Consider the following 57,671-nt stretch of genomic DNA (forward strand, 5'->3'; position numbering starts at 1 on the left):
GAGATTGTGGACGGCATCACAGACCCAGTGATTGATCCGATTATTGAGATTGTGGACGGCATCACAGACCCAGTGATTGATCCCATAACCGACATCGTAGAGGGTGTGCTCCCTGACCTAGGGTTGCTTTCCGGACTAGGCTCAAGCCCTTCCAGTGATTCTGATTTTGGTCTGCTTGATTCCTTGAGCAGTGGGATTTCTTCAAGCGCGGGTTCAGAAGGTGGAGCGCTGGATGGTTTGCTGGGTTCGATCGACCCAAACAAGTAAACGTACCCCTTTTTTGATAGGGGGAGTTTTTGAATCCAATTGATGCGGGCATTCGTATAAAATACGTATTCTCGAAAATTAGATTGAATTCATGTCAAATTTAGCCATTCATCTGTCGGTAAAAGCAGAGCCCAGTCCAGCGGCTGTGGAGCTGCTTGGCCCTGAGAGTGTGGCAACCATCGAGTTTTTTGACAGCTTCCAACCCTCTATGAGTTCAAGAGTTTCAATGAATGCTCTGGACGGACTAAGCCCGCGCGAATTGGGCGTCGCCCAATCCACCGGTGTGGGAGAATTTCGGTGTACTTCACAGGCGTGCGTCAGCGATACAAGCCTATTTGAGAGCAGTGCAGCCATTGCAAACGTGGATCCCGGCCTGCTTGCAAATAGCCAGGTGGCGGATATCATGGAGCCTATGAATAATCAAGCAAGCTTTGAATCTTTAAATTCTGAACTAACCAGCGCACTGCCCCGGATTCAGCACGCCTTGTCCGGTGAACTTGATTTCGCTGAACTGAGTCAGTTGATTGCCGATATTCAATCGCAGGTATTGGACCTGAGTTCCCTTAGCAGGGATTTGTTTGGTGACGTTTCCAATGATGCCCATGAAATAGCCAGTCAACTCTCAACATTGGACACTGAGTCGATTATTGCGTCGATGCAAATCGATTCCGCATCGTTCGCCCAGCCCGCATTGGCTATGGACCCGACTTCGTTGGCCCATTACGCGACGCTGGATGGTTTGTTCACTTCCCCAGAGGCATTCCCCCTCACCATGGACTTCTCAAGTTCCAGCAGCGTTCAAGAAGCGTCTGAATTGTTTGCCTCGACCGGAAGCGCCTCTTCGATCAGTTCAACGGCCTCCAGTTCAGAAACCGATTCTGGCCTAGTTGGCAAAGATACTCCTGGTTCCACCGATTAAATTCGGTCAAACGTGATCACGTGGTCGAGCTCTAACTTAATACCGATCGGTTCGCCGATTGCATGGTTGTGGTGGCTCGGGACCAAGGCAAGCACTTGAACGCCACTTTCTAGCTCCAATGTGTACAGAAAGTCTGCGCCACGGAACGCCTTGCGCACCACTTTGGCCTGCATTGGGCTGGCATCGTCGTGAATAATGTCGTCGGGCCGAATCAACACATCAAATTCATCGTATGAGGGAAGCTGGTCTTCAGTTAAGCGAAGGTGGGCCAGTTCAATTTGCAGCCCAAGTTCTGTTTTTCTCCCCGGTAGAAAAACGCCCTGACCGATAAAATCAGCCACCATGCGCGAATTTGGCTGGTGGTAAAGGCTGTACGACGATCCCCATTGTTGCAGTTCGCCCGCGTGCATCACGCCGATGCGGTCCGCCATGCTGAAAGCCTCGTGTTGATCGTGGGTTACCAAAATGGCACTCATGTTCTCGGCCTTCAGAATTTCCCGAACTTCGAAGGTTAATCGCTCTTTCAGCTCCACGTCCAGATTCGAAAAGGGCTCGTCCAAAAGTATCAGGGTCGGCTTGGGTGCCAGTGCACGGGCCAATGCCACGCGTTGTTGTTGCCCCCCAGACAATTCATGCGGGTAGCGATCGGCAAGCGCCTCTAGCCCGATCAGAGCCAACAGTTCCCCGCTTCTTTGTTTTTTCTCTGGTTCGTCACGCTTGTGCAGGCCAAATTCAATATTCTTGCGCACCGACAAATGTGGAAATAGCGCGTAGTCCTGAAACACCACACCCACATTGCGGTTTTCCGGGCTGCGTACTCGTCCAGCCTCGCTGGCTTTTTCGCCTTTTAACTTGATCATGCCGTTGCTAGGCATTAAAAAACCGGCAATTGCACGAAGCAGGGTAGTTTTGCCACATCCGGACGGACCCAACAAGCAAGCGATTTCTCCTTGCGCCAATTCAAAGCTGACGTCCCGCACTGCAGGTGCGTCGCCGCCCGGATAGAGAATGCTCAGGTTTTCAATGCTTAAGGCTGGAATTTGCTTCATATTTCCTGTGTTGCCGGGGTCGGATTACTACTCAGTTCACCTTCGATCAGGTCGAACTGCCTGAACTTAAAGTAAAATCGTTCTCACTTCTATTTTGCCATGTCCGGGCGGTTTGTTTGTTTACTCTGGGGTTAAGAAGTCGTATTTCTGTTGCACTGTTGGCGTTGTTGCTGCTGCTCCCGTTCGTCTATTTGATTGGACTTGCCGGAACCAGCCTCGTGCAGGCTCCCGAGGTTCTCCGGCATTTGGCCAGCACCATTCTCCCCGACTTGATTTGGCAAACCATTTATTTGTGCGTCGGTGTGGTGGTGCTGACCAGCACCATGGGCGTGTTGCCCGCATGGTGGGTTTCTGCGCATGAGTTTCCGGGCAGAAAATGGCTTGAATGGCTTTTGTTGTTGCCCATGGCGATGCCTTCTTACGTAATCGCCTATGCGTACACCGACGCCTTGCAGTATTCCGGTTGGTTGGCCAGCAGCTTGCGGGAATTGTTTGGCAGCGGCTTCAGAATTCCTGAAATCCGATCAACCACAGGCGCAATTCTGGTGCTCAGTTTTGTGTTGTACCCCTATGTGTACATCATGGCGCGCACCGCATTTCTGGGTCGTAGTCCTTCTATGCTGGACGCGGCGAGGTCGCTTGGACACAGCGCCACCAGTGCTTTTCTGAAAGTGGGTTTGCCAGTTGCCCGTCCGGCATGGGTGGTGGGTCTAACCTTGGTCTTGATGGAAACGCTGGCCGAATACGGTGCGCTTTCTTATTTTGGTGTGCAAACATTCACCACTGCTATTTTCAACACATGGTTGAATTTGGGCGACCGTGACAGTGCGGCTTTGCTGGCAGTGATGTTGCTCGCAGTGATGTTCTTTTTAATTGCGTCTGAATCAAAAGCGCGTGGGCGTGCCCAGTTTTACACTCAATCGGGCAAGGGCAGTGCGATTGAACGCAAGCGCTTAAAGGGTAGCCAGGCTGGTTTTGTGATGTTCTTGTCCACAATGCCCTTGGTGTTGGGTTTCATTCTTCCAGTGATCATTCTTTTGGCATTGGTGGTGGATGTAGACACGACCATTGACTGGGCGCGTAGCTTGCAGTGGGCTTATCATTCGGCGCTTTTGGGCGGCATGGCCGCTGCAGTGGCAGTGTTTTTGGCCATATTTCTGGCTTATGTGAAACGACAGGCCCAAGTGTGGTGGGTCACCGCCATTTATCGCTTGATTTCATTGGGATATGGTGTGCCCGGTGCAATTTTGGCAATTGCTATTTTGCTGCCCTTGGCGGCGGTTGACCGTTTTACTTATGAAATGGATTGGCAAATCCCGGCGCTCACTGGCAGTGTGTTGGCGCTGGTGTATGCCTACAATGTGCGCTTCACATCTGCGGCCCTGCAGTCGGTTGATTCCGGTTTGCAGCAAATTACCAAACACATTGATGAGTCGGCCCGCGTATTGGGTCGCAGCCCACGCCAAGTGCTGTGGCATGTTCACTTGCCTGTGTTGAAGGGGTCTGTGGCCACCGGTATGCTGTTGGTAATCGTTGACGTGATCAAGGAGTTGCCAGCCACCTTGGTGTTGCGCCCATTTGATTTCGACACGCTTGCTGTTGTGTCATATCAATTTGCTTCAGACGAGCGCTTGACCGAGGCAGCTGTGCCGGCCCTGATGATCGTGATGATTGCTTTGGTGCCAATTTTGCTGTTGATTCGCCAGGGTGCCAAGCAGGCAAGAAGCGGCGTTTAGCGTCGCTTCTAAACTCAGCCTTTAGATTTTTGTGCTTAGCCCTGGCTTTCCTGCTTATCCCGCCAAAAGCTCTCGCAATACAAATGGCAGAATGCCTTTGTGTTTGTAATACTCAACTTCAATTGGCGTGTCGATGCGGCTGAGCACCTTGATTTCCTGCACTGCGGCATTCGCGCGTGTAATCCGTAAGGTCAGCTCGGCCTGAGGCGCGGTGTCTTCAGCCAAGCCGATTACATCATAGGTTTCACTGCCATCCAGTTTCAGGCTTTGAATTGAATCGCTTCCCAAAAACTGCAAGGGCAACACACCCATGCCCACCAAATTGCTGCGGTGAATTCGTTCATAGCTGCGGGCCACAACTACCTTCACACCTAGCAGTTGGGTACCTTTGGCAGCCCAGTCGCGCGATGAGCCAGTGCCATATTCTTCACCGGCCAGCACGATGGTTGGCGTGCCTTGGGCAATGTATTCCATCGCTGCGTCGTAAACGGTCGTTTGCTGGCCATCTTTAATGGTGTACCCACCTTCAATCCGGTTGCCGTTGGCATCGGGTGGAATCATCAGGTTTTTTACACGCACATTGGCGAACGTGCCACGAATCATGACATCGTGATTGCCCCGGCGTGAACCGTAGCTGTTGAAGTTCACCAGCTCGACGCCATGCTGCTTCAGGTATTGCCCCGCTGGGGTGGTGGGTTTGAATGAACCTGCGGGTGAAATATGGTCTGTGGTCACCGAATCGCCAAGAATCAACAAGGGCTTTGCGCCTTTGATGGTGTCCACTTTCGTGGGGTGCATGGCGAAGTCGTCGAAGAAGGGCGGCTTGGCGATGTAGGTGGATTCGGGCCAGGTATATACCTGCCCCTCGGGCGCGGGCACGCCATTCCACAGGTCGTGGCCTTCAGTGAAGTTGCTGTACAGGCGAACGAAGGTGGCAGCGTCGAGTGCGGTAGGAAGCAGGGCGTTCACTTCCTCATTGCTGGGCCAAATATCGCGCAGGTACACTGGCTGGCCATCGCTGCCACTGCCAATCGGTTCTGTGGTCATGTCCATATTGGCTTTGCCACTTAGCGCAAAGGCAACCACCAGGGGTGGCGAGGCCAGGAAGTTTGCTTTCAAATTGGGGTGAATGCGTGCCTCGAAGTTGCGGTTACCCGAAAGCACGGCGCATCCAATCACGTCATTTTTCAAAATGGTGTCGTTGATTTCTGGCAGCAGATCGCCTGCATTGCCAATGCAAGTGGTACAGCCATAGGCGGCCACATTGAACCCAAGCTTGTTCAGGTAGGGTTGCAAGCCTGTTTTTTCGAGGTAGTCGCTGACCACGCGTGAACCTGGGCCAAGGGAAGTTTTAATGTGCGGCTGCACCTTCAAACCTTTTTCAACTGCTTTCTTGGCCAGCAGGCCAGCTGCCAGCATTACGCCAGGGTTTGATGTGTTTGTGCAGCTAGTGATGGCCGCCAGCAACACATCGCCATGGCCAATGCTGAGTTTGTCCAGGCCCGTGGGGTAGCGGGTGTTCAGGGTGGCTTGGTCTTTACCAAAACCGTTCGCAGTCATGGGTTCAGAAAACAATGAGTCAAACTGAGCCTTCATGCTTTTTAGCAGCACACGATCTTGCGGGCGCTTTGGGCCAGCCAGTGAAGGTTCTACTGAATCAAGGTCGAGGGTAACAACACTGGAATAGTCGATGGCGCCAGGCGCTGGCATGCCCAACAGGCCTTGAGCTTCGAAATACGCCTCGAAGCGGTCGGCCTCGGCTTCGGTGCGGCCGGTTTTTCTCATGAATTCAACAGTTTTTGCATCGGGTGGGAAAAAGCCCATGGTGGCACCATACTCGGGTGCCATGTTGGCCAGCGTTGCCCGGTCTGTCACTGACAAACTGGCCGCACCTGGACCATAAAACTCCACAAATTTGCCCACCACTTTCTTTTTGCGCAGCAGCTCGGTAATGGCCAGCACCAAGTCGGTGGCAGTAATGCCTTCACGCAAAGCGTTTGTTAGCTCTACACCCACCACATCGGGCGTCAGGAAATACACAGGCTGGCCCAGCATGCCCGCTTCAGCTTCAATACCGCCCACGCCCCAGCCGACCACACCCACGCCATTGATCATGGTGGTGTGGCTGTCGGTGCCCACTAGGGTGTCGGGGTAATACACGGTGTTTTCGTTTTCATGGCCAGGTTTAACCGCGCTGCGAATGCCACGGAACAGGTATTCCAGATTCACCTGGTGAACAATGCCGATGCCCGGTGGCACCACTTTGAAAGTGTCAAAAGCCTGCATGCCCCATTTCATGAACTGGTAACGCTCGCCATTGCGCTGGAACTCAATTTCCATGTTCTTCTGCAATGCATCTTCGGTGCCGAAATGGTCGATCATGACCGAGTGGTCGACCACCAAGTCGACTGGCACCAAGGGCTCGATTTTCTTGGGATTGTGACCCATGTCGCTTGCCACATTGCGCATGGCGGCCAGGTCGGCCAGCAGCGGCACGCCGGTAAAGTCTTGCAGTACCACGCGCGCAACAATGAACGGAATTTCATCGGTGCGTTTGGCTTGCGCTTGCCAGTTGGCCAATTGCTTGATGTGCTCCTCAGCCACTTTTTTACCGTCGCAATTGCGAAGCACCGATTCAAGCACAATGCGAATCGACACAGGCAAACGCTGCAAATTTGGAAAGCCTTGTTCAGCCAGCTTGGGCAGGCTGTAAAACCGGCCTTGCTGACCTGTTTTGGTAGTGAAGGTGCTGAGTGTTGAGTTTTTCAGGGTTGACATACCTGTTTCTCCCTTTCTGTGAGATGCCGAAGAATTTCGGCACCGTATTGCAAAATCTTTGATATCAATGCAAGTGCATACTGCTTGGAAGTTCGGAGTCTTCAGGCAATTCCGCATGCAGTAGCTCGCCTTCCGGGTTGGGGTACAGGGGCGAACCGCAATCTTCACAGTACTCGAGCGGAAAACGTTCTTCGAGTACCTTGATTTGTCGAATACCCACCTCTTTCAGTAGGGCTTCAATTTTCGATCGAATCACCGGGTTGTCGGGTTCGCTTTGAATGTCTTTCTCATACACAGGGTCGGGCTCATTGCCGTATTCTTCGCCAATTAATGGCCACACCACACCGTGCACAATTTCACTGTTTCCTTCCACTGAAAAGCCGATGCGATATTCTTCAATTTCCCCACGATCCACAAACGCGCCCACGCTGGCGTGAATTTTGTGTGTGGGTACGTCCAGTGCACTTTCCAGAAAAGCCGCTGAAGCCCGCACCGAGTAGGCACGCGCTTCTTTTTCAGCTTCCCGGCAAGCGTTGTACAAACCGTTGGGCAGCATCAACTCAAGCAAGCAGCCGGGCATGATTTTTTGCAGGGCTTGGCCGCCAGTTAAGCGCCAGTTTGTCAGTACTTCTTCTTTGCTCAGCAAGGTGCCATTGCTGTGGGCCTCGACTTGCCATTTAAACGCAGGTTGGCCGGCAGGTACAGAAACTGCACCGATCAGGTAACGCACATCGCTTAAAAAACTCTGGGTGGCGGGCAGGTTTTCAGTGTCGATTCTCACTTTCACGCGATCAATTGCAGCTTGGCCCAACTGGCGAGCAAGCTCGGCGGCAGCAGTGTAACTTTCCGGCAGTTGATCGGGGCTGAACAACATGTTGGTGAGTACCAGGTGAGCATGATCAGACAGCACATTTTTTTGGAGCAGGGCGGTGAACTCAGCCACCGTGTTTTCTTCAATTTTTCCGGAAGGAATGTTGTACGTTGACCAGGCTAGTACCGGGGCGGCCAGCAACAGGATGTCCTCTTCCTGGCCCAGTTCCGGGCTTTCTACTGTGTTTTCAATCGAAAACGCCAATTCATCGTAAGCGCGGTAGTTTGTACTGTATAGGTGGTCGAGTGTCTGCATCAGGGTGGTGTCGCTGCGGCCCTCCAGCATAGGGGCCAACGCAGCAAACAGCTTTTTCTTCCAGAAACGACGCTCGAGCCGGCTACCCGCGTCGGCCAGCAGAATCGCCAAGTTCGCCAGTGGTTTGGCGTACTTGGACAGTTTGGATCTTGAAGCGGTGTTTAATGGTTTTCTGCGCATGGGTAGTCCTTAAAAGGTTCCACCCATTGTAGTACGAGAAATTTGCCTAAATTGTTTTGTCGCGCAGGTTGGACTGATCGGTCAGGTCGGGCCGAACCCACTCGGGCGGCGCCCAAATGTGTTTAACGCGGTACCAAAATGGGCCGGGTTTCAAGGCATCGCTGAACATGTCGCGCCACTCGTGCGTGTTCAATGTCCAAATGTTATTGGTTTTGGGCTGGCGTACTATGCCGTAATCCACTGGCGCAACTTCAGGTTCGAAAGTACCGAAGATTCGGTCCCAAATAATCAGCACACCTCCGTAGTTTTTGTCGATGTACTCATTGTTGCGGCCATGGTGCACCCTGTGGTGGCTGGGCGTGTTGAAAAAGTACTCAAACCATTTTGGAAATTTGTTCACGGCCTGCGTGTGCACAAAGTACTGGTAGCCAAGGTTCACGCCGTAGGCCAGCAGCACTGCCCACACGGGAAAGCCGATCAGCAGCATGGGTGCCCAGAAAATTTGATGCAGGTTCACCGCATAAAACAGGCTTTGACGCATCGCCGTGGTGGTAGTCATGTTCTCGCCGCTGTGGTGTACCACATGGGCACACCAAAACCAGCGCACACGGTGGCTGCCACGGTGAAACCAGTAATAACAAAATTCAATCCCGAAAAGCAATGCTGCGAAACTGAGCGGCGTGACTTCGATGGTTGCAATTCGGAAAGTGTAAATCCATTCCATGAAAGCAGATACGAACAGTGCGAACCACACCAGTTCCATGGCCTGGTAGGTGCCGCCCAGTAGCATGTTGGTGATCACTTCATTCTTTTTGAAAAAAAACGATTTGCCCACTTTTTTCAAATACAGGTATTCCACCAAGGTGGCACCCAGAAACAGGGGGGTAAGCAAAGTGAGAAATACCTGTTTCCAATCCGGGTTTGGACCGAACAGCAGGTTGAATGTGGGCATGGCCTGATTGATCAGTGCTTCCATGTTGTCTCCGCGTATTGGTTTTTTTGATGTTTTATAGTTTGCCGCGGGTTTGGCAAGAAATATTGTGAGATCAAGCTTGATTTTTGTGAAAATGCGCCAAGTGGCACTGACTGCCCAATCTTCGATGAGTCCGATTATTGCCCGATCGTCTCCCGCCATTTCACATAATCAGCCGCAACCTGCTCTGGCTTCTCCATCATCGGAACATGCCCAACCTTGTCCATCAAAATTACATCAAATCCAGGCATGGCCGCTTTCAGTTCGACTGCACCGTCCACATGCAGCACGCGGTCTTCTTTGCCCCAAACTATCAAGCCCGGGCCTTTGTAGTTTGAAGCTTGAAGCGCCGTCGCCAAATCAGAGGGCACTGTTTTGAAATCTTTGTAAATTCGTTGGTGCAGGGGTTGATCAGCTGCAGCACGCGCAGCCATTGCATCCACTACAAATCCCGGGGCGAAAGCAGGGCGCTCATACATGACCACATCCACAATCTTCTCAAATTCTTCCCGGTTGCTGGCTGTCAGCACAATTTCACCGGTCTGCTCAAACTTCTGAATCACCTCTGATTTTCTGGATTCCTGCAAGCCTGCGGGTGCCAGAAACCAGATTGACGACACGGTTTGCGGATACTTTGCTGCGTAGGCGCCGCTGATCCAGCCTCCCATCGAGTTACCACCAATGTGCGTTTGTTCCAAGCCCAGTTTCTGGATAATTTCATGAATCCGGTCTATCTGCGTGTTAATCACATAGTCGGCCGTCTCAACCCTTGTTGAAGCGCCAAATCCCGGCACGTCGATTGCGTACACCGTGTAATGATTGGTCAGGTAATAGGCAACCCGATTGAAATTGTCTTTTGATCCGCCAAACCCGTGAATTAACACCAAGGGCTCGCCATTGCCACCTTGCAGGTAAGGCACCTTAAAGCCGTCGATTTGCAACATTTTGCGATCAAGGCCGGAAATGGCGCGTTCAGCGGCGATTGCGAATCCAGCTGCGCCTTGAATTTCACCCTCCGGTTGTCTGTGTCCACAGGCGCTTAGTGCGAACAAAGCAGCGGCAGAAAACAGGGCGGTGGCGCGACGTAAGGTTGGCTGGATTATTTTCATGGCGTTGTGATTTTGTTTGAATTGAATTGAACAATACGCGCTAGCATAGAACAGTAAAAACTCTTCTGACAATACTTGTTGTCAAATATTGATTCTAATTGATGAATAGCCAATCCCAGGTCGGTCATGTATCTGCCAGTTACGTCAACCTTTTGTTTGAATGGCTGGATTTTAAGCACCCGGAAATATCAGCGCGCCTGCCTTTTACTCGCCCGGTTGCAGGCGAGTTGAACAGAGTATCCGTGCCCCAATGGCAGTCCATGCTGGAATGGGCACAGCAAGAACTGCAAGACCCTGCGATGCCCTTGAAAATTGCCGACCATGTTCGCCCTGCAAATATGGGCTTGCTGGGCTATGTAGCCAGTTGCTGTAACAACCTTGGCGAGGCTTTTGCGCGTTTGCAACAATTTGAGAACCTGGTTTACAGCGTAAACGCCCTTGATGTTGCCTTTTTGGACGATCAAATCATTTTGCGCTGGGGGGCCGAACGGGGCAGGCCTGGTCACTGGGTTGATTCTGTGGCCATTGGCGTGCTGGTTGCATTCACGAATCGCCTGATCGATACACCCGTTCATCCAATCAAGGTGCAATTCATCAACCCTCAGCCTGAGAATGTGGAAGATTTCGAAGCATTTTTTAAATGCCCTGTGGTGTTTGCTGCAGACCACACCGAAGTAGTCTGGCCCCTTGGTTTGCTGGATACCCCATTGAAATCGCCCGACCATGTGATGCGCGGCATGCTTGATCAACAGGCCCGTCTGCTTTTGAAACGGGTCAAAGCAGGAGAAGAACCGATTCCCGGTTTTCAAAAAGCCTTGCAAGAGTCTGTCAGTGCGGGTTCGCCCAGCCTGGAAGAGGTGGCCAGGCGGCTGTTAATGAGCACGCGCACCCTTCAGCGACGTTTAAAAGAGCAGGGTTGTAGTTTTCGTGATGAACTTGAACAGGTTCGGGTTGAAATGGCCAAAAACTGCCTGCAAGCAGGTGAACTCAGCCTGGCAGACATTGCGAACTTCCTCGCTTACAACGATCAAAGCGCATTCACCCATGCGTTTAAAAGGGTCACTGGCCTTAGCCCGGCGAAATATCGGCGTGCAAAGTGATGATGGGTTCTAAAAGCGGTGGGAATGGGCTTCGAGTCCTTCAAAAGCAGGTGAAAGTCCTATATCATATATAAGACTTGAGAGGCACTGAATTCCTTGCGATTTTTGCGTCGCCACACTTGTGTGTGTGCGTGAACTGCCTCAAAATTACACAGTTTCTATTGACCCTCACCCAATCTAGGGAGATCTCATGCTTGAGTCCTATCGCCAACACGTTGCCGAGCGCGCAGCGTTGGGCATTCCGCCACTTCCTTTGTCTGCTCAGCAAACCGCTGATTTGGTTCAATTGCTGAAAAACCCTCCCGCAGGCGAAGAAGAGTTCCTGCTCGACCTGATCACCAACCGCGTACCGGCCGGTGTAGACGATGCCGCCAAGGTGAAGTCTGCATTCCTGGCTGCCATTGTGAATGGTTCTGACACTTGCAAGTTGATCGACCGCAAGAAGGCCACTTTCTTGTTGGGCACCATGCTGGGTGGTTTCAACATCAAGCCATTGATCGATGCGCTGAACGACGCCGAAGTGGGCGACATTGCTGCTGAGGCCTTGTCTAAAACGCTGTTGATGTTTGATTACTTCCACGACGTGAAGGATTTGGCTGACAAGGGCAGCGCAACTGCAAAGAAAGTCATGCAAAGCTGGGCCGATGCCGAATGGTTCACCAGCCGCCCCGAAGTGCCACAAAGCATCAAGCTGACCGTGTTCAAGGTAACCGGCGAAACCAACACCGACGATTTGTCACCAGCGCCCGACGCCTGGAGCCGCCCCGACATTCCGCTGCACGCACTGGCCATGTTGAAAAACCCGCGCCCCGGCATTGAAGCGGATGAGCCAGGCAAGGTTGGCCCCATCAAGCAACTGCAAGCCCTGATCGCCAAAGGCAATCCAATCGCCTACGTAGGCGACGTGGTGGGTACAGGTTCTTCACGCAAATCAGCCACCAACAGCGTGTTGTGGTTCACGGGCGACGACATTCCGTTTATTCCAAACAAGCGTTTTGGCGGCTACTGCCTGGGCAACAAAATTGCCCCAATCTTCTTCAACACCATGGAAGACGCTGGCGCATTGCCCATCGAACTCGATGTAAGCCAAATGGACATGGGCGATGAAATTGAATTGCGCCCCTTCGAAGGCAAGGCCTTGAAAAACGGTGCAGTGATTGCTGAATTCAGCATGAAGACCGATGTGTTGTTCGACGAAGTGCGCGCCGGCGGCCGCATTCCATTGATCATCGGCCGTGGCTTGACCGATCGCGCTCGCGCTGCTCTGGGCCATGGCCCAAGCCCAGTGTTCCGTCGCCCGTCTTCACAAGCTGCTTCTACACAAGGTTACAGCCTAGCTCAGAAGATGGTGGGCAAGGCCTGTGGCGTGGAAGGCATTCGCCCAGGGACCTACTGCGAACCCAAAATGACCACCGTGGGTTCACAAGACACCACTGGCCCAATGACTCGCGACGAGTTGAAAGACTTGGCTTGCCTGGGTTTCTCTGCTGATTTGGTGATGCAGTCTTTCTGCCACACCGCCGCTTACCCCAAGCCAGTGGACGTGAAAATGCACCACGAATTGCCTGATTTCATCGAGAATCGTGGCGGTGTTGCATTGCGCCCAGGTGACGGCGTAATTCACAGCTGGTTGAACCGTTTGCTGATGCCCGACACTGTGGGCACCGGCGGCGACTCACACACCCGCTTCCCCATCGGCATTTCATTTCCTGCTGGTTCTGGCCTGGTGGCGTTTGCCGCTGCCACCGGTGTAATGCCTTTGGACATGCCTGAATCCGTGTTGGTACGCTTCAAGGGCGAAATGCAGCCCGGCGTAACTCTGCGTGATTTGGTCAATGCAATTCCCTTGTACGCGATCAAGTCGGGTTTGTTGACAGTTGAAAAGAAGGGCAAGAAAAACATTTTCTCTGGCCGAATTCTGGAAATTGAAGGTTTGCCACAACTGAAGGTTGAGCAGGCTTTTGAATTGTCTGATGCTTCTGCAGAACGCTCAGCTGCTGGTTGTACAGTGCATTTGGACAAAGAGCCAATCATTGAATACATGAAGTCCAACATCACCTTGATGAAGTGGATGATTGCTCAGGGCTACCAAGATTCACGCACGTTGACACGTCGCATTCGTGCAATGGAACACTGGATCGCCAACCCTGAATTGTTAAAAGGCGATGCCGATGCAGAATACGCAGCGGTAATCGAGATCGACTTGGCCGATATCAAAGAGCCAATTCTGGCCTGCCCGAACGATCCCGATGACGTTAAATTCCTTAGTGAAGTTGCCGGTGACAAGATTGATGAGGTATTCATCGGTTCTTGCATGACCAACATTGGTCACTTCCGCGCGGCTGGTAAGGTTCTGGAAGGCAAAACCGACATTCCAACCCGTCTGTGGATTGCCCCGCCCACCAAGATGGACCAGCATATTCTGACTGAAGAAGGCTATTACGGCATTTTGGGCCGTACGGGCGCGCGCATGGAATTGCCTGGCTGTTCGCTGTGTATGGGCAATCAGGCTCAAATCCGCAAGGGTTCTACGGCGGTGTCGACTTCAACGCGTAACTTCCCGAATCGTTTGGGTATCGACACTCGCGTATACCTCAGCTCAGCCGAACTGGCGGCAGTGTGTGCGCTAATGGGTAAGATCCCGACCGTGGAGGAGTACATGGAGCAGGTGAAAATGCTGGGCAGTGTCTCTAGCGATGTGTACCGCTACATGAATTTTGATCAAATTCCAGAGTTCGTAGAAATCGCTAACAAGGCGCAGTTGGCTGCCTGATGCGTGTAATGTGAGTGCTGTAAAAAAGCCACCTTTCGGTGGCTTTTTTACATTTGTTCGACTCGTTCACCCTTTGATCGAGGCGTTTTCTTTTTTGGCCGGCTGGATTGAATCAACAACTCCTTGAGCGTAGAGTGGATCACGCAGATTTCAGCCAGTTTACCCAAGCGACAAATATCACGTTGGTTTGAGAATCTCACCAGCATATCTTGATGGTCTTCTTCCAGAAAAAGAATGTTGGCATTTGGGAATAAATTTTCAAGCTTTTCCAGCGCCTCGGGCTCGAATTCAACCATGATGTTCATGTCGCACACCACTACCTTGGCCTTTGTCACATCTCCAAGTTCCTCGGCGGCAATTTCTCGAAATGCATGAATGGACAATTCCCCCAGCCCGCTAAGAAAGCGCTGGTACGCCATCATTTTGATGGGGTAATCACTAAAAACTACGCAAGGTAGAGGGTTTGCTTTCATTCAAACATTCTTGTCTGTCATGGGTCTATTTCAGTCATTGTTCCTCTTTCTACCCAAAGTGTGTATTACCTGAGTGGGGTAAGATAAACACCTACAAAAAGAATTTATTCAAATTTCGGAGACAGATGAAAATGGCTGGTTTCAAAGAATTCGACAGGTTTGATGCGCTTGGCTTGGCTGAGTTGGTCAGGAATGGCGAGGTTAGCGCCGCAGATTTACTCGAGGAAAGCATTTCCCGCACAGAAAAAGTGAATCCACGTTTGAATGCTGTGATTCGTCCCATGTACGACATTGCGCGTGCGCGTGCCAAGGAAGCTGTTGAAGGTCCTTTCGCAGGCGTACCTTTTCTGCTCAAAGATCTGATTGCAAGTTACGCCGGTGTTGAAATGAGCAGTGGTAGCCGTTTTTTCAAGGGCCATGTACCTACCCAGGACTCCGAATACGTGGCTCGCTTTAAAAGGGCTGGGCTGAATATATTCGGGAAAACTGCCACGCCTGAATTTGGAATCACCCCCTCCACTGAGCCTGAACTAACCGGGCCATGCCGCAACCCCTGGGATCCGTTGCGCAGCCCTGGTGGGTCCAGCGGCGGTTCTTCATGTGCCGTGGCCGCTGGAATAGTACCCATGGCCAGCGCCAGTGACGGCGGTGGCTCCATTCGCGTACCTGCGTCCTGCACTGGCTTGTTTGGTTTGAAGCCCAGCCGGGGGCGCGTGCCCTCCGGGCCAGATCACCCTGATGGCTGGTTTGGTTTTATCGCAGAAGGGGTGGTGTCCCGCACGGTACGAGACTCTGCTCACATGCTCGACTGCCTGCAAGGTAACTACCCGGGCCAGTTGCAAAGAATTGCACCACCTGCCAAAGCCTATGCAACCGCCATCACTGCCAAGCCCAAAAAGCTGAAAATCGCATATTCGCTTGATCCTGCTTTGGGTGAAAGCTTGCACAGTGATTGCCGGGATGGCGTCCTGGAAACAGTTAAGTTGCTGGAAAGCCTTGGGCATGTGTGTGAAGAAGTGCGCCTTCCCCTGAATAAAGAAGAATTTATTTACGCTTACACCGTGCTGGTGTGTTCTGAAATGGCGGCCACGTTGAAAGAAGGTGAGCGAGTTTTGGGTCGCAAGGGCAAGGCTTCCGATTTTGAAGCACGAACTTGGGCGCTAATGAAGCTGGGGCGCAGCTTTAACGGTGGCGACGTAGCGAATGCGGTGTGGACCATGGCACAGTTTTCACGTCAGTGGATGACGTTTTTCGAGCCGTACGATGCGTTGCTTACCAGCACCCTTGGTGAGTTGCCCATATCGGTGGGTGGCCTGCGGCCTACTTCCCAGGAATTGGTCGAATTGAAGGCCTTAAGCTACTTGCCCATTGGTTTTATCGCGAAACAAAAGGATTTTGTGTTGAAAGCGGGGCGAAGGGTATACCAATACTGCTCGCAAACCATGCCGGCCAACGTAACTGGTCAGCCGTCAATGAGTGTGCCTTTGCATTGGAACGCACAAAATATACCTGTGGGCATGATGTTCACCGGCCGTTTTGGTGAAGAGCACGTGTTGTTGAACCTGGCCGCCCAACTGGAGCAGGCCAAGCCATGGGCGGACAAACGCCCGCCCATTTATGCTGGAAATTAACCAAAGCGCCCCAACGCGTTGCCCACCGCCTGCATGGACAAAGCCATCAACTCATCGCTCACTTCGATGCCTGGTTGTTGCAGCTTAGCTTTCAGCAGCGCGGCTTGGACGCCATGTGCCAGTTGCCTTTGGGGCATGACGGTCGTTGACTCCGGGTTTGTTTTAACGCCCTTGATTAGTTGAATCATCTCCCTGGTATTGTTGTATTCGTCTTTCAGCATGTTGAAAATTACCTTGTCATTGCCAGGCAAGATATTGGCGTAATGCTCGGCCGTGGTCATGTCCGCTTTTTGCAGGGCATTGTCCGATCGGTCAACAAGGTTCTTGAAGAACGGCCATTCCTTGTACATGTTCTGTAACTGGGTGGCGCGTTTGGAGGGTGTATCGCCCGTTACGTCGGTGGCGGTATCCAGGTAGGAGCGCAGCGCAGTGCCCAGACCGAAGTAAGCCGGTGCCAAAGAACCTGACTGATACCATGCCGCCGTGTAGGGAATGGCTCGCAATTTGGCTAGGTATTCCTTGCCTTCAAGGCCCGCTTTTCGAGAAGAGGGGCGGCTGCCCGCATTGCTTAAGCCCACGTATTCCAATGGTGTAGTTGTCTTCAGAAAATCGGCCAGTTTGGGTTCATCGTACAGGGTGCAATAATGATTGTCGGCCGCAGTTGATAAGGCTTCCATTGTGTCCGCATACTTTTCAATCAGCTTGTCTTTTCCTGTGGAACTTTGTTGCAGTGTTGCTGACAGCATGTTGCTCAAGTTATGGTTTGATAACATGCGATTACCGAATTTGTGGGCCACTTCCTCGCCTTGTTCGGTTTGTCTAAACCCGGTTTCAAGCGACGCACCATCCAGGTATTGAATTTCGTCTTGATAGGTTTGTCCCGCGCCACGCGCTTCTGTGCCACCACGCCCGTGAAATGCGTACATTTTGATGCCGCGTTCTTCTGCAATATTTTGCAAGCTCGATGTGTTTTTGTATACCTCCCATGCCGCAGAAGTAATACCATTTGAGCGCATGCTGTCGCTGTAACCCAGCATTACCTGCTGCACACCATCACCACTTTTCAAACGATCTGCATACCAAGGCGTATCTAGCAGTGCCCTGACCAATCCGTTCGCATTTTTTAAATCCGGCACAGTTTCAATTAAAGGCACAACTTTCATTTGCAGTGTGTCATCTTGTGCAAGGCCTGCGTATTTCAGCATCACACACACTTCCAGCATGTCGCTCAGTGTCTCTGTGTTCGCAGTAATAATGTTTTGCAGCGCTTTGTGACCAAACTTGTCTTGAATTTCCTTGTAACAGCTCAGGAAGTCAATTTCCTTCTGGATGGTCGCATCGCTGCTGCTGGCCTCGGTGACCATTTGATAGCCAGGTTCGTCGTTCAACACTTTTGTCAGCACATCAACGCGCTGTTCCTCACTCATTCGTAGATAGCTTCCGTGGGTTTGTCCCGTGGAATCCAGCAATGCACCCACTGTTTTTTGGTTCATCTCGCTGTTTTGGCGAATATCGGTGCTTGCGCCATGAAATCCCATTGCATCCACCGACAACTTAAGCTGTTCAAGTTTGTTACCAAGTTGGGTGCGCTGTTCAGAGGGCAGCGCGCTCAAGTCCAGTTGCGACAGTTCAGTGACATGGTTTTTAAACTCGCCTGGCGATGCATACCGTAGGTCACTGGCTTGCCCATTGATCAGATAGTCCTTTGTAGCCTGCAATTTGTCGCGCAATGAATTCAACGGTTCGGCATGGCCTGCTCGAACCATCAGGTTGGGCAGGCTGCCAGGTTTGCGATCCTTCTGGCTACCCAGTTTTTCAGCATACGCTTCGAATGCAGATTTGCTGAGTGACTGCACAATTTCATTGAGTACAGCTGGTGTAATGTTTGGATTGCCGTCCCTATCACCGCCGATCCAGTTGCCAACGTTAATTAGTGCTTTGTCGATCTGCGGGCGGTCATCCTCGATCAGTGAGAGGCGCACTTCTTTGTGTGCTTTGCGCATGGACACCAAGGCGTTGTCCAGCGAGGATTTGATCAGGTTGGCTTCATCCAGTACGGTGGGTTTACTTTCCCTGCGCCCCGCCTTACTCCACAACTGTCGCGCAAATTCACCGGCAGGTAGCTCGCCACTGTGTACTTTGGGTAATTCATTCAGTAATTCCTGTGTCGATTCAGGGCGGTTCAGTTGGGTAGGGTGGGCAGTGAAGACAGGGGACACCAAAAAATGCGGTGATGCAAGCGCCATGGGTGAACTGCCATGAAAACTGTTGCTGGAAACGCTGCGGCGAATAGTATTTCTGTAGTCACTTGTTGACAGGTTTTCCACCAATCGACCCTGATTCTTCAGTTGGAATTCGCAACTCAGATACTTGAGCAAGTTCGCGCACGGTTTTGGTGACAGAAGGTGCCTTTGGACAAAGCGTTCTGTCAATGTAAAAATTTGGTTCGATGAGTCGGCAGGATTTTGTTTTGTTATCTCGTCAAACTGATCGAACAAATCTTGGAGGGCAGTTTTGTCTTGGCCTGAAAGCTCGTCAATTGCTGTCTGTTTTAGGTGAGCCAGTACCTCATCGGAACTTGACAGCGTCTGCCCAAGGCTAATGTTGCTGGTGAAGCTATCTGGGGAGTTCGTTATTTCACGATTGAATATTTTTGCTGTGGCGGATGAAGTGACGGGCATGTTCTTTCCAGTGAATCGGTTGAAAACAGCACACAAGGATAGGTTCAAGCGATTTATGTCACTACACAGAGTGAACATTTTGGGGGGTGGGAAGATCTTTGTTTTGAATGTTTGTTATATTCTGTTCGTCACTGCGGTTTTGAGGCCTGCGAGCGTTTTGGTCAAACAGAAAACCACGTAGTGAGTGGGTCTACCTTCAATTTAGTTCCATAAAAAAGCCCGAATATTTCTATCCGGGCTTGTAGAGCAAATAAAACCAATGTCAGTCTTGGGGAACTCGCACCCAACCTTCCATAAGTACACGTGCACTTCTGCTCATAATGGCTTTTTTCACAGCCCACTGACCATTTTCGATTGCAGCTTGAGCACCCACGCGCAACGTGCCGCTGGGGTGGCCAAACCGAACAGCTTCACGCTCACTCCCTCCGGCGGCCAGGTTTACCAAGGTGCCCGGAATGGCCGCAGCAGTGCCAATGGCAACCGCTGCCGTGCCCATCATGGCATGGTGCAGTTTGCCCATGCTCATGGCGCGCACCAGCAAGTCGATGGACTGGGCTTCAACAACCTTGCCGCTTGAACTGGTGTAGGTTTTTGGTGGTGCCACAAACGCCACCTTGGGGGTGTGTTGGCGTGTAGCGGCCTCGTCCACGTGTTTGATCAAACCCATTTTCACCGCCCCGTGGGCACGGATCGTTTCGAACATGGCCAGGGCCTTGGGGTCGCTGTTGATGTCGTCTTGCAGCTCGCAACCGGTGTAGCCAATGCTGTCGGCATTTACAAAAATAGTAGGAATACCCGCGTTGATCATCGTGGCTTTGAATGTGCCTACACCAGGTACTTCAAGGTCGTCCACCAAATTGCCGGTGGGGAACATGCTGCCCGAAGCGCCGTCTTCACCTTCATCAGCCGGGTCCAGAAATTCAAGTTGCACTTCAGCAGCCGCGAAGGTAACGCCATCGAGTTCAAAGTCGCCAGTTTCCTGAACAAGCCCTTCCGAGATGGGCACATGCGCAATGATGGTTTTGCCAATATTGGCTTGCCAAATGCGCACCTCGCAGGTGCCGTTTTGTGGCACACGCGAAGGGTCGACCAGTCCGCTGGCTACCGCGAATGAACCCACTGCGGAAGACAGGTTGCCACAGTTTCCGCTCCAGTCCACAAAAGCCTTGTCGATTGAAACCTGCCCAAACAGATAGTCCACATCATGGTCCGCTTTGCTGCTTTTGCTTAAAATCACAGTTTTGCTGGTGCTTGATGTGGCACCACCCATGCCGTCGATTTGCTTGCCGTAGGGGTCGGGGCTGCCAATGACACGCAGCAGCAGTTTGTCGCGTGCTTCGCCCGGTTTCTGGCATGCTTCGGGCAAATCCTGCAACCTGAAAAACACGCCCTTGCTGGTGCCGCCACGCATGTAGGTTGCAGCTACTTTCAGTTGCTGGGTGTTTTTATTGCTCATGCAGCAGTTCCTTCAAGGAAGTCTTGCGCGAAACGCTGCAACACGCCGCCGGCTTCATAAATTGAAACCTCTTCAGCAGTGTCCAGGCGGCAGGTTACGGGGAATTCAACACGCTCGCCATTCTTGCGGGTCATCACCACGGTCAGGGTTGCGCGCGGGCTGCGCTCACCCAACACTTCAAACACTTCCGTGCCGTCAATGTTGTAGGTGTGGCGTGTGTCGCCCGCCTTGAATTCAAGGGGCAGGGTGCCCATGCCAATCAGGTTGGTGCGGTGAATGCGCTCAAAGCCTTCGGCAACAATCGCTTCCACGCCCGCAAGGCGAACGCCTTTCGCGGCCCAGTCGCGTGAAGAGCCTTGGCCGTAATCCGCACCGGCAATAATAATCAGCGGTTGGCCACGGTCCATGTAGGTTTCAATCGCTTCCCACATGCGCGTTACTTTGCCTTCTGGTTCAATACGTGCCAACGAGCCTTTTTTCACCTTGCCGTCCGCGTCGCGAACCATCTCGTTTTGCAGAGTAGGGTTGGCGAAGGTGGCGCGTTGTGCGGTCAAATGGTCGCCGCGGTGCGTCGCGTAGCTGTTGAAGTCTTCCTCAGGCAAGCCCATTTTGTGCAGGTATTCACCGGCCGCGCTATTCATCATGATTGCGTTCGATGGGCTTAGGTGATCGGTGGTGATGTTGTCACCCAGCACCGCAAGCGGGCGCATGTTTTTCAAGGTACGTGGTCGAGCAGCCAAAGCACCCTGGCCCTCAGTGTCCCAATACGGTGGGCGGCGAATGTAAGTGCTTTGCGGGCGCCAGTCGTACAAGGGGCTTTTCGCTTCTTCAATCGCACCAAGGTCAAACATGGGAATGTAAATTTCGCGAAACTGGGAAGGCTTCACGAACTCATTCACGATTGCATCGATTTCTTCGTCGCTGGGCCACAGGTCGATCAGGCGAATTTCCTTTCCGTTCACCACACCCAGCACATCGCGTTCAATGTCAAATCGAATGGTGCCCGCAATCGCATAAGCCACCACCAGCGGTGGACTGGCCAAAAAGGCCTGCTTGGCATAGGGGTGAATGCGGCCATCGAAGTTACGGTTGCCGGAAAGCACGGCTGTGGCGTACAAATCGCGGTCGATGATTTCCTGTTGAATTTTCGGATCAAGAGCGCCGCTCATGCCATTGCAGGTGGTGCAAGCGAATGCCACAATGCCAAAGCCCAGCTTTTCCAGTTCAGGCAGCAGGCCTGAATCCTTCAAATACAACTCGGCTACCTTGGAACCTGGGGCGAAAGATGACTTCACCCAGGGTTTGCGCACTAAGCCCATCTCGTTGGCTTTGCGGGCCAACAAAGCTGCAGCCACCACGTTGCGGGGGTTGCTTGTGTTGGTGCAGCTGGTAATAGCGGCGATAATCACCGCGCCATCTGGCATTAAGCCTTCAGCTTCCTGGGCGCGTGCTGCCTCCAGATTGCCTGAAATGCCTTTGGCTGCCAAATCGCTGGTGGCCACACGGGCGTGCGGGTTGGATGGCCCAGCCATGCTTCGTACTACCTTGCTCAAATCGAATGTCAGTACGCGTTCGTATTCAGCCCCCACCATTTTGCTGGCCCACAAGCCAGTGTGCTTGGCGTATTGTTCGACCAGTTTCACCTGTTCATCTTCACGGCCAGTCAGCTTCAGGTAATCAATGGTTTGCTCGTCGATGTAGAACATCGCAGCAGTGGCACCGTATTCCGGGGTCATGTTGGAAATGGTTGCACGGTCGCCAATGGTCAAGCTGTTCGCGCCTTCACCGAAAAATTCAATGTAGGCACCCACCACGCGTTCCTTGCGCAAAAATGCAGTCAATTCCAGCACGATGTCGGTTGCGGTAATGCCAGGTTGGCGCTTGCCGGTCAGTTCCACGCCCACAATGTCGGGCAGGCGCATCATTGATGCACGCCCCAGCATCACTGTTTCGGCTTCAAGGCCACCCACACCAATTGAAATCACGCCCAGTGCGTCCACGTGCGGTGTGTGGCTGTCCGTACCCACACAGGTGTCTGGGAATGCCACGCCATCGCGAACCTGTACCACCGGCGACATTTTTTCCAGGTTGATCTGGTGCATGATGCCGTTGCCGGCTGGAATTACGTCCACATTCTTGAATGCAGTTTTGGTCCAGTTAATAAAATGGAAACGGTCTTCGTTGCGGCGTTCTTCAATGTCGCGGTTTTTCTGGAATGCATCGGGATCAAAACCGCCGCATTCCACAGCCAGTGAGTGGTCTACGATCAACTGAGTGGGCACTACAGGGTTTACCAGCGATGGGTCGCCGCCCTGGTCCGCAATCGCATTGCGAAGGCCTGCCAAATCGACCAAAGCAGTTTGGCCCAGAATGTCGTGGCACACCACGCGCGCGGGGTACCAAGGAAAGTCCAGGTCTCGCTTGCGGTAAATCAGTTGCTTCAGGCTGTCGGTCAATGCGCCCGGTTCGCAACGGCGCACCAGTTGCTCGGCCAACACCTTGCTGGTGTATGGCAACTTGTCCCAAGCACCGGGTTCGATTGCATCGACAGCCGCTTGGGTGTCGAAGAAATCAAGTGCAGTGCCGGGCAGGTTCTTTCTGAATTGAGTGTTCATAAATTATTTGCGATCCTTGATGGCTACAAATTTCTGGTCTTCAGGGCCGGTGTAGTTGGCGCTTGGGCGAATAATCTTGCCGTCAATGCGTTGTTCAATGACGTGGGCGCTCCAGCCGGAAGTGCGGGCAATCACGAACAGGGGGGTGAACATGGCAGTGGGCACGCCCATCATGTGGTAACTAACAGCGCTGAACCAGTCCAGGTTCGGGAACATTTTCTTGATTTCCCACATCACGCTTTCCAAGCGTTCGGCGATGTTGTACATCTTCATGTTGTTTTGTTCTTTGGACAAATCTTCCGCCACTTTCTTGATCACCACGTTGCGGGGATCGCTCACGGTGTACACCGGGTGGCCAAAACCAATCACCACCTCTTTGCGTTCTACGCGGGCGCGAATGTCAGCCTCTGCTTCATCGGGTGTGTCGTAACGTTTTTGAATCTCGAATGCCACTTCGTTGGCGCCGCCATGTTTGGGGCCGCGCAGGGCACCAATACCACCGCAAATTGCGGAATACATGTCGGAACCAGTGCCAGCCACCACGCGGCTGGTGAACGTGGATGCGTTGAATTCATGTTCCGCGTACAGAATCAGCGAGGTGTGCATGGCGCTAACCCAGCTGTCACGGGGTTTTTCGCCGTGCAGCAAATGCAGGAAGTGGCCACCGATGGAATCATCGTCGGTTTCCACTTCAATTCGCTTGCCGTTGTGGCTGTAGTGGTACCAGTAAAGCAGCATGCTGCCCAGGCTGGCCATCAGTTTGTCGGCAATGTCGCGGGCACCGGGGTGGTTGTGGTCGTCTTTCTCGGGTTGTAGGCAACCCAGTACTGAAACACCGGTGCGCATTACGTCCATGGGGTGGGCTGATGGGGGCAGGGCTTCCAGCGCTTGCTTCACGCCAGCGGGAATGCCGCGCAATGCTTTCAGCTTCAGCTTGTAGCCAGCCAATTCAGCCACGGTGGGCAGCTTGCCGTGCACCAGCAGGTAAGCAATTTCCTCGAACTCGGTGGTGGTGGCCAAATCAAGAATGTCGTAACCGCGGTAAGCCAAATCGTTGCCTGTGCGGCCTACGGTACACAGGGCAGTGTTGCCTGCGGAGGTGCCAGAAAGGGCGACGGATTTCTTGGGCTTAAAGCCGGGGTTTGTTGTTTGTTGCTCAGACATTGCTGTCTCCTGTTTAAAATGGTGTTTTATAACAATTATTTATTGTGTTTTTTTAAAGTTATTTCTGCTGAAACAAGGCGTCCAGTTTCTGCTCGAAGTCGTGGTAGCCAATGCTGTCATAGAGCTCCATGCGAGTTTGCATGGTGTCCAGCACATTCTTCTGGGTGCCGTCCCGGCGAACTGCTTCGTACACATTTTGTGCTGCTTTGTTCATGGCGCGGAATGCGCTCAAAGGGTAAAGCACCAGGCCAACACCTGCGCCTTTCAGTTCTTCGGTGGTAAACAGGGGCGTGGCACCGAATTCGGTAATGTTCGCCAGCACGGGTACCTTCACAGCATCCACGAATTGCTGGTACATGCTCAGTTCGGTCATTGCTTCAGGGAAAATCATGTCGGCACCGGCCTCAACACAGGCACAGGCGCGGTCGATCGCAGACTGCAATCCTTCAACGGCCAGCGCATCGGTGCGGGCCATGATTACGAAGTCATCTGAACCACGTGCATCCACTGCGGCCTTAATGCGGTCGACCATTTCAGCTTGGGTCACAATGGCTTTGCCGGGGCGGTGGCCACAACGCTTTGCGCCCACCTGGTCTTCAATGTGCATGGCGGCAGCACCGGCTTTCATCATGGCTTTGGTGGTGCGGGCAATGTTGAAGGCGGATGATCCAAAACCAGTGTCTACGTCGACCAGCAGGGGCGTGTCGCACACATCGGTAATACGGCGTACATCAGTCAATACATCGTCTAGCCCTGAAATGCCCAAGTCGGGCAGGCCCAGTGAACCGGCGGCCACACCGCCACCGCTTAGGTAAATGGCTTTGAAGCCAGCGCGTTTGGCCAGCAGCGCATGGTTGGCGTTGATTGCGCCAATCACTTGCAAAGGTTGTTCTTCTCTTACGGCCTGGCGAAAACGGGCGCCTGCGGAATTTTGGGTCATGGAATTCTCCTTGTTGTATGTGTTGTGTAGTGCAGGGTTCGTGCCAGTTGAAATAAATAGATATATATTTATTTTTTTACAATTATTTAAACGACATATATGAGGTGATTTCTAGAATAATTGAATGGTATTTTGAAACATATTTGTATAATATGAAACCAAGTGATGTTTCAAATGTAACGCAAGGTCTTTTTAATGAAACCCAGAGTAGTGGTGTTCAGTATTAGTGCGCTGGCAGGCACGCTGCGCGAAATTTCCCGCGATTACACAGGTTCAGCCAATATTGAGCTTGTACCCAAGGCTTATGAAGACGCTTTGGCCTATGCGCGCAACCGCTACTACACCGACACGGCCGACGTGTTTGTCGCGGCTGGTTCCAATGGTGCATTTCTGCTGAATCAGCTTGAAGCACCACTCGTCATTATTCGCACCGATGGTTTCGATGTCATGCAGGCTTTGGCTTCTGCACGAAAATCATCGGCAGCGGTGGGCTTAGTCAGCTATGAACATGCTTTCGATGAGCTTGAACAGTTTGCCCGCGCTTTTGATGTTCCCTTGAACACCCGCACCTACCGCACCCCGGAAGACGCGCGCCGTGCCGTACGGGAATTGGCGCAATTGGGCGTGAAGGTGGTGGTGGGCTCAGGCTTGGTTACTGAAATTGCACAGGAAATGGGCCTTGAAGCAATTCTGATTTATTCCCGCCAGGGCGTAGTGAAAGCGTTTGAAGAAGCAATACGGTTGGCCAGTGCCAAGGCAACTGGTGGGGTGCGGCGCAGCAGCCAAGCCTACACTTACCACACCGAGCAAGATTTAATCGGTAATAGCGCAGCTGTGCAAAAGCTTCGCAGCACCATACGGCTTTGTGGTGGCATTGATTTTTCCGTACTCATTCAAGGTGAAACAGGGGTTGGCAAAGAATTGGTTGCGCAATCCATTCACACGGCCGGCTCGCGCGCTGGCAAGCCGTTTGTGGCCATTAATTGCGCTTCGCTGACTGAAACCTTGCTTGAAAGCGAGCTGTTTGGTTACGAGGAAGGCGCGTTTTCCGGCGCAGTAAAGGGCGGGCGCGCAGGCATGTTTGAAAGTGCGCAAGGTGGCACTGTATTTCTCGACGAAATTGGCGACATGCCCTTGGCCTTTCAAACACGATTGCTGCGCATTCTGGAAGACGGCACCGTGCGTCGAATTGGCTCAGCGGCTTCGCGCAAAGTTGATTTTCGCTTGCTGGCTGCCAGCAATGTGAACTTGCAACAAGCCGTTGAGGCAGGGCGGTTTCGCGAAGACCTGTATTTCCGCTTGAATGAAATGTTGATTCAAATCCAACCCCTGCGGGAACGTGTTGAAGACATTGTTGAATTGGCGGGTCATTTTCTACGCACCACGCCGGTTCGGGTTAGCAAGGCGCGTTTTGACGCATTTCTTCAACTGGCTTTGCCAGTTTTGCAAACTTTGCCATGGCCCGGAAATATCAGGCAGTTGAAAAATGTTTGTCGCAGGGCGGCGGTACTAATGCTCCAGGACAACGATGTTTTATCGTGGCGAACTTGGTTTCCAGATTTGTTCCAGAAAGCGTTTAAACCGCCCGTGGCAGAACAAGCACCTGCTTCCAGTCATGAATTCACCACAATGAACGAATTGGCTTTGGCCTACAGCCGTGCAGCCAAGGCCGATCGAGCTGCGATTGTTCAAAGTGCATTGAAATTGGCTGATGGACAGGTGCAGATGGTTGCAGCAGGTCTGGGGGTAAGCCGTTCAACCGTATGGCGTTTGGGAAAAGTAAATTGATATGTCGTATTGCTTGAGTTTTTGAGGGTTCAAGGGTTGATCAGTCGTTGCTTCCGCTAAGCTCTCATTTATGTCCTACATTGCTCCAAAAATTACAGAATCAGAAGTTGAATTTACCGCCATTCGCGCCCAAGGTGCGGGTGGCCAGAACGTCAACAAGGTATCCAGCGCCATTCACTTGCGTTTCGACATTCGTTCGTCTTCGCTGCCCGAATTCATCAAGGAAAAGTTATTGGTCTTGCAAGATCAGCGAGTGACCAAAGAAGGTGTTGTTGTGATTAAAGCGCAAACCACCCGCAGCCAGGAACAGAACCGGGTCGATGCACTGGCCCGGTTGAATGAATTAATTGCTGAAGTTTCAAAACCGGTGAAAACACGTCGCGAAACCCGGCCCACCCTGGGTTCCAAGCAACGTCGCCTGGAAGGCAAATCAATTCGCGGGCAGGTCAAAGCGCTTCGGGGCAAGATTCAAGACTGATTCAGTCCACGCCATCGTCCGCCCTGCGTTAATCATTGGTATTTAGCCAACGCTACGGCACTATCTACACACATCTTTTAAATTTAAGGAGAATTAATGGATCTTATCCGCATACTGATCGCGATTTTGTTGCCACCCTTGGGCGTGTTTTTGCAAGAGGGCATCGGCAAACATTTCTGGATCAATATTATCTTGACCTTGCTGGGCTATATCCCCGGTATTGTTCACGCGGTTTACATCATCGCCAAGCGTTAAAAAGTCGCTTGTGGATCACCCTGTCAAAGGGTGGTCCGCTCTCTAGGGAAATTCGTTTGAACGTCGAGCATCGAATACCGTGTATAACATGTTCAGGGTTCGCCCGTTACTGCACACTCCACTACAATTCTTCAGGACTATAAAAAATGCAAGCCACCAAACTAATCGGAATTCTGTTGATCGTTGCAGGTACCTTGGGCTTGGCATACGGCGGTTTCAGCTACACCGAAGAAACCACCGCTGCAAAAATCGGCACACTGGAAATTACAGTTGACCAGGAAAAAAATGTGAATGTACCCATGTGGGCTGGTGTGGCCGCCATTGTGGCTGGTGCCTTGCTGTTGTTGGCAGGTGGTCGCCGCGGCTAATCAAGCAAAAGACCACGCCACAATGCGCGTGGTCTTGTTGCCTTGTTCCATTTCCACTTCGAGAATATCTCGGGCACCCACATTGCGCAGCAGCCATTTTGCTTGTCCCACATTTTCCGATTTTGAAACCAGCGTGGTAAACCAGCGGCATTGTTTGCCGAATAAAGCGCTTTCATTGATCATGGTTTGCAAAAAACCGCTTTCTCCGCCTTCGCACCACAACTCATTTTTTTGCCCACCAAAATTCAGCGCTGGCTGAGCCCTGGCGGCGGGTTTTTCACCCCGGTTGTATGCCAAGCTGTTAACCTTTCTTTGATTGCTTTTCATGGCTTCTTTTTGCGAAGCGTGAAAGGGTGGATTGCACACAGTCAGGTCGAATTTCTCACCTGGCTTGATCACACCTTCAAAAATCTTTCGCTTGTCCCTCTGCAGGCGCAAGTCAATCAACTGCTTCAGCACTTCGTTTTGATCAAGAATTGCGGCAAAATTCTTCAATGCAAGCGGGTCAATTTCGCTCCCCGAACAATGCCAACCGTAAGCTTTTGCAGCCAGCAGTGAATAAATACCATTGGCCCCAGTACCAATGTCCAGCATTCTGACTTGGCGGGAATCGGACGCCCCAATGCGGCTGTTGGAAAGCAGGTCGGCCACATAGTGAATGTAGTCCACTCGGCCTGGAATGGGCGGGCACAGGTAGCCTTCCGGCACGTTCCAACCTGCGATGCCATAGTGGTGCCTTAGCAGCGCACAATTTAAAGCCTTCACCGCGGCAGGGTCGGCAAAGTCAATGGACTCAGTGCCGTACTTGTTGGATTTTACGTGTTTTTTAAGCGCGGGAAAATCAAGGGCAAGCGCATCAAAATCGTAACCATCTTTGTGCAAATTTCTAGGGTGCAGGGTCTTGCTCAATTCTTTTCTCGTTGTGCTTTGCTGCGTGTCGCCAGGTCATAACAACCTTTATTTTCTGCACTTTGATCTGGGTCAGGTGTGCCGGAATCCACGAAAGGAATTAAAGCGGCAAGCGGATTAATCAGTGAAAGAAGCACCGCACCCGCAATTTTGCCCGCCAAGGGGCCTTTTTCCAGCGATACATCGGGATTTGCCATCGTGCCTCTCACCAACAAAGGTGTGCGCAGGCTCATTGGACTGAAATCTTTGGGTGTCACCACGACGCGTAAATCAAGTGCTTCCGTTTTCATGGAAATGCCACCGTTCACCCACAGCGCAGAATCTTTCGTATCGATTACGAATACCCGGGGACGAAGTACGCCATCTTCAGCCAGCAGGTCGGCATAGGCACAGGTCATCTGAAGCACATCGTCTCCGCGAAACCACACCCCCAAAGCCTCTGCCGCATCCAGGCCCGCTGCTTCAATCACCAAGTGCGACATCGTCCCATTTCGTACCTGTGTTCTTACAGTGCCAGCCAGGCTTCCCAGTATCTGGGCGGTGGATTGCCCTTGTCCCTTCAATTTTGCAAAACCATTCATCCGCCCCGTGAAGTAGGGTGGCTCTTGCGCTGCGCGCGGTATCGCCAACCACTGCTCAAGTTGTACGCCTTCCCATTTCAGGTCCATTTCCCACATTGCAACGTCTTCCCGACCGTCAAGCTGAACCATGCCTGCCATTTCGCCTTGAGCTGTTTTCGCATCAATCTCTGAAATGCGGAGCACCCCATCTGTCAGCAGCAAGTGCGCACGTAAAGGTCGCAAGGGTTTTAAAATTTCACTTCCCAAATCCAGGTTGTCGATGTCAATTCGAATATCTGCATTCATGGCGCGAAGTGATGGCAAATCAAAAGGTTTGTCCGGCAAAACCCGACCACTGGGGTTTTTCACTTGATTGCTTTTTGACACTGGCGCGCCTACTGTGGGTCCCAAGTCGGCAAGCACCAGCGAGGAACCCTTTAGTACGCCTGTTAATAAAGGTTGGTCTTTGTCACCTTCGAAAACAAAATCGCCTTTCAAGCGACTTTCGCCGATCGTTGCATTGGTGAAGTTCGCTTTCCACGTACTTGCGTCACGAATCAGTTCACCTTCTGTTCGAAATGGCGGTGTGTTTGGCAGCGTAATGCCCAAGGCCCCACCTGCTGAGGCCAATGACGGACCACTCACTACAAATCGACCCGACAGTTTTTGCAACTTCAGTGCGTCGGTCGCCATCCCTTTGAATGCAAGCTTTGCGGTGCCCAATGTTATTTTCAGGTCGACCGGTATGGGATCCGCATCTTTCGCTACCCAAGGCAATACGCCGGTCGATGCCAGGTCGATGTTAAGCTTTTTGGTTTGGTAATCGCCTTGCGCGCTGACCTTCAATGCGTCGCCGTCGGTCTGCCCTTCCTGCAGTGAAAGTTCAGCATTCAGATCCAAGTCAAGTTGTGCATCGTTGTAACGTACATTGCCAGTTTTGATTGCCAACAGGCCGAAAGTGGGTACAGGCTTGGATTCTGCATCAGGGTCATTTCCGGCGAACTGCCAGGAAGCTTGACCATCGGCAAGGCGCTCAAGATGAGCATCAAGCACATCGGCTTTCAAAGTGTCGATGTTCAAGGCGCTGCCCGTCTCGCCACGCCAGGCCAACAAGTCGCTGTAGTTCAACTCCAGGGTCACGTTCTTGCCTTTGACCATGTACGGTGCTTCGCTCCAACTTGGGGCACCCAATTCAAAGTTTCCTAATGTCAGTCGAACGCCGCCAATCAACCGCAATTTAAAAGCTGAGTCTTCGTCATCGTCCTGGGTTAATACCACTTTGCGTTCAAGTGTCTCTCCAAGCCAGCGTTCAGCCGGTTTGGCAAGAAAGGGCCAACCCATTAATTCAAAAATGACGACCGAAAATGTAATAGTCGCAATCACAATAGCTGCTGCCATCAAGATTGGATGCCTTTGGCGAAGCTGATTCGTAATTGGTTTTTGATTCAAAATTGGCCCGCGACCTTTAAGAAATGAAGTTTTCTGAATGCATGCAAGTGTCATGCGGTCAACTTGAACGAATCATATTCGTTATTGGCGGTATAAAACCCCAAGCGCCCAACGTCGGGCCACGTTAACTTTAAAAAGGATCTGTCAGAAATGAAAAAAGCATGGTCTTTGCTTGCTGCAGCTTTGCTGCTAAGTAGTTGTGCAGTTTACACTCCTTCAGGTTCGGTGGTGGTTGATCCACACGGTGGGGGGCATGGCGGTGGTGGCTTCTGCCCGCCGGGCCAGGCGAAAAAAGGAAATTGCTGAACAAGGTGAAGGTGCATGAGTGAATCAAACGCCGCAGTTTTCATGGTGGGACAAATCAAGATAATTGACCCTGCTCGATGGCAACAGTATCGCGACCAAGTTGCGGACACCCTAACGCCTTGGGGGGCCAAGGTAATTTTTCGTGGTAAGCAAACAGAAGTCTTTGCGTTGTCCAACCCATATACGGACATCGTCATTATCCAATTTCCGAATTCAAAAGCGGCGAGTGGCTGGTTCCACTCTCCCGCTTACCAAGCCATCATTCCATTGCGCGAATCGGCTGCGGAAGTTGTACTCACCTCATATAAGGCCTAGTGTATGAACTACCTTGCCCGCATTTTCATAACCTCGAAGTAGTAGCGGTAACTGGCACGGTCATGTAGTTCGCCTTTAATCTGAATTGGCCCCCAGTCTGCTTTTTCAGCCTCTGTCAGCACTTGCACCGCTTCCTCTACTTCAGAATCGGTGGGCAGCATGGCCGAAACAATGTGCACAATCTGATCCGGGTGAATGCTCCACATGCGCGTAAAACCAAAATCGCGCTTGGCCCGCTGCGCATCTTCAGCCGCCATTTCGGGCTGGCGAATATTTCGGGTCACATTGTGCGAGGGTACTTTGCCATATCGATGGCAAGCCGCAGAAATTTCAAGCTTCGCGCGGCGCACCAGCGGGTTTTCAAACTGGCCAGGCGAATTCAGTGCAGTTTTTGGAATGGCGCTTCGGTGGCTGGAAATGAAATCCATGATTCCAAATGAAAGCGATTCGACTTCCTCAAGGCCTGCAATATTGTGCACTGCAGCCAGGGCGCCATGTGTTTCAATCAACACATGCAAGGGTGGTGCTTCAACCCCGGCCTTGGCGCATTGCTCGCGAATTCGGGCAATAGCAAGCTTTACATCATCGAAATTCTCGGGTTTGGGTAGCATCAAATAAGCGGGGGCAGGTACACCTTCTCGCAGTACGATGGGCAATTCCTGCTCGAATGCTGGGTCTTGCACCGGGTGGAAGCGCACACCGGGTCGGCGGGTTTCGCTGCCGTAGCGGGCTGAAAAGTCCACCAGGCTTTGTGCGGCCCAAGTGGCAATTTCCGTCACCTGACCCACTACTGCACCGTCTTCAAGGTCTAGCGTAATGTCAAAGCACGCGCCAATTTCGGCGCGAATTTGTAGCGATTTCTCAAAATATTTTGGGCGCCCAGTGTAGTGGTCGCAAACGGGCAGGCTTACCTGCGCATGGTCTTCGCTGTACAAGATGGTCGAAATCGTCGACAAATCCAGGTTGTGCTTTTTCACGCTTGAATTCCTTGGTTACCAATAAAAAAAGCCAGCATTGCTGCTGGCTTTTTATCACGAAACACTTGTGAATTACTTGGCCAGCAAGTGCTTCACGCCTTCGCGTTCTTCCATTAGTTCGTTCAGGGTAATGTTGATGCGCTCCTGGCTGAATGCATCAATTTCCAGACCCTTCACAATTTCAAATTTTCCGTTTGCACAGGTCACAGGGAAGCCGAACTGAGTGCCTTCTGGAATGCCATAAGAACCATCAGAAGGAATGCCCATGGTCACCCACTTGCCATTGGTGCCCAAGACCCAGTCACGAACGTGGTCGATGGCTGCGTTTGCAGCAGAAGCTGCAGAGGACAGGCCACGCGCTTCAATAATGGCCGCACCACGCTTGCCCACGGTTGGCAGGAAGGTGTTTGCATTCCATTCCTGGTCGTTGATCATGTCTTTCACGGATGCGCCGTCAATGGTTGCAAAGCGATAGTCGGCGTACATTGTGGGCGAGTGGTTGCCCCACACAGCCAACTTTTCGATGGAAGCAACTGGCTTGCCGGTTTTGGCCGCAACCTGGCTCAGCGCGCGGTTGTGGTCCAGACGCAGCATGGAAGTGAAACAGTTCGGGTCGAGGTCTGGAGCGGATTGCTGGGCGATGTAAGCGTTGGTGTTGGCAGGGTTACCCACAACCAATACTTTCACGTTGCGCTTGGCGTTGTCGTTCAGTGCCTTGCCTTGAACCGTGAAAATGGCGCCATTCGCTTCCAGCAGGTCTTTGCGCTCCATGCCCTTGCTGCGGGGGCGTGCGCCAACCAGCAAGGCAACGTCAACATCTTTGAAGGCTGTCGCAGGATCGTCAGTGATTACCACGCCTTGCAGCAATGGGAAAGCACAGTCTTCCAGTTCCATGACCACGCCTTTCACCGCAGGCAGGGCAGGGGTAATGTCCAGCAACTGCAAAATCACGGGCTGGTCTTTGCCCAGCATGTCGCCATTGGCGATACGGAACAACAAGCTGTAGCCGATTTGGCCGGCAGCGCCTGTAACTGCAACTCGCATTGCGGGTTTGGTCATGTTAAACACTCCAAAGGATTAAAAATCGAAGGCCATAGTTTAGCGCTAAACGCTGACACCTTGTTGACTAATCTGGTGGTTTAGAAGGGTTTAACTTCTAAAAGTCCTCTATAAGATATAAGATACACATTAATCTGAAAAAACAAGACCGAGATACACTTTGCAGCCTGTAAACCCCACGTTCAGCCCGCTTTACCAGCAAATCAAGGGTTTGCTGTTGAAAAGCCTACAAGATGGCGAATGGAAGCCGGGCGAGCCAATTCCGTCTGAAACGGAATTGGCAGTGCGCTACGGCGTAAGCCAAGGCACGGTGCGCAAAGCCATTGATGAACTGGCGGCTGAAAATCTCGTCGATCGAAAACAGGGTCGGGGCACTTTTGTTGCCACGCACAATGAGGCCAAATCAGAATATCGGTTTTTGCGCCTGGCTGCCGATGAAGAACCCGGCGTGAAGCCAAAGTCCACGTATTTGTCGGTTGAGCGTGTTCGCGCCAGTTCACAGATAGCCAAATTACTTGACATCAAACCCAGTGATTCCGTATTTGTCGTCAAGCGCGTGATGCGTTTTGACACCGTGCCCCGAATTTTTGACGAAATCTGGCTGCCTGCATCTCAGTACAAAGGTCTTACCCTGGAACGTCTTCAGCAATGGAATTCCACGCTGTATGGCTTTCTTGAGAGCAATTTCAATGTTCGAATGCTGCGCGCCAAAGAACACATCAAAGCCGTCAGTGCGCAGGCCGAGCATGCCACTATCCTGCAGGTCGAGACTGGCACGCCTTTGTTACTGGTCGAGCGCCTGTCAATGACGTATGCTGACAAACCCGTGGAGTTGCGCCGCGGTTGGTATTTGACCGACAGGTTTTCATACAGGAATGAATTGTATTGAATTGATACAAGTCTTTAGCGGGCAAAAGAATGCATTTGTTTCACTTCGCACTCAAAATCAAAAACATCATGCTTTAAGCATTGGCCAATTTGAGTCAAAATATTCAACGATCCGATATTGGTTTTTTTAAATGATTCAAGCCGCAAGGCTTAGGGCTTCAGCCCGTTTTCCAATCACTTTTATAAGAACACGAGCATGTCAAACACTGTTGCGAAGAAACGTCCGGTCTACCGGAATATTCATATTACACAAATCCTGAAATACCGGCTGCCATTGGCTGGCAAGCTTTCAATCCTGCACCGCGTTAGTGGAGCAGTGTTGTTTTTGGCACTTCCAATTATTCTGTTGCCCCTTTTTGACAAAAGCATCACTTCCGAACTTACTTTCCTTGAAATGCAGTCATTGGTCAGCAGCCCCTTGGTAAAAATTGTTTTGCTGGGCTTGATCTGGTCTTACATGCACCACTTTGCCGCGGGCATCCGTTATTTGGTACTCGACATGCATGTGGGCACTGAAAAGTACGCTGCCAGCAAAAGCGCAGGCATTGTGTTCGCTGTTAGCTTGAGCCTTACCGCTTTGTTCGGCCTGAAATTGTTTGGAGTGTTTTAATTATGGGCAATAATATTGGTTCCAAGCGCCTTGTGGTCGGCGCACATTACGGTTTGAAAGAGTGGGTTGCGCAGCGAATCACCGCAGTGATAATGTCTTTGTACACAATCGGCCTTTTCTTGGCTGTTCTGTTCACGCCTGACATTGATTATGTAAAGTGGGTTGGTTTCTTCAACTTCACGGTGTTGTCGTTTCCACTGGGCAAGATTTTGGCCTTGCTGGCATTTTTATCCCTGTGCTATCACGCCTACATTGGTATTCGCGACATCTGGATGGACTACGTAAAGCCCACCGGCATTCGCCTTGGTTTGCAAGTATTTACAGCGTTGTGGTTGCTTGGTGCCGCCGGCTACGCTGCTGACATTCTCTGGAGGGTCTAAAAGTGACTGCAGTTAAAACTTCCCTTCCACGTCGCAAATTCGACGCGGTAATCGTAGGTGCGGGTGGCGCGGGTATGCGTTGTTCGCTTCAGTTGGCAGAGGCTGGTCTGAATGTAGCCGTGCTGTCCAAAGTATTCCCCACACGTTCCCACACCGTGGCTGCGCAGGGTGGTATTGGCGCCTCCCTGGGCAATATGTCGGATGACAGCTGGTACTGGCACATGTTCGACACCGTTAAAGGTTCCGATTACCTGGGTGACCAAGACGCGATTGAATTCATGTGTCGTGAAGCCCCCAAGGTTGTTTACGAACTTGAACACTTCGGCATGCCCTTCGACCGCAACCCAGACGGCACAATTTACCAGCGTCCATTCGGTGGTCACACAGCCAACTTCGGTGAAAAGCCGGTTCAGCGTGCTTGCGCTGCAGCCGACCGCACAGGCCATGCCCTGTTGCACACCCTGTACCAGCGCAATGTGCGCGCGCGCACTCAGTTTTTTGTGGAATGGATGGCGCTTGACATCATCCGCGACGCCGATGGCGACGTGGTCGGTGTAACTGCCCTTGAAATGGAAACCGGCGAAATGATGGTTTTGGAAGCCAAAACCACCGTGTTCGCAACAGGCGGCGCAGGCCGTATTTGGGACGCTTCTACCAATGCCTTCATTAACACTGGCGACGGCATGGGCATGGCAGCACGCGCTGGCATTCCTCTGGAAGACATGGAATTCTGGCAGTTCCACCCAACGGGTGTGGCCGGAGCTGGTGTTCTGGTGACCGAAGGCGTTCGCGGTGAAGGTGGTATTTTGCTGAACAGTGAAGGCGAGCGTTTCATGGAGCGTTACGCCCCAACCCTGAAAGACTTGGCCCCACGGGACTTCGTGTCCCGTTCAATGGACCAGGAAATCAAGGAAGGCCGTGGTTGTGGCCCCAACAAAGACTATGTGTTGTTGAAGCTCGACCACTTGGGCGCCGACACCATCATGAAGCGTCTGCCCTCGATTCGCGAAATCGCGATCAAGTTTGCAAACGTCGATCCAATCAAGGAACCGATTCCTGTAGTTCCAACCATTCACTACCAAATGGGCGGTATTCCAACCAATGTGTATGGTCAGGTTGTAGCACCCAAAGTACCGGGCGGCGCCAGCGAAATCGTCAATGGCATGTATGCCATCGGCGAATGTGCTTGCGTATCTGTACACGGCGCAAACCGCTTGGGCACGAACTCACTACTTGATTTGATCGTGTTTGGCCGCGCGGCTGGCAATCACATCGTCAACAGCAACCTGAAAGCCCGCACCCACAAAGAATTGCCAGCCGATGGCACCGATCCAACAATGGCGCGTGTCGACAAGCTGATGACATCCACCAGTGGCGAAAACGTGCGTGTTGTAGCCGATGCTATTCGCAAAGGCATGCAGTACCACTGTGGCGTGTTCCGCACTACGGAACTGATGGAAGCTGGCGTGACCAAGATCAACGACTTGGCTTTGCAGGCAGAAAACATCCATCTGAAAGACAAATCCAAAGTGTTTAATACGGCACTGGTTGAAGCTCTGGAATTGGCCAATCTGCAGGAAACTGCCAAGGCCACCATGGTGTCGGCAGCTGCCCGTGAAGAAAGCCGTGGCGCACACGCCCACCGCGACTTCCCGGAGCGTGATGACGACAAGTGGATGCGCCACAGCCTATGGTATTCCGAAGGCAACCGCCTGGATTACAAGCCAGTGAACTTGAAGCCACTCACAGTTGAAACCTTCCAGCCTAAAAAGCGGACGTTCTAATCAAGGTTAAGAGGTACAAAAAATGAGCGAAAAGAGAATCGTACGTTTTGAAATTTATCGCTACGACCCCGACACGGGCGAAGCGCCAAAAATGCAAAAGCTGGAAGTTGAGCTAGAACCGACCGACAAAATGTTGCTTGACGCGTTGATGCGAATCAAAAGCGATGTGGACGAGTCAATCGCTTACCGCCGCTCTTGCCGCGAAGGTGTTTGTGGCTCCGATGCCATGAACATCAACGGCAAAAACGGCTTGGCTTGTATTACCAACTTGCGCGACTTAAAACAGCCCATCGTATTGAAGCCGCTGCCTGGTCTGCCCGTGGTGCGTGACTTGATTGTGGACATGACCCAGTTCTTCAAGCAATACCATTCCATCAAGCCCTATTTGGTGAACGAAACGCCACCCCCTGAGAAAGAGCGTTTGCAGTCGCCCGAAGAGCGTGAAGAACTGGATGGCTTGTATGAATGTATTCTGTGCGCATGCTGTTCAACCAGTTGCCCATCATTCTGGTGGAACCCCGACAAGTTCGTGGGTCCAGCCGGTTTGCTGCAAGCCTACCGTTTTATCGCAGACAGCCGCGATCAAACCACTGGTGAGCGCCTGGACAATCTTGAAGACCCATATCGCTTGTTCCGCTGTCACACCATCATGAACTGTGTGGACGTATGCCCCAAAGGGCTAAATCCCACCAAGGCAATTGGCAAGATCAAGGAATTGATGGTTCGTCGCGCCGTCTAGAACAGTTGTTCGGAATTATTTAACCAAATCGGGGTTGTGCACTGCAAAACCCCGTTTTTTTTGTTGTAGCTTATGTCTAACCAGAATCATCAGGCTGATCCAAGTCAACGCGCGCGCCTACGCTGGCGCGCTCGACGCGGTTTGTTGGAAAATGACCTGATTATCGAACGATTTTTCGACAGGCATGAGATGGAGTTGACCAACAAGGACGTGCAGGCACTTACCGTGCTGTTCGAAGAAGTTGACAACGTTTTGCTCGACCTGTTTCTTGGCCGAAAAGAGCCAGAAGGCAGTCTGGACACACCTGATGTGCGCAAGGTAATCCAGATGATGCGAGATCTTTAATTTCAATCTAATAGAAGGAAATCCGATGAGCACAGAACACAAGGCCACGCTGTCTTTTTCCGACGGCACCCCCTCGGTAGAATTTCCCATTCACAAAGGCACCATTGGTCCCGACGTGATCGACATTCGCAAGCTGTACGGTTCAACCGGCAAGTTCACTTACGACCCCGGTTTTTTGTCTACAGCCGCTTGTAACTCCTCGATTACTTATATTGACGGAGACAAAGGCGAATTGCTTTATCGCGGTTACCCCATTGAGCAATTGGCACAAAACTGTGATTTCATGGACGTGTGTTATTTGCTGTTGAATGGCGAGTTGCCCAACGTTGCGGAAAAGCAAACTTTTGACGACTTGGTGACCAAGCACACCATGGTGAACGATCAAATGAACTTTTTCTTGCGTGGCTTCCGCCGCGATGCACACCCAATGGCTGTGATGACTGGTTTGGTGGGTGGTATGTCTGCTTTCTACCCAGATTCCATGAATTTGATGGACAAAAACCAGCGCGACATTTCAGCAATTCGTTTGATTGCTAAGATGCCGACACTTGTCGCAATGGCTTACAAGTATGGCATTGGCGCACCCAATATTTACCCGAAGAACTCACTAAGCTACACATCCAATTTCATGCGAATGATGTTTGGCAATCCATGTGAAGAGTATCAAGTGAACGATGTACTGGTTCGCGCCATGGATCGAATTTTTATCCTGCACGCCGACCACGAACAAAACGCTTCAACCTCAACTGTTCGTCTGTGCGCTTCGTCAGGTACCAACCCGTTTGCGGCGATTGCAGCGGGCGTGGCTTGTTTGTGGGGCCCTTCGCATGGCGGTGCGAACGAAGCTTGCCTGACCATGCTGTCTGAAATTCAGGCCAACGGTGGTATTGAGAAAATTGGCGATTTCATCGCCAAAGTGAAAGACAAAGATTCAGGCGTGCGCCTGATGGGCTTTGGTCACCGCGTTTACAAAAATTACGACCCACGCGCGAAGCTGATGCGTGAAACCTGTCATGAAGTGTTGAATGAGCTCGGCTTGCATGACGACCCCTTGTTCAAAATCGCCATGGCATTGGAAAAAATTGCGCTGGAAGATGAGTACTTTGTAAAACGCAAACTTTACCCGAACGTGGATTTTTATTCAGGCATCGTTCAAAAGGCGATTGGTATTCCTGTGCCATTGTTCACCGCCATCTTTGCGCTGGCTCGCACCGTGGGCTGGATCGCCCAATTGAACGAAATGATCGCTGACCCTGAATACAAAATCGGTCGTCCACGTCAGTTGTTCAATGGTGCAGCACACCGCGATGTGAAGCCAATCGATCAGCGCTAATCCACGCGTCGTAGTACTTTCTGTAAAAGCCCCTGACCTGTGTTGGGGGCTTTTTTTATACCTGCTTCCAGCTGATTCAGAAGTTGCTCGATATTCAGCATGACAACTATTCCGGATCCGGTTTGTATCAGCCCCTGAACAATGCTGCATTTTGTGTTTAAGCCGGCTGACTCTTGAATCGCAGACATGGGCAGGCTGGGTATCTCGCCCAGATCATCCACGGCGAGGGCGATTCTCGCGCGGTGCTTCCCGGTTTTCAACAGAATCATTTGTTTCCGAGTTTTCAAGCCGAGTACAGGACAGGGCTTCGATTCAAGAACTTGTTCGAGATTTACCAAGGTGACAGACTCATTTTTGTGCAGCGTGGTGCCCACAATCCAGTTGGGCGTATTTGGCATTCGAGCAATTTGGTCGCACAAAAAGGCTTCTACTGCGTCCTCGCTGTCAAGCCCATACCAGGACTGACCAAGGCGAAACGACGCAACATCCACCATTTGCTCTTTCAGCCCGGTTTGTCGAAATTCATCAAAGTTCATTTCAATCGGCTTATTTCGGTTTTTCGCCAAAGCGCCAATATTCAGGCCATACACGCAAATCAGATTGTTCTGATAGGCGCTAGAATCGCTTTTGTACTCGCGGTACGCCCCTGAATTGCAACTGCCGTAGGCAATCAGGCGGTTTTCATGCGTGAAGTAACCCAGTTCATTGCCTTGTTTTTCAAAGGGTAGTCTGCGCTTGACAGGCAAGTTCAATCGGCCATTTTCGCAAAACTGATCGGTGGTCGAAGACACGATTCGATTCTGTTCATCCACAAAGAATGCAAAGGCCTTGTGTTTGCTGTCGCCCATTGATTCGTTAAGAATCGCTTCAAACTGTGGTTCACTGTCGAACACCAGTGCAATGGCGCCAGTGACTTCAGTGGGGTGACTGGGGTCTTCGAAGATGGCTGCTGCGTAAATGTAAGTAGGTCGGTCTTGATACAGTGGGGTTGATTCAAATTCCGACACGCAATACTGGGTTTGATCCTTCAGCTGTATCACTTGCCTGGCCCAGGCAGCTTCGATGTATGTGCCGGGCTCGGTTAGTTGTGCACTGTCGCACATCACATGGCCTGTGCGGTCCAAAAGTAAAATATTCGTGTACACCGTGTAAAGGCTGTGAATATGTTTCAAGCAATCCATGGCCCGCGCTCGTGCAGCGGTGTCGTTGATCTGCACCAAAGCATCGCGCAGTGTCGGATTCAGTGCCCACCATCGGCAATCGTTCGCACGTTCGTAAAGATTTCGGTCCATCAAATCGATCGCCAGCATGGCTCGCGCTTGTTGTTCGATTTGGAAGCCATTGATTTCAGTTTGAACCAGGTCGTGAAGGGAGTTGGTGAACAATGTTTTGGTTCGTTCACCTGTTCGGCTAATTTCCCACAACAGGGTTTTGCTGAATGAGCCGCCCAGGTCTGTTTTGACCTCGCGTTGGTTCATGTTGCCATTCCATACGCTTCGATTTAGTTGTCGCTGTATTTGCTCAGCCTGATCCTGAATTTTTAAAATTCGGTGATCAATCAGTCCGTCTTTTTTGTCAATTTCAGGCAATCTATTCGTATTGCTGTGATTGGTATTGAACGCATGACTCAGTGGCACCAGACAAAATCCTTTCCAGCCGGGCCCCGCGTAGCCTTGATATCCTCGTGTTGAGCGCACGCAGCACAGGTAAGCCATCGGGCCAATTTGCGCCAATCCCCAATCGGAGTTTTCCGGCAAACAAATGGTCTGGTTGGGTGCAATGTACTGGGGGTTGCTGGATACAAGAACCTTGCCCTGCGTGTCGCTGACACCGCACACCCGCCATTCGGGTTGACTGGCAGCGTTACGCCGACCCACCACTTTGGAAAACAGGGCTTCACTTTCTTGCTCAAGATTAAATACAAGGGCGATGTAGCCTTTGATTTGACCCGCCAAGCCGATCTTCCAGGCATAGATTAATTCGTCTTTCAGGTCCGTTGGATCTTCCTGTACGGGGCGGTATGCCTCCACATAGTTGGCTGAACCCAACACCTGCGCTTTGAGCCATTCCAGTGACGTACCTGCGGTCAGCTTCCCTTGCATGTCAGCAATTACCTTGGCCTGTGCGTCCATCAAAATCACATTTTTGTAAACCGAGTAATTGGTCACATAGTCGCGCATTCTTCGAGTTACTTCATGCGCGGCAGTGTCGGTGAGCGGTGTGTTTTGATGATCGTCGCAACATTGACTGAATACCGGGTCAGTGGCCAAAAAGCCGATGTCCGCTGTGCGCTCATACAAATTTCGAATCAGAATATCGATTGAATTTTGTGCTCGAGTCGAAAGTAACTCAATGGCCTGGTGTGTGGATTGCTCCACAAGAAAATTTGTCAGATCACAAGCCAGTTGCTGGAAGTGCTGGCGGGTGTCGGAAATCTCGGTGCCCACCTGTGTCAGTTCACCCAGAAGGCTCAGACTGTTCCAGGTTGACTGAAGGTCTCGCAGTTCATCAATCAGCTCGTGCACGCTGTCAATATTCTTCGCCATGTCGATGTGGGCAACATCAATCTCGATGCCCCGGTATTTGCGGCTTGCCATGTGCCTATCCCTTCGGTGGAATAAGTATGTATGGTCCTGTTATTTGTCATGAGAGTGATCCCCTCGTAGAGTGGGGATCGCTCGCACGGGTGGAGATTTAACTGACGATCGTGAGAGCGTCACTTCAAAACCACACATTTGCAGCTTGCCGGTCGGATCGGTTTAGGGTGAGGTCTCTAATCTGCTATGCTTTGGGCTTACTCTTAAAACAGTCTTTTTGGCTGTTTTTTGCTATCTGGTTAGGGGCAGGAGCCCTACATACCAGACGGGGAGTGCGGTTTAACCCACGTGTGTAGGGATTCGGTCCGATGGCGATTGCCGAGGTCGAGTCCGAACCCCACATCTTTGAAACGAGAAACTCGGAAAAAGGTGAAGCGCAAATGATGCGATCATTTCAACAAAACTCGTATTTGTTCGGGGGCAATGCGCCCTATGTCGAAGAAATGTACGAGGCCTACCTGGACAACCCAGGCTCTGTGCCAGACAAATGGCGCGCCTATTTTGACCAACTGCAGATGGTTCCTTCCGCTCACGGTGACGTGAACGAGAAAGACGTCGCCCATGCGCCGGTCGTGCAGTCTTTTGCGCAACGTGCCAAAAAAGGTTTCTTGCAGCCACAGATTCAGTCCGCCGACTTGGAAGTGGCCAAAAAGCAGGTGCATGTGCAGTCAATCGTGGCCGCATATCGCTTCCTGGGCTCCCGCTTTGCCGATCTCGATCCGCTCAAACGACAGGAACGCCCGAACATCCCGGAACTTGATCCCGCCTTTTATGGCTTGACCGAGGCGGACATGGACATCACGTTCTCCGCCACCAACACGTATTTCGGCCAAGATCAAATGACCCTTCGCGATATCGTGAAGGCACTGCGCGACACCTACTGCCGCTCCATTGGTATTGAATACATGCACATCAGTGACCCCGCCCAAAAGCGTTGGTTGCAGGAACGAATGGAAACCAGCCTGGGCACGGCCCAGCTTTCGACCGAAGAAAAATTGCACATTCTTGAGCGATTGACTGCCGCTGAAGGTTTGGAGCGTTATCTGCATACACGTTATGTGGGTCAAAAGCGTTTTTCGCTTGAAGGTGGTGAGTCTTTTATTGCATCGCTTGACCATGTCATTCAGCGTGGCGGTGCCAACGGTGTTCAAGAAACCATTATTGGTATGGCCCACCGAGGCCGCTTGAACGTACTGGTAAATATTCTGGGCAAAAGCCCAAGCCAGTTGTTTGAAGAATTTGAAGGCAAGCATGCCGATGATTTGCCTGCCGGTGACGTGAAATATCACCAAGGCTTCTCGTCCGATGTCACCACACCCGGTGGCCCCATGCACTTGTCACTGGCATTCAATCCATCGCACCTTGAAATCGTTAATCCTGTAGTCGAGGGTTCAGTAAAGGCACGCCAGGAACGCCGTGGCGACAAGGAAGGCAAGCAAGTGCTACCAGTACTGGTGCACGGCGATGCTGCATTCGCCGGCCAAGGTGTTGTGATGGAAACCTTGAACCTGGTACACACCCGCGGCTACGGCACCGGCGGTACGGTTCATATCGTCATTAACAACCAGATTGGCTTTACAACTTCCGACCCCCGCGACAGCCGTTCCACGCTGTATTGCTCAGACGTGGTCAAAATGATCGAAGCGCCCGTGTTCCACGTGAATGGCGACGATCCTGAAGCGGTAATTTTTGTTACCCAGTTGGCTTTGGACTTCCGCATGGAATTCCAGCAAGACGTGGTCATTGATATTGTGTGTTTCCGCAAGCTTGGCCACAACGAACAAGACACGCCAGCAGTAACCCAACCACTGATGTACAAGAAAATTGGCCAGCACCCTGGCACCCGTGCCTTGTATGCAGAGCGCTTGGTGATGCAGGGCTTGCTGAAAGAAGACGGCGCCGAGAAATTGGTGGCTGACTTCCGCGCCGCGATGGACGAAGGCAAGCACAATCGCGCCGACCCTGTGCTGACCAATTACAAAAGCAAGTTTTCAGTGGATTGGTCACCTTACTTGAACAAGAAGTGGACTGACGCGGCCGACACCTCTGTGCCTGTTTCTGAAATCAAGCGCTTGTCCGAGCGTATTACCACCGTGCCAGAAACCTTCAAGGTTCACCCCTTGGTACAGAAAGTAATCGCCGACCGTGCTGCGATGGGGCAGGGTGAAACCCAGTTGGATTGGGGCATGGGCGAGCACCTCGCCTACGCTTCACTGGTTTCGTCGGGCTACGCGGTTCGAATGACTGGTCAGGATTGTGGTCGTGGCACATTTACTCACCGCCATGCTGTGTTGCATCATCAGGGTCGTGAGAAGTGGAACGAGGGCACCTACGTTCCTCTGGAAAATATTTCTGAAAGCCAAGCACCTTTCACCGTAATCGATTCCGTATTGTCAGAAGAGGCCGTACTTGGTTTTGAATACGGTTACTCAACTGCCGAACCGAATACCCTGGTAATTTGGGAAGCACAATTTGGTGACTTCGCAAACGGCGCCCAGGTAGTGATCGACCAGTTCATCTCATCGGGTGAAGTGAAGTGGGGCCGTGCTTCTGGCTTGGTCATGATGTTGCCACACGGCTACGAGGGCCAGGGTCCTGAACACTCGTCTGCCCGCATTGAACGTTTCTTGCAGCTTTGCGCTGAGAACAATATGCAGGTATGCCAGCCCACAACGCCGGCGCAAATTTTCCACCTGTTGCGCCGTCAAATGATCCGCTTGTTCCGCAAGCCATTGATCATCATGACGCCGAAGTCTTTGTTGCGCCACAAAGAGGCCACATCTTCTTTGCAAGACCTGTCCAAGGGCCATTTTCAGACAGTGATTGGTGATCAAGGCGAACTTGAAGCCAGCAAGGTCAAACGTGTGGTGCTTTGTTCAGGCCGTGTGTATTACGACCTGGTAGCTGCTCGCCGTGAACGCAACATCAAAGATGTTGCAATTGCCCGGGTTGAGCAACTGTATCCATTCCCGCACAAGTCATTGAGCGCTGAACTGCGCAAGTACCCCAATTTGACCGATGTGGTGTGGTGTCAGGACGAACCGCAAAACCAGGGCCCCTGGTTCCAGATTCAACACAATGTGTTGGAAAACCTGGCCGAGGGACAACGCTTGGGTTATGCCGGCCGTCCGGCTTCAGCTTCTCCTGCCGTGGGCTATTACGCCAAGCACAACGAACAGCAAAAAGCGCTGATCGATGCGGCTTTTGGCAAGCTCAAAGGTTTCGTAATCACCAAGTAATTACAGGAAGTGGGCTGACCATGTTGGTCGCCCGCACTTGAACAAAGAATTCAAAAAGGAAAATATTCCATGGCAATCGTAGAAGTGGTCGTACCACAACTGTCCGAATCTGTCGCCGAAGCAACATTGTTGAATTGGTACAAAAAACCCGGTGAAGCCGTTAAGCGTGACGAAAATCTGATCGACATCGAAACCGACAAGGTGGTACTTGAAGTGCCCGCGCCCTCTGCCGGAGTAATTATTGAAATTTTGTGTGAAGACGGTGCCACCGTGGTGGCCGGTCAACTGTTGGCGAAAATCGACACGGAAGCCAGTGCCGGCGCCACACCCACTGAAGTCAAGCCTGCGCAAACTGCTGCTGCCCCAGCTTCTCAAGCCCCTGCGCCTGCTGCTGCTGGCAGCCATGCGGATGGTTCAGTGGCTATGCCAGCCGCTGCCAAAATGATGGCTGAGAATAAACTGAGCGCAGATCAAATTGCAGGTTCAGGTAAAGATGGCCGCATTACCAAAGGTGATGTGATCGGTACTCTGAATGCACCGGCCTCAACACCCGCACCTTCAGCCAAACCTGCTTCTGCACCTGCCCCTGCCGCAAAACCAGTCAGCTTGTTGCCTGAAGTCAAAGCGCCACTTGATCCTTCGACCTTGATGGAAGGCCGCCCCGAGCAGCGCGTCCCCATGAGCCGCTTGCGTGCCCGTGTTGCCGAGCGTTTGGTGCAGTCGCAGCAAACCAATGCAATTTTGACCACCTTCAATGAAGTGAACATGAAGCCAGTCATGGATTTGCGCAACAAGTACAAAGACAAGTTCGAAAAAGAACACGGTGCCAAGTTGGGTTTTATGGGCTTTTTCGTAAAAGCCGCAGTAGCCGCCCTGAAAAAGTACCCCGTATTGAACGCATCTGTAGATGGTAACGATATCGTGTACCACGGTTATTTCGACATTGGTATTGCAGTGGGTTCCCCACGTGGTTTGGTGGTACCGATTATTCGCAATGCCGATCAGTTGAGCATTGCCGACATTGAAATGAAAATTTCTGAATTTGGCCAGAAAGCCAAGGACGGAAAGCTAACGCTTGATGACTTGACCGGTGGTACATTCTCCATCTCCAACGGTGGTGTATTTGGCTCCATGTTGTCGACTCCGATTATTAACCCACCCCAGTCTGCAATCTTGGGCATTCACGCCACAAAAGAGCGTGCTGTGGTTGAGAACGGCGAAATCGTGATTCGCCCCATGAACTACCTGGCCATGAGCTACGACCACCGAATTATCGACGGCCGTGAAGCGGTACTTGGTCTGGTTGCAATGAAAGAAGCTCTGGAAGACCCAGCTCGCTTGTTGCTGGAACTTTAAGGGGAACTATTCATGAGCACACAATATGATGTAGTAGTGATCGGCGCGGGTCCTGGCGGTTACATCGCTGCTATTCGTGCCGGGCAGTTGGGTATGAAAGTGGCCTGTATTGAAGGTCATTCATACGACGATCCCAAAGGCGAGCCGCGTTTGGGCGGCACTTGTCTGAATGTGGGTTGTATTCCATCCAAGGCCTTGTTGGCTTCTTCCGAGGAGTTTGAGAAGATTTCCCACCACGCTGAAGACCATGGCATTAGCGTGTCTGGCGCGAAGATGGATGTGGCCAAGATGATCAAACGCAAGGATGACATCGTGACCAAAATGACTGGTGGCATTCAATACTTGTTCAAGAAAAACAAGGTGACACCAATCAAAGGTTGGGCCAGTTTTTCAGGCAAGGTCGAGGGCGGTTTTGAGCTGACGGTGAAAACCGCAGCAGGTGAAGAAAAAGTGACCGCCAAGCAGGTGATTGTGGCCACAGGTTCCAAGGCCCGCCACTTGCCCAACGTACCCGTTGACAACGAAGTAATTTGCGACAACGAAGGCGCTTTGAAGTTTGGTGCTGTGCCCAAAAAATTGGGTGTGATTGGCGCCGGCGTTATTGGTCTTGAGTTGGGCTCGGTGTGGCGCCGTTTGGGTGCTGAAGTCACCGTGCTTGAAGCCATGCCCAATTTCCTGGCCGCTTGCGACGAGGGCGTTGCCAAGGAAATGCTGAAAATCTTCACCAAGCAAGGTTTGAAGATAAATATGGGCGTGAAAATTGGTGATGTGAAAGCCAGCAAGAAAGGTGTTTCTGTGGCTTACACCGACGCCGATGGAAATGCGCAAACGCTGGATTGCGACAAGCTGATCGTCTCGGTTGGCCGTGTGCCCAACACCGATGGCTTGAATCTTGAAGCGGTTGGTTTGAAAACCAACGACCGTGGTCAAATCGATGTAGATGCACATTGCCAAACTTTGGTGGCAGGAATTTACGCAGTTGGCGATGTAATTCGCGGTGCCATGCTGGCGCACAAAGCGGAAGAAGAAGGCGTCATGGTTGCTGAAATCATGGCGGGTCAAGCTGGCCATTGCAACTACGACACCATTCCCTGGGTTATTTACACATCGCCTGAAGTGGCGTGGGTTGGCAAAACCGAGCAGCAGTTGAAGCAAGATGGCCGCAAGTACAAGACGGGCCAGTTTCCGTTCATGGCCAATGGCCGTGCGTTGGGGCAGGGCGATTCACAAGGTTTCGTGAAGGTGTTGGCCGATGCAACCACTGATGAAGTATTGGGTGTTCACATCATCAACAGCCATGCCTCTGATTTGATTGCTGAAGCTGTGATGGCCATGGAGTTCAAGGCATCTTCTGAAGACATTGGGCGAATTTGCCATGCACACCCCAGTTTGTCTGAAGTAATGAAAGAAGCGGCTTTGGCTTGCGACAAGCGCCAACTGAACGGTTAATATTCGTTTCAGTGTTTTTCCAAACGGCTGGTGAATGTTTCATCGGCCGTTTTTAATTCAATCCAAAATCGGATAGTGCCGCTATATTGTGAACGTTCAGGAATATTACAAACAGACCTTGGCTGAACGTGGTTATCAGTCCGATGCGGCCCAGCAAAAAGCAGTGGATCGTATGCAGGTATTCCATGAAGAGTTCGTGGAATACAAAAAAGCGCGTGGAAGTGTAATCAGGAAATTTCTAAATCGCCCAGCTGTACCCAAAGGACTTTATCTGTGGGGCGGCGTGGGGCGCGGAAAAAGTTTCCTGATGGATTGCTTCTACAATTCAGTGACCGTACAACGCAAGGTACGCCTGCATTTTCACGAGTTCATGCGCGGTGTGCATGCAGAACTGGATGACCTGAAAGGTGTGCAAGACCCGTTGGATGAAGTGGCTGCACGAATTGCCAAACGCTACCGCCTGATTTGTTTTGACGAATTTCATGTGTCTGACATTGCAGATGCCATGATTTTGTACCGCCTTTTGGATGGCCTTTTTGCCAACGGCGTGACTTTCCTGATGACATCCAATTACAAGCCCGATGACTTGTATCCGGATGGTCTGCACCGCGATCGCTTGTTGCCCGCGATTGCCTTGATGAACAAACAGCTCGATGTGATCAATGTGGATGTAGGGGTGGATTATCGCCGCCGCACCCTTGAACAATTGAACATGTACTTAATGCCATTGGATGAGCACGCCGATCAACAGTTGACTGAGAACTTCAACAGACTGGCGGAAATGGCAGATGAAACAGCGCAGCTTCATATTGAATCGCGTGTAATCAAGGCAGTTCGTCGCGCCGGCTCTGTGGTGTGGTTTGATTTCCCAACGCTGTGTGGTGGACCGCGTTCGCAAAACGATTACCTTGAGATTGCCAGCCAGTTTCAAACGGTCATCTTGAGTGGTGTGCCCAAAATGGGCGCGGGCATGGCGTCAGAAGCGCGGCGGTTTACCTGGTTAATTGATGTGCTTTACGACCACAAGGTGAAGTTGATTATGTCGGCTGAAGTGGAGCCCGAGGAGCTGTACACCGAAGGTGCGATGGCGCATGAGTTTTTTCGGACGGTAAGTCGCATTGTTGAAATGCAATCGAAAGAGTATCTGGATTCGCCGAAGCGGAATGCGGTTCGGCTTTAATGGGCTTGTCAGAGGTTCGCACCGTGCTAATCCGCGGTTCGCAGCGCCTCACTCATTCTGCCTTGATCAAGTCGAATTCCCCATCTTTGTTTCTGGCTCAGGGCATGCGAAACGCCAAAGCGTCTTCGCATCGACCTTGCGGTCGCCCTTCGCTGCGAATCAAGCTGGGCGACTCGATCGTGAATCGGCAGAATGATTTGCTGCTGCTAACTTTGGGGGCATCAACTCGCGGCTAAGTATCACTGTCTTGTGTAAGCAGTTGCGAAGTTTGCATTGCCGTCGCTCCGCCTTCAAGAAAGCCTGCCCGTTTGTTGAATTCACCGTCCGCTCGGCAACGCCGAAAGCGCAACCCGCCCGTTTTTTTGCGGGTGCGCTTAGGACGATTAATTCAACAAAAAGGGAGTTTTCAGGCTTTCAGGCGGAGGAGGGCATGCAACTTCACAAATGCCGTAAAACCGCGGTTGACTTATGGTCATCCAACTTCGCACATACCGTATACATCGCGCGCTATTTACTTTCCTTCGCTTTCGCGAATGCTGCCGCAAACGCATTGTTCGCAAACCCCGCACCTTGCTTGGAATCCGCGCCGCTACGCCGGTCACCGCGTGAGTTTCCTCGCGTGTCACCTGCCCGATTGGCATGAACCTGCTTTCCGGCGTTCTGCCCCGGCGCCGCCTTGGGCACGTCCTCGCCCATTTTCATGGTCAATGAAATTCGTTTGCGTGGAATGTCCACCTCAAGCACTTTCACTTTCACGATTTGCCCAGTTTTCACCACGCTGTGGGGGTCTTTCACAAAAGTGTTCGACAAGGCTGATACATGCACCAAACCGTCCTGGTGCACACCAATGTCCACAAATGCGCCGAAATTGGCGACGTTGGTTACTACCCCTTCAAGTGTCATGCCCGGTTTCAAATCGGCCATGGTGTGTACTTTGTCATCAAACTTGGCGGTTTTAAAGCTGGGGCGCGGGTCGCGTCCGGGTTTTTCCAGTTCTACTAAAATGTCTTGCACTGTGGGCAAACCAAAACGATCGTCCACAAATTCAGTGGGTTTCAATTCTTTCAAGGCATCGCGGTTGCCCACAAGGCTGCCCACTGGTTTTTTAACCTTGGCGGCCATTTTCTCCACGACTATGTAGGCTTCAGGGTGAACCGATGAGGCATCCAGTGGGTTCTCAGCGCCGTGAATGCGTAAAAAACCAGCCGCTTGTTCAAAAGTTTTGTCGCCCAAGCGGGGTACTTTTCGTAGGTCCTCGCGGCTTGCGAATTTGCCATTGGTATTCCGGAATGTCACCAATGCTTTCGCAACGGATGCATTCAAGCCCGATACCCGAGACAACAATTGCTCTGAAGCTGTGTTCACTTCAACGCCTACGGCATTCACGCAGTCTTCAACTACAGCGTCCAGGCGGCCGCTCAATTGGCGCTGGTCTACATCATGCTGGTATTGGCCAACTCCGATTGACTTGGGGTCAATTTTTACAAGCTCGGCCAGTGGGTCTTGCAGTCGGCGTGCAATGGATACTGCGCCGCGAATGCTGACATCCAAGTCGGGCAGTTCCGCTGAGGCCAATGCAGAAGCGGAGTAAACCGATGCGCCGGCTTCGCTCACCATGACGCGCGTGGCTTTCAGGTCCTTGTGTTGAGTCAACAAGTCGGCAGCCAACTGGTCGGTTTCACGGCTGGCCGTGCCGTTGCCAATGGCGATCAGCTCAACGTTGTGTTTCATGCACAGTGCTGCAAGCGTGGCGATGGACTCATTCCACTGGCGGCGCGGCTCGTGCGGATAAATGGTGGCATGTTCTACCACTTGGCCAGTGCTGTCGATCACCGCCACTTTTACCCCTGTGCGTATGCCGGGGTCCAGACCCATCGTGGCTTTGCCGCCAGCTGGGGCAGACAAAAGCAGGTCTTTCAAGTTCTTGCCGAATACGGAAATTGCATCGGCCTGCGCGGCCTCACGCAGTGTGCCAATCACTTCACTTTCCATGCTGCTGGCCAGCTTTATTTTCCAGGTCCAGCGGCAGGTTTCGCTAAGGAATTTACCGCGTGGACTGTCATCCCGTTCTATGCCATGCAACCTGGCAATTTCAGATTCAAAGGGGTGTGGCGTGCGTGCGCTTTCCGCTTCCCACACCTCAGGCAAGTCCACTTTCAAGGTTAGAAAACCTTGTTCCCGGCCACGCAGCATGGCCAGCATGCGGTGTGAAGCCGTGCTGGCCAATGGTTCCTGGTGTTCGAAGTAATCTTGAAACTTGATGGCTTCAGCGGCTTTTTCGGGAACCACGGCGGCGCGAATGGCGCCCTCGGTGTTCAGGCGGTTGCGCAGCAAAGCCAGCAAGGCGGCATTTTCAGAAAACTGTTCCGCCAAAATATCGCGTGCACCGTCCAGCGCCGCTTTGGTGTCATTGATTTGGTGTTCTGCGTTCAGGTAGTTTGCAGCCAGTTCTTCAGGTACAGCACCTTTGTTGGAATAGATTTCTTCTGCTAACCCTTGCAGGCCTGCTTCACGTGCAATTTGTGCACGTGTGCGGCGCTTGGGCTTGTAGGGCAAATAAAGGTCTTCAAGTGTTTGTTTGTTCTCGGCTTTCTCAATGGCCGCCTTCAATTCCGGGCTTAATTTGCCCTGGCTTTCAATGGATTCAAGAATTGTGCTGCGTCGGTCTTCAAGTTCGCGCAAGTACACAAGCCGTTCTTGCAGGTCACGCAACACTGCGTCATCCAGTCCGCCTGTGGCTTCCTTGCGGTAACGTGCAATGAAGGGCACCGTAGAACCTTCGTCCATCAAATCGACGGCGGCTTTGATTTGTGATTGTGCTGCGCCCAATTCCTGAGCCAACTGGGCGATAATTCGATTTTGAACAAGCGACATGGGTTTGAGTCTATGAGTTTTCAACGTAAGCAGGGCATTGTGCCACAGCTTGTGAAGCCCTTTGCGATGGCTGTGCCACGCATGTTCGCTCTGCTAACACCAGCCACTGCGCTGTTACTGGCCGCGTGTAGTACCATACAATTGCAAGCGGACAAGCCGATGCCGCTTAGCACCCTAGAGCAAGCCAGGGCCTATGTGGCCGACCGCGAACGAACGCTTGAATTCCTGGAATATGAGATGAATCAGAAGTCGCGGGCTTGCTACAAGAAATTTTTTGTGTCGAGTTGTTTGGATGATGTTCGTTTGCAAGGCGCTGAAATTCGACGTGCTCACCTTGAAGTGCAGGGCAAGGCAGAGGACATGATTCGCCTGAACGACTACGCGAACCGCCGATCCAAAAAAGCGGAGTAGGTGGCGGTGTCGATCGGGTGACGCCCAATGGGTAGATTGTTGGCAGCCTTGGTGCACTTGGGGCTACAATGTGCAATACCTCGAGCTGGCTCAAATTCATACCCATGGTTCACACAGAAGACATTGAATCGATCAAACGGCGAATTGTCGAATTGCAAGTCGAACACCGTGATCTGGATCAGATCATTGCAATGCTGACCGCGCAACCCGGGTTCGATCAACTTCAAATTCGACGCTTGAAAAAACGCAAATTGCAGATCAAAGATTCAATCACCTTGCTGCAGATTCAGCTAGAGCCCGACATTCCTGCCTAACCATTCCGCCTAACTTTTACACGCCTGCATGTTTGATTTTTCAGAACCCTTGAATGAGGCCTTCGCGCCCGGTGGTGCCTTGGCCCGCCGTCTGCCAGGGTTCAGCGCGCGTGAATCACAAATTGAAATGGCCCAAGCCGTGGGGCAAGCCATTGAAAGCCAAACAGCCTTGGTGGTGGAAGCCGGCACCGGCACTGGAAAAACCTTTGCGTACGTGGTGCCAGCCCTTTTGTCGGGTCGCCGTGTGTTGTTGTCCACTGCCACCAAAACCCTTCAAGACCAGCTGTTTAACAAAGACCTGCCTTTGGTTCGCGAGGCCTTGGGTGTGCCCGTGAATGTGGCTTTGCTGAAAGGCCGCCAAAACTATGTGTGCCATTTTCATTTGGAGCGGGCATTGAAAGAGGCACGTTTGCCTTCCCCCCGCGAAGTGGATCATCTCCAAAAAGTGAAAGTGTTTGCAGCCCGCACATTCACTGGCGATCGCGCCGACTGTGCGGGTGTACCGGAAGATTCGGCTGTTTGGCCTTGGGTCACTTCCAACAAAGACAATTGCCTTGGTGGAGAATGCCCCAATGCATCAGAATGCTTTGTGAACAAAGCGCGTCGAGATGCGCTGGATGCGGAAGTCGTAGTTGTAAACCACCACCTGTTTCTGGCTGATTTGGCGTTGAAAGAGGAGGGTATTGCCGAATTGCTGCCTGCCTGTGACGTGATTGTGTTCGACGAAGCACACCAGCTGCCCGACATTGCCACGAGTCTGTTGGGCCAGGCAATTTCCACGGCCCAGTGCCAGGAGTTTTTGCGTGATGTGTTGATTGAAGGCAGAACCTCCAGCGCTGATGCAGGCGACTGGGATGCCGTATTGCGCCCCATGGAACTGGCGTTGAAAGAAATTCGCCGCATTGTGGGCACTGAAATTGATTCAGCACGATTTACGCATGCTCAATTTTTGGGGCTAAATGGCGTGGTTGCTGTCTGCACCGATTTTGAAACCAGACTTGAAAATTTAATTGAAATGATCAGCCCCCTGTCGATTCGCAATGAATCGTGGGTGAAGTTGCTGAGCAGGGCAAGCGAATTGTGTTTGCGATGGCAAGACTGGTTTTCTCCGGCAAATTCCCAAGAAGATGCGCAATCGGTGAGGTGGGTCAGCGTGTCCACCCACGTGGTGCAGTTTTGCGATTCGCCACTGGATGTATCAAATGCATTTGCGAAGTTATATGCCGAATTGCCCAAAGCTTGGGTATTCACCAGCGCCACTTTAAGCGTTAAGGAAAGCCTGCAGCACTTCACCCTGCAGGTTGGCTTGGATGATTGCAAGCAACTGTTGTTACCCAGCCCGTTTGATTATGAAACGCAAGCCTTGCTGTGCGTACCCGACAACCTGCCATTTCCGAACGAGCCGCAGTTCAGTAAAAAGCTGTGCGACTCTGTGTGGCCACTGCTGCAAGCCAGCAATGGCGGCGTGTTCTTCTTGTGCACAAGCCACCGCGCAGTGAAGCAGGTGGGTGAATACTTGCGCGATCGAATTGAAAAAAACGATCTGGACTGGAGTCTGCTGGTGCAGGGTGAAGCTTCCCGTGCTGAGTTGCTGGAACAGTTTCGGGTGTTGAACAACCCAGTGCTTGTGGGTGCTGCAAGTTTCTGGGAGGGTGTGGACATTCGTGGTGAAGGTTTGCGACTTGTGATCATAGACAAGCTGCCCTTCGCCCCGCCTGACGACCCGGTATTTCAGGCCAAAAGTGAGTTAATCAAAAGCAGAGGGGGCAATGCATTTCAGGACTTGTCATTGCCCGATGCGGCAATTGCTTTGAAGCAGGGTGCAGGCCGATTGATCCGCGACGAAACCGATTGGGGCGTGTTGCTGATAGGCGATCGTCGTTTGGTCGAAAAAGGATATGGCAAATTGTTGTGGCGTAGCTTGCCACCTTTTAGGCGCACCCGCGAACTGCAGGTCGCAATTGACTTCATGCTCGGCAAGCGCACTCAATAAAAAAGGGATCCTCAGAGACCCCTTTTCTAAACTGAATTAACAGGCACCGCCGCCAATCAGTCTTTCCAAACCTGCCACCATTTGGCTTCTATTTGCTCTTTTTCAGGCAAATCCATTTCCCAGTAAGGGCTGTCCTTGAAATTCAAGTCGATCACGCGTTTGGTGTCTTCAGCTAGGGTAGTCATGTTCAGTTTTTCGTAACTGCGCAGGCTGATGAACAGCGCCTCTTCAATGGATGGTGTTTGTTCGAATCGGCGAATTACTTCCTGCGCACGGTTCACCGCTGCAAGGTAGGCCCCGCGTTTGTAGTAATAGCGTGCAACGTGCAACTCATTCTGGGCCAATGCATTCACCAGGTATTGCAAACGCGATTTGCTGTCGTCATAGTATTTGCTGTCTGGAAAGCGACTTACCACTTCCTTGAACGCATCAAATGCAGCGCGCGTGCCCTTGGGGTCGCGCGCGCTTTGGTCTTCACCAGACAACAGAGAAAAGATGCCTTTGTCTTCGTTAAAGCTGACCAAACCACGCAGATAGAACACATAGTCCAGGTTTTGGTGATTGGGGTACAGCTTGATGAACCGCTCTGTTGCAGCCAAGGCCTGCGCATTGTCGCCAGCCTTGTAGTAGGCAAATGCGGTGTCTATTTGTGCCTGCTGGGCAAAACGGCCGTAGGGGTAGCGTGATTCCAACTTTTCCAGCAACTCAATGCCGCGCTCGTAATTGCCAACATCAATTTCAGCTTTCGCTTCTTCGTACAGTCGAGCGGGGCTCCAGCCTTCAGTTTCATCGAATTGTTTTGCGGCGCCGCAAGCGGCTAACGCGAAAATCAACGCGGGGATCAGGAATAACTGCGATAATGTGCGCAACCAAGCGGTGCGCGGGGCCAATGTGGTTTTATTCATGTGATTTCGAAACCCGAAGTGTCCCTGTTTGATCATCAATGGTTTTCCATTATATCGGGCAAAGCCCTTGCCGCCCACCAGCGGCATACTCAATTGAAAGATTCGATTTTAATTTATGACGTCCCAAATTCACCACGACGCTGAAAGCGTACTACCCGATCAACCTTTGCAGGCCAAGGTGCCCATGGAACTGGGGGGCTCGCGTTTGGACAAAGTGATTGCCGAGTTGTTCCCTCAGTATTCCCGTTCTCGCTTACAAGGCTGGCTGAAAGAAGAACGCGTGCTGGTGAACGGTGTGGCCGCTGCCAAAGGCAACCAGAAAGTGCAGGGCATGGACGAGATTGCCCTGAGCCCTGGCGTATTGGCTCACATGCAGGCATTAATTCCTGAAGACATGAACCTGGACATTGTGGCGCGAACAGCGGAATACACAGTGGTGAACAAGCAGGCCGGGCTGGTGGTGCACCCAGCCCCTGGGCATTGGACCGGCACTTTGATGAATGGCCTGTACCATCTGGACCCCGAGCTGATTCACGTGCCACGCGCTGGCATTGTTCACCGGCTGGATGCCGACACCACCGGTTTGATGGTAGTGGCCCGCACGCAGGAAACCCAGGTTAAGCTGGTCCAAATGCTGCAAGCCCGAATTGTGAAGCGGGTTTACCTGGCGATGGTGTGGGGACGAATCTCGAACCCCTTGACTGTGAATAACCCCTTGGGGCGAGATCCACGCAACCGCCTGCGCATGGCTGTGGTGGACCATGGCAAGCCAGCTGTTACCCACTTTACACCTGTGGCCTTCGGCGAATTGCTTGAAGTGCCTGTTACCTTGATGGTGTGTCGCCTGGAAACTGGTCGTACACATCAAATTAGGGTGCATGCCCAACACGCAGGTTTCGCTCTGGTGGCCGACCCGGTTTATAAAATTAAAGGTGCGGGTAGCCATTCGGCATTGCGAATTTCTTCCATTGAACTGCCCAATGGTGAGAAGTTCGAGCGCCAAGCCCTGCATGCCACACACCTAAGCTTTCCAGACCCAGCTCATTTTCATGTTCAGGCTGATGATGAAGCCGCCGAGGACTGGGATGAAAGCCTTGGCAACCATGAATGGCCTGAATATGTGGCCAAAGCACCTGAAGACCTGCGCTTGCTGGGTGAAATGGCTGGAATCGACTTCCATTCCGACGAAGTGGAAGAGGCGGTACTCGATGAGGCCCACCAACACAAAGCATCGGTGCTGGTTCGATTTGATGACGACGACCTTGATGAGATTGAATAAAGTAATTCCAGTTTCAAGGCTTGGACCGCAATGGGCGGGTGTGAAAGTGCTGGTGACCGAAGCTGGGTTTCAGCAGGGCAACTTTCAACAAACCGCTTACGGGTTTAATTTGGGTGTGCACGTAGGCGATGAACCCTCTGAAGTAGAGGCACGCCGAGCGGCTGTTCAGGCTGAAATGGGCGCACCCATTGTGTGGCTGAACCAGGTGCATGGGTGCGATGTATTCAAAGCAAACGACCTTCCTGATTCAACTCCACCCCAAGCCGATGCTTCAATTACAACATTCGACCACACCACTTTGGCAATCATGACGGCAGATTGTTTGCCGGTGGTGTTTGCCGCAATCAATGCTTCTGGCAAAGTATTGGGTGTTGGCGCTGCGCACGCGGGTTGGCGTGGTTTGCATGCAGGCGTTTTGCAAGCCACGGCGAATGCACTGGCCGACTCATGTGCGGTACCTGCCGGGCAGGTCAAGGCATGGATGGGGCCAGCCATTGGCCCAGAATCATTTGAAGTTGGGCAAGACGTTCTCGACGCCTTTGTTCAGCAAAATCCTTCGAA

Annotated in this window: 47 protein-coding genes (1 of these 47 running past the window's edge); 29 read left to right on the forward strand and 18 right to left on the reverse strand. The window is 52.0% G+C overall.

Features of this window, described 5'->3' with window-relative positions:
* Together NSP04_RS12690 and NSP04_RS12695 are read left to right on the forward strand one after the other, a co-directional pair.
* A partial coding sequence (locus NSP04_RS12690; protein ID WP_257512725.1) for a hypothetical protein occupies nucleotides 1–267 on the forward strand: 267 nt, incomplete at its 5' end.
* A 91-nt stretch (nucleotides 268–358) separates the two neighbouring features.
* Nucleotides 359–1,186: a hypothetical protein gene (locus NSP04_RS12695; RefSeq protein ID WP_257512726.1), complete on the forward strand. Its 828-nt coding sequence runs from the start codon at nucleotides 359–361 to the stop codon at nucleotides 1,184–1,186.
* Here NSP04_RS12695 and NSP04_RS12700 read toward each other — a convergent pair.
* Nucleotides 1,183–2,235: an ABC transporter ATP-binding protein gene (locus NSP04_RS12700; RefSeq protein WP_257512727.1), complete on the reverse strand. Its 1,053-nt coding sequence runs from the start codon at nucleotides 2,233–2,235 to the stop codon at nucleotides 1,183–1,185. The genes NSP04_RS12695 and NSP04_RS12700 overlap by 4 nt on opposite strands.
* A gap of 218 nt (nucleotides 2,236–2,453) precedes the next feature.
* Between NSP04_RS12700 and NSP04_RS12705 the strand changes: the two genes are divergently transcribed.
* Nucleotides 2,454–3,971 carry an ABC transporter permease gene (locus tag NSP04_RS12705; RefSeq protein WP_257512728.1) on the forward strand — a complete coding sequence of 506 codons (1,518 nt, stop codon included), beginning with the start codon at nucleotides 2,454–2,456 and terminating at the stop codon, nucleotides 3,969–3,971.
* A gap of 54 nt (nucleotides 3,972–4,025) precedes the next feature.
* On the opposite strand, the gene acnA is transcribed toward NSP04_RS12705, so the two are convergent.
* The 4 genes from acnA to NSP04_RS12725 all read right to left on the reverse strand — a co-directional run bounded on the left by acnA (nucleotide 4,026) and on the right by NSP04_RS12725 (nucleotide 10,137).
* Nucleotides 4,026–6,749: an aconitate hydratase AcnA gene (acnA, locus tag NSP04_RS12710; protein WP_257512729.1), complete on the reverse strand. Its 2,724-nt coding sequence runs from the start codon at nucleotides 6,747–6,749 to the stop codon at nucleotides 4,026–4,028.
* Nucleotides 6,750–6,813: 64 nt separating this feature from the next.
* Nucleotides 6,814–8,055 carry a DUF2863 family protein gene (locus NSP04_RS12715; protein ID WP_257512730.1) on the reverse strand — a complete coding sequence of 414 codons (1,242 nt, stop codon included), beginning with the start codon at nucleotides 8,053–8,055 and terminating at the stop codon, nucleotides 6,814–6,816.
* A gap of 46 nt (nucleotides 8,056–8,101) precedes the next feature.
* Nucleotides 8,102–9,031: a sterol desaturase family protein gene (locus NSP04_RS12720; protein ID WP_257512731.1), complete on the reverse strand. Its 930-nt coding sequence runs from the start codon at nucleotides 9,029–9,031 to the stop codon at nucleotides 8,102–8,104.
* Nucleotides 9,032–9,165: 134 nt separating this feature from the next.
* Entirely contained in the window at nucleotides 9,166–10,137 is a 972-nt protein-coding gene (locus tag NSP04_RS12725) for an alpha/beta fold hydrolase (protein ID WP_257512732.1), read from the reverse strand.
* A gap of 101 nt (nucleotides 10,138–10,238) precedes the next feature.
* Between NSP04_RS12725 and NSP04_RS12730 the strand changes: the two genes are divergently transcribed.
* Together NSP04_RS12730 and acnB are read left to right on the forward strand one after the other, a co-directional pair.
* Nucleotides 10,239–11,237 carry an AraC family transcriptional regulator gene (locus tag NSP04_RS12730; RefSeq protein ID WP_257512733.1) on the forward strand — a complete coding sequence of 333 codons (999 nt, stop codon included), beginning with the start codon at nucleotides 10,239–10,241 and terminating at the stop codon, nucleotides 11,235–11,237.
* Between the two features lie 190 nt (nucleotides 11,238–11,427).
* The gene (acnB, locus tag NSP04_RS12735; protein WP_257512734.1) at nucleotides 11,428–14,010 is read left to right on the forward strand and encodes a bifunctional aconitate hydratase 2/2-methylisocitrate dehydratase; all 2,583 of its coding nucleotides are present in this window, start codon (nucleotides 11,428–11,430) and stop codon (nucleotides 14,008–14,010) included.
* Between the two features lie 47 nt (nucleotides 14,011–14,057).
* Here acnB and NSP04_RS12740 read toward each other — a convergent pair whose 3' ends face one another.
* Nucleotides 14,058–14,483 carry a hypothetical protein gene (locus NSP04_RS12740; RefSeq protein ID WP_257512735.1) on the reverse strand — a complete coding sequence of 142 codons (426 nt, stop codon included), beginning with the start codon at nucleotides 14,481–14,483 and terminating at the stop codon, nucleotides 14,058–14,060.
* Nucleotides 14,484–14,614: 131 nt separating this feature from the next.
* On the opposite strand from NSP04_RS12740, the gene NSP04_RS12745 reads away from it, so the two are divergent.
* Complete coding sequence (locus tag NSP04_RS12745; protein WP_257512736.1) at nucleotides 14,615–16,114, forward strand: amidase; 1,500 nt, start codon at nucleotides 14,615–14,617, stop codon at nucleotides 16,112–16,114.
* Here the strand turns inward: NSP04_RS12745 and NSP04_RS12750 are convergent.
* The 5 genes from NSP04_RS12750 to prpB form a co-directional block, all read right to left on the reverse strand.
* Nucleotides 16,111–18,360, reverse strand: coding sequence for a phosphoenolpyruvate carboxylase (locus NSP04_RS12750; RefSeq protein WP_257512737.1), 2,250 nt, complete (start codon nucleotides 18,358–18,360; stop codon nucleotides 16,111–16,113). The genes NSP04_RS12745 and NSP04_RS12750 overlap by 4 nt on opposite strands.
* Nucleotides 18,361–19,057: 697 nt before the next feature.
* A complete protein-coding gene (gene prpF, locus NSP04_RS12755; RefSeq protein ID WP_257512738.1) occupies nucleotides 19,058–20,251 on the reverse strand; it encodes a 2-methylaconitate cis-trans isomerase PrpF in 1,194 nt (397 codons plus the stop codon).
* On the reverse strand, nucleotides 20,248–22,866 hold the full coding sequence (acnD, locus tag NSP04_RS12760) for a Fe/S-dependent 2-methylisocitrate dehydratase AcnD (RefSeq protein ID WP_257512739.1): 2,619 nt from the start codon (nucleotides 22,864–22,866) through the stop codon (nucleotides 20,248–20,250). Before acnD ends, prpF begins: the two co-directional genes overlap by 4 nt.
* A gap of 3 nt (nucleotides 22,867–22,869) precedes the next feature.
* Complete coding sequence (prpC, locus tag NSP04_RS12765) at nucleotides 22,870–24,030, reverse strand: bifunctional 2-methylcitrate synthase/citrate synthase (RefSeq protein WP_257512740.1); 1,161 nt, start codon at nucleotides 24,028–24,030, stop codon at nucleotides 22,870–22,872.
* Nucleotides 24,031–24,088: 58 nt separating this feature from the next.
* Complete coding sequence (gene prpB, locus NSP04_RS12770) at nucleotides 24,089–24,970, reverse strand: methylisocitrate lyase (RefSeq protein ID WP_257512741.1); 882 nt, start codon at nucleotides 24,968–24,970, stop codon at nucleotides 24,089–24,091.
* Between the two features lie 195 nt (nucleotides 24,971–25,165).
* On the opposite strand from prpB, the gene prpR reads away from it, so the two are divergent.
* From prpR to NSP04_RS12790, 4 genes are all read left to right on the forward strand, one after another.
* Complete coding sequence (gene prpR, locus NSP04_RS12775; protein WP_257512742.1) at nucleotides 25,166–26,758, forward strand: propionate catabolism operon regulatory protein PrpR; 1,593 nt, start codon at nucleotides 25,166–25,168, stop codon at nucleotides 26,756–26,758.
* Between the two features lie 70 nt (nucleotides 26,759–26,828).
* Nucleotides 26,829–27,236, forward strand: coding sequence for an alternative ribosome rescue aminoacyl-tRNA hydrolase ArfB (gene arfB / locus NSP04_RS12780; protein ID WP_257512743.1), 408 nt, complete (start codon nucleotides 26,829–26,831; stop codon nucleotides 27,234–27,236).
* Between the two features lie 96 nt (nucleotides 27,237–27,332).
* Nucleotides 27,333–27,491, forward strand: coding sequence for a YqaE/Pmp3 family membrane protein (locus NSP04_RS12785; protein ID WP_257512744.1), 159 nt, complete (start codon nucleotides 27,333–27,335; stop codon nucleotides 27,489–27,491).
* Between the two features lie 146 nt (nucleotides 27,492–27,637).
* Nucleotides 27,638–27,859, forward strand: coding sequence for a hypothetical protein (locus tag NSP04_RS12790; protein ID WP_257512745.1), 222 nt, complete (start codon nucleotides 27,638–27,640; stop codon nucleotides 27,857–27,859).
* On the opposite strand, the gene rlmF is transcribed toward NSP04_RS12790, so the two are convergent.
* Both rlmF and NSP04_RS12800 read right to left on the reverse strand, forming a co-directional pair.
* On the reverse strand, nucleotides 27,860–28,768 hold the full coding sequence (rlmF, locus tag NSP04_RS12795; RefSeq protein ID WP_257512746.1) for a 23S rRNA (adenine(1618)-N(6))-methyltransferase RlmF: 909 nt from the start codon (nucleotides 28,766–28,768) through the stop codon (nucleotides 27,860–27,862). It abuts the gene before it with no gap.
* Nucleotides 28,765–30,726, reverse strand: a complete 1,962-nt coding sequence (locus NSP04_RS12800; protein ID WP_257512747.1) for an AsmA family protein — start codon at nucleotides 30,724–30,726, stop codon at nucleotides 28,765–28,767. The genes rlmF and NSP04_RS12800 overlap by 4 nt, the downstream gene beginning before the upstream one ends.
* Nucleotides 30,727–30,976: 250 nt before the next feature.
* On the opposite strand from NSP04_RS12800, the gene NSP04_RS12805 reads away from it, so the two are divergent.
* The gene (locus NSP04_RS12805; protein ID WP_257512913.1) at nucleotides 30,977–31,102 is read left to right on the forward strand and encodes a hypothetical protein; all 126 of its coding nucleotides are present in this window, start codon (nucleotides 30,977–30,979) and stop codon (nucleotides 31,100–31,102) included.
* The gene (locus tag NSP04_RS12810; RefSeq protein WP_257512748.1) at nucleotides 31,099–31,398 is read left to right on the forward strand and encodes a DUF1330 domain-containing protein; all 300 of its coding nucleotides are present in this window, start codon (nucleotides 31,099–31,101) and stop codon (nucleotides 31,396–31,398) included. Before NSP04_RS12805 ends, NSP04_RS12810 begins: the two co-directional genes overlap by 4 nt.
* Nucleotides 31,399–31,406: 8 nt before the next feature.
* On the opposite strand, the gene NSP04_RS12815 is transcribed toward NSP04_RS12810, so the two are convergent.
* Nucleotides 31,407–32,375, reverse strand: a complete 969-nt coding sequence (locus tag NSP04_RS12815) for an HpcH/HpaI aldolase/citrate lyase family protein (protein ID WP_257512749.1) — start codon at nucleotides 32,373–32,375, stop codon at nucleotides 31,407–31,409.
* A gap of 72 nt (nucleotides 32,376–32,447) precedes the next feature.
* Nucleotides 32,448–33,434 (reverse strand): malate dehydrogenase, encoded by a 987-nt coding sequence (locus tag NSP04_RS12820; RefSeq protein ID WP_257512750.1) that lies wholly within the window; start codon nucleotides 33,432–33,434, stop codon nucleotides 32,448–32,450.
* A gap of 160 nt (nucleotides 33,435–33,594) precedes the next feature.
* Here NSP04_RS12820 and NSP04_RS12825 point away from each other — a divergent pair, with 160 nt between their 5' ends.
* The 7 genes from NSP04_RS12825 to NSP04_RS12855 all read left to right on the forward strand — a co-directional run bounded on the left by NSP04_RS12825 (nucleotide 33,595) and on the right by NSP04_RS12855 (nucleotide 39,513).
* The gene (locus tag NSP04_RS12825) at nucleotides 33,595–34,323 is read left to right on the forward strand and encodes a GntR family transcriptional regulator (protein ID WP_257512751.1); all 729 of its coding nucleotides are present in this window, start codon (nucleotides 33,595–33,597) and stop codon (nucleotides 34,321–34,323) included.
* 195 nt (nucleotides 34,324–34,518) lie between these two features.
* Nucleotides 34,519–34,932 carry a succinate dehydrogenase, cytochrome b556 subunit gene (sdhC, locus tag NSP04_RS12830; protein WP_257512752.1) on the forward strand — a complete coding sequence of 138 codons (414 nt, stop codon included), beginning with the start codon at nucleotides 34,519–34,521 and terminating at the stop codon, nucleotides 34,930–34,932.
* A complete protein-coding gene (sdhD, locus tag NSP04_RS12835; protein ID WP_257512910.1) occupies nucleotides 34,932–35,312 on the forward strand; it encodes a succinate dehydrogenase, hydrophobic membrane anchor protein in 381 nt (126 codons plus the stop codon). The genes sdhC and sdhD overlap by 1 nt, the downstream gene beginning before the upstream one ends.
* Before the next feature lie 2 nt (nucleotides 35,313–35,314).
* A complete protein-coding gene (gene sdhA, locus NSP04_RS12840) occupies nucleotides 35,315–37,096 on the forward strand; it encodes a succinate dehydrogenase flavoprotein subunit (protein WP_257512753.1) in 1,782 nt (593 codons plus the stop codon).
* A 22-nt stretch (nucleotides 37,097–37,118) separates the two neighbouring features.
* Nucleotides 37,119–37,835: a succinate dehydrogenase iron-sulfur subunit gene (locus tag NSP04_RS12845; protein ID WP_257512754.1), complete on the forward strand. Its 717-nt coding sequence runs from the start codon at nucleotides 37,119–37,121 to the stop codon at nucleotides 37,833–37,835.
* A 72-nt stretch (nucleotides 37,836–37,907) separates the two neighbouring features.
* On the forward strand, nucleotides 37,908–38,180 hold the full coding sequence (locus tag NSP04_RS12850) for an FAD assembly factor SdhE (RefSeq protein ID WP_257512755.1): 273 nt from the start codon (nucleotides 37,908–37,910) through the stop codon (nucleotides 38,178–38,180).
* A 25-nt stretch (nucleotides 38,181–38,205) separates the two neighbouring features.
* A complete protein-coding gene (locus tag NSP04_RS12855) occupies nucleotides 38,206–39,513 on the forward strand; it encodes a citrate synthase (protein WP_257512756.1) in 1,308 nt (435 codons plus the stop codon).
* On the opposite strand, the gene NSP04_RS12860 is transcribed toward NSP04_RS12855, so the two are convergent.
* Nucleotides 39,510–42,110, reverse strand: coding sequence for a chemotaxis protein CheW (locus NSP04_RS12860; RefSeq protein ID WP_257512757.1), 2,601 nt, complete (start codon nucleotides 42,108–42,110; stop codon nucleotides 39,510–39,512). The two genes, NSP04_RS12855 and NSP04_RS12860, sit on opposite strands and share 4 nt — an antisense overlap.
* Before the next feature lie 380 nt (nucleotides 42,111–42,490).
* Here NSP04_RS12860 and NSP04_RS12865 point away from each other — a divergent pair, with 380 nt between their 5' ends.
* The 5 genes from NSP04_RS12865 to NSP04_RS12885 all read left to right on the forward strand — a co-directional run bounded on the left by NSP04_RS12865 (nucleotide 42,491) and on the right by NSP04_RS12885 (nucleotide 49,570).
* Nucleotides 42,491–45,349: a 2-oxoglutarate dehydrogenase E1 component gene (locus NSP04_RS12865; protein ID WP_257512758.1), complete on the forward strand. Its 2,859-nt coding sequence runs from the start codon at nucleotides 42,491–42,493 to the stop codon at nucleotides 45,347–45,349.
* A gap of 69 nt (nucleotides 45,350–45,418) precedes the next feature.
* A complete protein-coding gene (odhB, locus tag NSP04_RS12870) occupies nucleotides 45,419–46,705 on the forward strand; it encodes a 2-oxoglutarate dehydrogenase complex dihydrolipoyllysine-residue succinyltransferase (protein ID WP_257512759.1) in 1,287 nt (428 codons plus the stop codon).
* A 12-nt stretch (nucleotides 46,706–46,717) separates the two neighbouring features.
* Entirely contained in the window at nucleotides 46,718–48,154 is a 1,437-nt protein-coding gene (gene lpdA / locus NSP04_RS12875; protein ID WP_257512760.1) for a dihydrolipoyl dehydrogenase, read from the forward strand.
* Nucleotides 48,155–48,242: 88 nt separating this feature from the next.
* Nucleotides 48,243–49,334: a cell division protein ZapE gene (zapE, locus tag NSP04_RS12880; RefSeq protein WP_257512761.1), complete on the forward strand. Its 1,092-nt coding sequence runs from the start codon at nucleotides 48,243–48,245 to the stop codon at nucleotides 49,332–49,334.
* Entirely contained in the window at nucleotides 49,334–49,570 is a 237-nt protein-coding gene (locus NSP04_RS12885; RefSeq protein ID WP_257512762.1) for a hypothetical protein, read from the forward strand. The genes zapE and NSP04_RS12885 overlap by 1 nt, the downstream gene beginning before the upstream one ends.
* Before the next feature lie 271 nt (nucleotides 49,571–49,841).
* Here the strand turns inward: NSP04_RS12885 and NSP04_RS12890 are convergent, their stop codons facing one another.
* The gene (locus NSP04_RS12890; protein ID WP_257512763.1) at nucleotides 49,842–52,208 is read right to left on the reverse strand and encodes a Tex family protein; all 2,367 of its coding nucleotides are present in this window, start codon (nucleotides 52,206–52,208) and stop codon (nucleotides 49,842–49,844) included.
* Nucleotides 52,209–52,220: 12 nt separating this feature from the next.
* Between NSP04_RS12890 and NSP04_RS12895 the strand changes: the two genes are divergently transcribed.
* The 3 genes from NSP04_RS12895 (at nucleotide 52,221) to yoaA (ending at nucleotide 54,926) form a co-directional block, all read left to right on the forward strand.
* Nucleotides 52,221–52,619, forward strand: coding sequence for a hypothetical protein (locus NSP04_RS12895; protein ID WP_257512764.1), 399 nt, complete (start codon nucleotides 52,221–52,223; stop codon nucleotides 52,617–52,619).
* 104 nt (nucleotides 52,620–52,723) lie between these two features.
* The gene (locus NSP04_RS12900) at nucleotides 52,724–52,933 is read left to right on the forward strand and encodes a YdcH family protein (protein ID WP_257512765.1); all 210 of its coding nucleotides are present in this window, start codon (nucleotides 52,724–52,726) and stop codon (nucleotides 52,931–52,933) included.
* A 28-nt stretch (nucleotides 52,934–52,961) separates the two neighbouring features.
* Nucleotides 52,962–54,926 (forward strand): DNA repair helicase YoaA, encoded by a 1,965-nt coding sequence (yoaA, locus tag NSP04_RS12905; RefSeq protein ID WP_257512766.1) that lies wholly within the window; start codon nucleotides 52,962–52,964, stop codon nucleotides 54,924–54,926.
* Nucleotides 54,927–54,982: 56 nt separating this feature from the next.
* Here the strand turns inward: yoaA and NSP04_RS12910 are convergent, their stop codons facing one another.
* Entirely contained in the window at nucleotides 54,983–55,831 is an 849-nt protein-coding gene (locus tag NSP04_RS12910) for an outer membrane protein assembly factor BamD (protein ID WP_257512767.1), read from the reverse strand.
* 115 nt (nucleotides 55,832–55,946) lie between these two features.
* Here NSP04_RS12910 and NSP04_RS12915 point away from each other — a divergent pair, with 115 nt between their 5' ends.
* Both NSP04_RS12915 and pgeF read left to right on the forward strand, forming a co-directional pair.
* Nucleotides 55,947–57,110, forward strand: coding sequence for an RluA family pseudouridine synthase (locus NSP04_RS12915; protein ID WP_257512768.1), 1,164 nt, complete (start codon nucleotides 55,947–55,949; stop codon nucleotides 57,108–57,110).
* Nucleotides 57,097–57,671 carry the 5' portion of a peptidoglycan editing factor PgeF gene (gene pgeF / locus NSP04_RS12920; RefSeq protein ID WP_257512769.1) on the forward strand. The gene runs 226 nt beyond the window's last position, so only the first 575 of its 801 coding nucleotides appear in the window; the start codon lies at nucleotides 57,097–57,099; its stop codon lies off the right edge, out of view. Before NSP04_RS12915 ends, pgeF begins: the two co-directional genes overlap by 14 nt.

Source organism: Limnobacter parvus (genome assembly GCF_024623725.1).
Classification (GTDB): domain Bacteria; phylum Pseudomonadota; class Gammaproteobacteria; order Burkholderiales; family Burkholderiaceae_B; genus Limnobacter; species Limnobacter parvus.

Coding starts and splice junctions, on each gene's coding strand:
- NSP04_RS12695 (WP_257512726.1), top strand. CDS start 359: ATGTCAAATTTAGCCATTCATCTGTCGGTAAAAGCAGAGCCCAGTCCA.
- NSP04_RS12700 (WP_257512727.1), bottom strand. CDS start 2,235: ATGAAGCAAATTCCAGCCTTAAGCATTGAAAACCTGAGCATTCTCTAT.
- acnA (WP_257512729.1), bottom strand. CDS start 6,749: ATGTCAACCCTGAAAAACTCAACACTCAGCACCTTCACTACCAAAACA.
- NSP04_RS12715 (WP_257512730.1), bottom strand. CDS start 8,055: ATGCGCAGAAAACCATTAAACACCGCTTCAAGATCCAAACTGTCCAAG.
- NSP04_RS12720 (WP_257512731.1), bottom strand. CDS start 9,031: ATGGAAGCACTGATCAATCAGGCCATGCCCACATTCAACCTGCTGTTC.
- NSP04_RS12725 (WP_257512732.1), bottom strand. CDS start 10,137: ATGAAAATAATCCAGCCAACCTTACGTCGCGCCACCGCCCTGTTTTCT.
- NSP04_RS12730 (WP_257512733.1), top strand. CDS start 10,239: ATGAATAGCCAATCCCAGGTCGGTCATGTATCTGCCAGTTACGTCAAC.
- acnB (WP_257512734.1), top strand. CDS start 11,428: ATGCTTGAGTCCTATCGCCAACACGTTGCCGAGCGCGCAGCGTTGGGC.
- NSP04_RS12740 (WP_257512735.1), bottom strand. CDS start 14,483: ATGAAAGCAAACCCTCTACCTTGCGTAGTTTTTAGTGATTACCCCATC.
- NSP04_RS12745 (WP_257512736.1), top strand. CDS start 14,615: ATGGCTGGTTTCAAAGAATTCGACAGGTTTGATGCGCTTGGCTTGGCT.
- NSP04_RS12750 (WP_257512737.1), bottom strand. CDS start 18,360: ATGGCGCTTGCATCACCGCATTTTTTGGTGTCCCCTGTCTTCACTGCC.
- prpF (WP_257512738.1), bottom strand. CDS start 20,251: ATGAGCAATAAAAACACCCAGCAACTGAAAGTAGCTGCAACCTACATG.
- acnD (WP_257512739.1), bottom strand. CDS start 22,866: ATGAACACTCAATTCAGAAAGAACCTGCCCGGCACTGCACTTGATTTC.
- prpC (WP_257512740.1), bottom strand. CDS start 24,030: ATGTCTGAGCAACAAACAACAAACCCCGGCTTTAAGCCCAAGAAATCC.
- prpB (WP_257512741.1), bottom strand. CDS start 24,970: ATGACCCAAAATTCCGCAGGCGCCCGTTTTCGCCAGGCCGTAAGAGAA.
- prpR (WP_257512742.1), top strand. CDS start 25,166: ATGAAACCCAGAGTAGTGGTGTTCAGTATTAGTGCGCTGGCAGGCACG.
- arfB (WP_257512743.1), top strand. CDS start 26,829: ATGTCCTACATTGCTCCAAAAATTACAGAATCAGAAGTTGAATTTACC.
- NSP04_RS12785 (WP_257512744.1), top strand. CDS start 27,333: ATGGATCTTATCCGCATACTGATCGCGATTTTGTTGCCACCCTTGGGC.
- NSP04_RS12790 (WP_257512745.1), top strand. CDS start 27,638: ATGCAAGCCACCAAACTAATCGGAATTCTGTTGATCGTTGCAGGTACC.
- NSP04_RS12800 (WP_257512747.1), bottom strand. CDS start 30,726: ATGGCAGCAGCTATTGTGATTGCGACTATTACATTTTCGGTCGTCATT.
- NSP04_RS12810 (WP_257512748.1), top strand. CDS start 31,099: ATGAGTGAATCAAACGCCGCAGTTTTCATGGTGGGACAAATCAAGATA.
- NSP04_RS12820 (WP_257512750.1), bottom strand. CDS start 33,434: ATGACCAAACCCGCAATGCGAGTTGCAGTTACAGGCGCTGCCGGCCAA.
- sdhC (WP_257512752.1), top strand. CDS start 34,519: ATGTCAAACACTGTTGCGAAGAAACGTCCGGTCTACCGGAATATTCAT.
- NSP04_RS12845 (WP_257512754.1), top strand. CDS start 37,119: ATGAGCGAAAAGAGAATCGTACGTTTTGAAATTTATCGCTACGACCCC.
- NSP04_RS12850 (WP_257512755.1), top strand. CDS start 37,908: ATGTCTAACCAGAATCATCAGGCTGATCCAAGTCAACGCGCGCGCCTA.
- NSP04_RS12855 (WP_257512756.1), top strand. CDS start 38,206: ATGAGCACAGAACACAAGGCCACGCTGTCTTTTTCCGACGGCACCCCC.
- NSP04_RS12860 (WP_257512757.1), bottom strand. CDS start 42,110: ATGGCAAGCCGCAAATACCGGGGCATCGAGATTGATGTTGCCCACATC.
- NSP04_RS12865 (WP_257512758.1), top strand. CDS start 42,491: ATGATGCGATCATTTCAACAAAACTCGTATTTGTTCGGGGGCAATGCG.
- odhB (WP_257512759.1), top strand. CDS start 45,419: ATGGCAATCGTAGAAGTGGTCGTACCACAACTGTCCGAATCTGTCGCC.
- lpdA (WP_257512760.1), top strand. CDS start 46,718: ATGAGCACACAATATGATGTAGTAGTGATCGGCGCGGGTCCTGGCGGT.
- NSP04_RS12885 (WP_257512762.1), top strand. CDS start 49,334: ATGGGCTTGTCAGAGGTTCGCACCGTGCTAATCCGCGGTTCGCAGCGC.
- NSP04_RS12890 (WP_257512763.1), bottom strand. CDS start 52,208: ATGTCGCTTGTTCAAAATCGAATTATCGCCCAGTTGGCTCAGGAATTG.
- NSP04_RS12895 (WP_257512764.1), top strand. CDS start 52,221: ATGAGTTTTCAACGTAAGCAGGGCATTGTGCCACAGCTTGTGAAGCCC.
- NSP04_RS12900 (WP_257512765.1), top strand. CDS start 52,724: ATGGTTCACACAGAAGACATTGAATCGATCAAACGGCGAATTGTCGAA.
- yoaA (WP_257512766.1), top strand. CDS start 52,962: ATGTTTGATTTTTCAGAACCCTTGAATGAGGCCTTCGCGCCCGGTGGT.
- NSP04_RS12910 (WP_257512767.1), bottom strand. CDS start 55,831: ATGAATAAAACCACATTGGCCCCGCGCACCGCTTGGTTGCGCACATTA.
- NSP04_RS12915 (WP_257512768.1), top strand. CDS start 55,947: ATGACGTCCCAAATTCACCACGACGCTGAAAGCGTACTACCCGATCAA.